Origin of the sequence: Geodermatophilus ruber (assembly GCF_900114385.1) — a bacterium.
GTDB classification, from domain to species: domain Bacteria; phylum Actinomycetota; class Actinomycetes; order Mycobacteriales; family Geodermatophilaceae; genus Geodermatophilus; species Geodermatophilus ruber.
The window spans coordinates 342,719-400,389 of sequence record NZ_FOSW01000003.1 but is presented as its reverse complement, the minus strand read 5'-3'; the positions used below and the strand labels follow the sequence as shown (position 1 = coordinate 400,389).

General features: G+C 72.1%; 44 protein-coding genes (2 of these 44 running past the window's edge). 27 read left to right on the top strand and 17 right to left on the bottom strand.

What is annotated here, in order from left to right:
- A protein-coding gene (locus BMZ50_RS06930) for an acyl-CoA dehydrogenase family protein (protein WP_091322554.1) crosses the window boundary here: on the top strand, positions 1-47 show its end. 1,324 nt of this gene lie to the left of the window's left edge; 47 of the gene's 1,371 nt are visible here — the last part of the coding sequence; its start codon lies beyond the left edge, outside the window; its stop codon occupies positions 45-47.
- Positions 48-227: 180 nt separating this feature from the next.
- Here BMZ50_RS06930 and BMZ50_RS06925 read toward each other — a convergent pair whose 3' ends face one another.
- Both BMZ50_RS06925 and BMZ50_RS06920 read right to left on the bottom strand, forming a co-directional pair.
- Entirely contained in the window at positions 228-1,118 is an 891-nt protein-coding gene (locus BMZ50_RS06925) for an SMP-30/gluconolactonase/LRE family protein (protein ID WP_091322553.1), read from the bottom strand.
- On the bottom strand, positions 1,115-2,131 hold the full coding sequence (locus BMZ50_RS06920) for an LLM class flavin-dependent oxidoreductase (RefSeq protein ID WP_091322552.1): 1,017 nt from the start codon (positions 2,129-2,131) through the stop codon (positions 1,115-1,117). The genes BMZ50_RS06925 and BMZ50_RS06920 overlap by 4 nt, the downstream gene beginning before the upstream one ends.
- Positions 2,132-2,446: 315 nt before the next feature.
- On the opposite strand from BMZ50_RS06920, the gene BMZ50_RS06915 reads away from it, so the two are divergent.
- The 3 genes from BMZ50_RS06915 to BMZ50_RS06905 all read left to right on the top strand — a co-directional run bounded on the left by BMZ50_RS06915 (position 2,447) and on the right by BMZ50_RS06905 (position 5,928).
- Positions 2,447-3,178, top strand: coding sequence for a TetR/AcrR family transcriptional regulator (locus BMZ50_RS06915; protein ID WP_091322551.1), 732 nt, complete (start codon positions 2,447-2,449; stop codon positions 3,176-3,178).
- Between the two features lie 418 nt (positions 3,179-3,596).
- Positions 3,597-4,424 (top strand): PaaX family transcriptional regulator C-terminal domain-containing protein, encoded by an 828-nt coding sequence (locus tag BMZ50_RS06910; protein WP_091322550.1) that lies wholly within the window; start codon positions 3,597-3,599, stop codon positions 4,422-4,424.
- 106 nt (positions 4,425-4,530) lie between these two features.
- Positions 4,531-5,928: a lipase family protein gene (locus BMZ50_RS06905; RefSeq protein ID WP_218146132.1), complete on the top strand. Its 1,398-nt coding sequence runs from the start codon at positions 4,531-4,533 to the stop codon at positions 5,926-5,928.
- 420 nt (positions 5,929-6,348) lie between these two features.
- Here the strand turns inward: BMZ50_RS06905 and katG are convergent, their stop codons facing one another.
- Both katG and BMZ50_RS06895 read right to left on the bottom strand, forming a co-directional pair.
- Positions 6,349-8,577 (bottom strand): catalase/peroxidase HPI, encoded by a 2,229-nt coding sequence (katG, locus tag BMZ50_RS06900; protein WP_091322548.1) that lies wholly within the window; start codon positions 8,575-8,577, stop codon positions 6,349-6,351.
- Between the two features lie 48 nt (positions 8,578-8,625).
- A complete protein-coding gene (locus BMZ50_RS06895; RefSeq protein WP_091322547.1) occupies positions 8,626-9,063 on the bottom strand; it encodes a Fur family transcriptional regulator in 438 nt (145 codons plus the stop codon).
- Between the two features lie 225 nt (positions 9,064-9,288).
- On the opposite strand from BMZ50_RS06895, the gene BMZ50_RS06890 reads away from it, so the two are divergent.
- The 5 genes from BMZ50_RS06890 to BMZ50_RS06875 all read left to right on the top strand — a co-directional run bounded on the left by BMZ50_RS06890 (position 9,289) and on the right by BMZ50_RS06875 (position 16,260).
- On the top strand, positions 9,289-10,863 hold the full coding sequence (locus tag BMZ50_RS06890; RefSeq protein WP_091322546.1) for an aldehyde dehydrogenase family protein: 1,575 nt from the start codon (positions 9,289-9,291) through the stop codon (positions 10,861-10,863).
- Positions 10,864-11,114: 251 nt separating this feature from the next.
- Entirely contained in the window at positions 11,115-13,214 is a 2,100-nt protein-coding gene (locus BMZ50_RS06885; RefSeq protein ID WP_091322545.1) for a hydantoinase/oxoprolinase family protein, read from the top strand.
- Positions 13,215-13,226: 12 nt separating this feature from the next.
- Positions 13,227-15,215: a hydantoinase B/oxoprolinase family protein gene (locus BMZ50_RS06880; protein ID WP_218146131.1), complete on the top strand. Its 1,989-nt coding sequence runs from the start codon at positions 13,227-13,229 to the stop codon at positions 15,213-15,215.
- Positions 15,212-15,505 (top strand): hypothetical protein, encoded by a 294-nt coding sequence (locus BMZ50_RS24485; RefSeq protein ID WP_218146130.1) that lies wholly within the window; start codon positions 15,212-15,214, stop codon positions 15,503-15,505. Before BMZ50_RS06880 ends, BMZ50_RS24485 begins: the two co-directional genes overlap by 4 nt.
- Positions 15,502-16,260, top strand: coding sequence for an SDR family NAD(P)-dependent oxidoreductase (locus BMZ50_RS06875; protein ID WP_091322544.1), 759 nt, complete (start codon positions 15,502-15,504; stop codon positions 16,258-16,260). The genes BMZ50_RS24485 and BMZ50_RS06875 overlap by 4 nt, the downstream gene beginning before the upstream one ends.
- Before the next feature lie 210 nt (positions 16,261-16,470).
- Here BMZ50_RS06875 and BMZ50_RS06870 read toward each other — a convergent pair whose 3' ends face one another.
- From BMZ50_RS06870 to BMZ50_RS06830, 9 genes are all read right to left on the bottom strand, one after another.
- Complete coding sequence (locus BMZ50_RS06870) at positions 16,471-18,237, bottom strand: L-lactate permease (protein ID WP_091322543.1); 1,767 nt, start codon at positions 18,235-18,237, stop codon at positions 16,471-16,473.
- 93 nt (positions 18,238-18,330) lie between these two features.
- A complete protein-coding gene (glcF, locus tag BMZ50_RS06865) occupies positions 18,331-19,680 on the bottom strand; it encodes a glycolate oxidase subunit GlcF (RefSeq protein ID WP_177212687.1) in 1,350 nt (449 codons plus the stop codon).
- Complete coding sequence (locus BMZ50_RS06860; RefSeq protein ID WP_091322542.1) at positions 19,680-20,948, bottom strand: FAD-binding oxidoreductase; 1,269 nt, start codon at positions 20,946-20,948, stop codon at positions 19,680-19,682. The genes glcF and BMZ50_RS06860 overlap by 1 nt, the downstream gene beginning before the upstream one ends.
- Positions 20,948-22,504 carry an FAD-linked oxidase C-terminal domain-containing protein gene (locus BMZ50_RS06855; protein ID WP_177212686.1) on the bottom strand — a complete coding sequence of 519 codons (1,557 nt, stop codon included), beginning with the start codon at positions 22,502-22,504 and terminating at the stop codon, positions 20,948-20,950. The genes BMZ50_RS06860 and BMZ50_RS06855 overlap by 1 nt, the downstream gene beginning before the upstream one ends.
- A 36-nt stretch (positions 22,505-22,540) precedes the next feature.
- Positions 22,541-24,151 carry a malate synthase A gene (aceB, locus tag BMZ50_RS06850; RefSeq protein WP_091322541.1) on the bottom strand — a complete coding sequence of 537 codons (1,611 nt, stop codon included), beginning with the start codon at positions 24,149-24,151 and terminating at the stop codon, positions 22,541-22,543.
- Positions 24,152-24,432: 281 nt separating this feature from the next.
- Positions 24,433-25,020, bottom strand: coding sequence for a hypothetical protein (locus tag BMZ50_RS06845; protein WP_091322540.1), 588 nt, complete (start codon positions 25,018-25,020; stop codon positions 24,433-24,435).
- Positions 25,021-25,082: 62 nt separating this feature from the next.
- Entirely contained in the window at positions 25,083-25,544 is a 462-nt protein-coding gene (locus BMZ50_RS06840) for a GAF domain-containing protein (RefSeq protein ID WP_342708017.1), read from the bottom strand.
- Between the two features lie 82 nt (positions 25,545-25,626).
- Positions 25,627-27,624, bottom strand: coding sequence for a PAS domain-containing sensor histidine kinase (locus BMZ50_RS06835; RefSeq protein ID WP_091322538.1), 1,998 nt, complete (start codon positions 27,622-27,624; stop codon positions 25,627-25,629).
- A gap of 8 nt (positions 27,625-27,632) precedes the next feature.
- Complete coding sequence (locus BMZ50_RS06830; protein ID WP_177212685.1) at positions 27,633-28,745, bottom strand: HD domain-containing phosphohydrolase; 1,113 nt, start codon at positions 28,743-28,745, stop codon at positions 27,633-27,635.
- 565 nt (positions 28,746-29,310) lie between these two features.
- Here BMZ50_RS06830 and BMZ50_RS24095 point away from each other — a divergent pair.
- From BMZ50_RS24095 to BMZ50_RS06815, 3 genes are all read left to right on the top strand, one after another.
- Positions 29,311-29,478: a hypothetical protein gene (locus tag BMZ50_RS24095; protein ID WP_177212684.1), complete on the top strand. Its 168-nt coding sequence runs from the start codon at positions 29,311-29,313 to the stop codon at positions 29,476-29,478.
- Positions 29,479-29,627: 149 nt separating this feature from the next.
- Positions 29,628-30,302 (top strand): dihydrofolate reductase family protein, encoded by a 675-nt coding sequence (locus tag BMZ50_RS06820; RefSeq protein WP_245753425.1) that lies wholly within the window; start codon positions 29,628-29,630, stop codon positions 30,300-30,302.
- 417 nt (positions 30,303-30,719) lie between these two features.
- Entirely contained in the window at positions 30,720-31,544 is an 825-nt protein-coding gene (locus tag BMZ50_RS06815; protein WP_177212683.1) for an N-acyl homoserine lactonase family protein, read from the top strand.
- 408 nt (positions 31,545-31,952) lie between these two features.
- On the opposite strand, the gene BMZ50_RS06810 is transcribed toward BMZ50_RS06815, so the two are convergent.
- Positions 31,953-32,822: a hypothetical protein gene (locus BMZ50_RS06810; protein ID WP_091322534.1), complete on the bottom strand. Its 870-nt coding sequence runs from the start codon at positions 32,820-32,822 to the stop codon at positions 31,953-31,955.
- Positions 32,823-33,586: 764 nt separating this feature from the next.
- Positions 33,587-34,162: a PadR family transcriptional regulator gene (locus tag BMZ50_RS06805; protein WP_091322533.1), complete on the bottom strand. Its 576-nt coding sequence runs from the start codon at positions 34,160-34,162 to the stop codon at positions 33,587-33,589.
- A 73-nt stretch (positions 34,163-34,235) separates the two neighbouring features.
- On the opposite strand from BMZ50_RS06805, the gene BMZ50_RS06800 reads away from it, so the two are divergent.
- The 12 genes from BMZ50_RS06800 (at position 34,236) to BMZ50_RS06745 (ending at position 51,411) form a co-directional block, all read left to right on the top strand.
- Entirely contained in the window at positions 34,236-35,753 is a 1,518-nt protein-coding gene (locus BMZ50_RS06800) for a class I adenylate-forming enzyme family protein (RefSeq protein WP_091322532.1), read from the top strand.
- A complete protein-coding gene (locus tag BMZ50_RS06795) occupies positions 35,746-38,175 on the top strand; it encodes a xanthine dehydrogenase family protein molybdopterin-binding subunit (RefSeq protein WP_218146129.1) in 2,430 nt (809 codons plus the stop codon). The genes BMZ50_RS06800 and BMZ50_RS06795 overlap by 8 nt, the downstream gene beginning before the upstream one ends.
- 32 nt (positions 38,176-38,207) lie before the next feature.
- The gene (locus BMZ50_RS06790) at positions 38,208-38,990 is read left to right on the top strand and encodes an enoyl-CoA hydratase/isomerase family protein (RefSeq protein WP_091322531.1); all 783 of its coding nucleotides are present in this window, start codon (positions 38,208-38,210) and stop codon (positions 38,988-38,990) included.
- 5 nt (positions 38,991-38,995) lie between these two features.
- The gene (locus BMZ50_RS06785; protein WP_091322530.1) at positions 38,996-39,877 is read left to right on the top strand and encodes an FAD binding domain-containing protein; all 882 of its coding nucleotides are present in this window, start codon (positions 38,996-38,998) and stop codon (positions 39,875-39,877) included.
- On the top strand, positions 39,874-41,139 hold the full coding sequence (locus tag BMZ50_RS06780; protein ID WP_091322529.1) for a xanthine dehydrogenase family Fe-S subunit: 1,266 nt from the start codon (positions 39,874-39,876) through the stop codon (positions 41,137-41,139). Before BMZ50_RS06785 ends, BMZ50_RS06780 begins: the two co-directional genes overlap by 4 nt.
- 422 nt (positions 41,140-41,561) lie before the next feature.
- On the top strand, positions 41,562-42,626 hold the full coding sequence (locus tag BMZ50_RS06775; protein WP_177212682.1) for a ScyD/ScyE family protein: 1,065 nt from the start codon (positions 41,562-41,564) through the stop codon (positions 42,624-42,626).
- A 724-nt stretch (positions 42,627-43,350) separates the two neighbouring features.
- Positions 43,351-43,725, top strand: a complete 375-nt coding sequence (locus BMZ50_RS24090) for an SCP2 sterol-binding domain-containing protein (protein ID WP_177212681.1) — start codon at positions 43,351-43,353, stop codon at positions 43,723-43,725.
- Entirely contained in the window at positions 43,722-45,815 is a 2,094-nt protein-coding gene (locus BMZ50_RS06765; protein WP_091322526.1) for an amylo-alpha-1,6-glucosidase, read from the top strand. Before BMZ50_RS24090 ends, BMZ50_RS06765 begins: the two co-directional genes overlap by 4 nt.
- Before the next feature lie 323 nt (positions 45,816-46,138).
- On the top strand, positions 46,139-47,074 hold the full coding sequence (locus BMZ50_RS06760) for an MIP/aquaporin family protein (protein WP_091322525.1): 936 nt from the start codon (positions 46,139-46,141) through the stop codon (positions 47,072-47,074).
- Complete coding sequence (gene glpK, locus BMZ50_RS06755) at positions 47,067-48,653, top strand: glycerol kinase GlpK (RefSeq protein WP_091322524.1); 1,587 nt, start codon at positions 47,067-47,069, stop codon at positions 48,651-48,653. Before BMZ50_RS06760 ends, glpK begins: the two co-directional genes overlap by 8 nt.
- The gene (gene glpX / locus BMZ50_RS06750; RefSeq protein WP_091322523.1) at positions 48,650-49,651 is read left to right on the top strand and encodes a class II fructose-bisphosphatase; all 1,002 of its coding nucleotides are present in this window, start codon (positions 48,650-48,652) and stop codon (positions 49,649-49,651) included. The genes glpK and glpX overlap by 4 nt, the downstream gene beginning before the upstream one ends.
- 47 nt (positions 49,652-49,698) lie before the next feature.
- Positions 49,699-51,411, top strand: coding sequence for a glycerol-3-phosphate dehydrogenase/oxidase (locus BMZ50_RS06745; protein WP_091322522.1), 1,713 nt, complete (start codon positions 49,699-49,701; stop codon positions 51,409-51,411).
- A 49-nt stretch (positions 51,412-51,460) separates the two neighbouring features.
- Here the strand turns inward: BMZ50_RS06745 and BMZ50_RS06740 are convergent, their stop codons facing one another.
- Positions 51,461-52,954, bottom strand: a complete 1,494-nt coding sequence (locus BMZ50_RS06740; RefSeq protein WP_143087109.1) for an ABC1 kinase family protein — start codon at positions 52,952-52,954, stop codon at positions 51,461-51,463.
- 460 nt (positions 52,955-53,414) lie between these two features.
- On the opposite strand from BMZ50_RS06740, the gene BMZ50_RS06735 reads away from it, so the two are divergent.
- Entirely contained in the window at positions 53,415-54,383 is a 969-nt protein-coding gene (locus BMZ50_RS06735; protein ID WP_091322520.1) for an MsnO8 family LLM class oxidoreductase, read from the top strand.
- Between the two features lie 97 nt (positions 54,384-54,480).
- Here BMZ50_RS06735 and BMZ50_RS06730 read toward each other — a convergent pair whose 3' ends face one another.
- On the bottom strand, positions 54,481-54,933 hold the full coding sequence (locus BMZ50_RS06730) for a VOC family protein (RefSeq protein WP_091322519.1): 453 nt from the start codon (positions 54,931-54,933) through the stop codon (positions 54,481-54,483).
- A gap of 770 nt (positions 54,934-55,703) precedes the next feature.
- Between BMZ50_RS06730 and BMZ50_RS06720 the strand changes: the two genes are divergently transcribed.
- Positions 55,704-56,915 (top strand): PAS domain-containing protein, encoded by a 1,212-nt coding sequence (locus tag BMZ50_RS06720; protein ID WP_143087108.1) that lies wholly within the window; start codon positions 55,704-55,706, stop codon positions 56,913-56,915.
- Positions 56,916-57,009: 94 nt separating this feature from the next.
- On the top strand, positions 57,010-57,671 hold the start of the coding sequence (locus tag BMZ50_RS06715; RefSeq protein ID WP_143087107.1) for a LysR substrate-binding domain-containing protein. It continues 985 nt past the right edge of the window; the window shows 662 of its 1,647 coding nt (coding positions 1-662); it begins with the start codon at positions 57,010-57,012; its stop codon lies beyond the right edge, outside the window.

Sequence of the window (57,671 nt, the reverse complement as noted above, 5' to 3'; positions counted from 1 at the left end):
CCATCCAGCACACGGAGGCGCCGCAACAGCCGCTGGAAATGGCATAACCGCCGACCAGCCGCGGAGGGGCGGCCCTGGCGCGCAGCGTGTCCGGCAGGGAGGGTGGTACGCGACTCGATGTGCGTACCGGTGGCCTGGCTTCAGATCAGGCCACCCCGCCGGACACCAGCGTGGCGCCCGGAAGACCACTCGGGGTGCCACGCTGCTGTCCGGCGGGAGGGGGTGACTCAGGGCAGGCCGGCGTGCGGCACGTCGACGTCGACGGCCAGCAGCTGGCCCTCGCGGGCGTTCGTGCGAGCCTCCTCGTGGAAGTCCGGCGCGGCGCACAGGAAGAGCGTGCGGCCGTCGTCGCCACCGAGCATGCAGGCGAAGACCCCCGTACCCGGCTGGACCGACCGCTCGATGGTGCCGCCCTCGAGGACCCGGATCGCCCGGCCGCCGATCGCGTCGGCCACCCACAGGCCGCCCTCGGCGTCGAGGCAGCAGCCGTCGGGTGCGACCACGACCTGGGCCAGTGCCGGCTCCAGGTCGCGTTCGGTCGGCGCGGGGCCGAACTCCGCGAACACGCGACGGTTGCCGAGGCTGCCGTCCTCGTCGATGTCGAAGGCGGTCACGCGGTTGCCGAAGGTCTCGCAGACCAGCAGCCGACCGTCGTCGGTGATCACGCTCCCGTTGGGGAAGAGCATCTCCTCGGCGACGACGCGCACCGTTCCGTCGGGCTCGACGCACAGCAGCCGGGCCTCCTGCATCGGCGCCCCGGCCATCAGGTCGAAGCCGAACTCGCCGACATAGGCGCGCCCGCTGGGGTGGACGACCATGTCGTTGGGATGGCCGCCCACGTGGCCCGAGAGGTCGGCGTACTCGCTGAGGCTGCCGTCCGGCTCGACCGTCACGAGCTTGGCGTCGCGCATCGAGACGATCAGCAGCCGGCCGTCGGGCAGCCATCCGATCCCGGACGGCTGCTGGGGCACCTTCACCTCGACCCGCAGATCGCTCCCGTCGGCGGCCGCGGAGTAGACGGCGTTGGTGTAGAAGTCGGAGAACCAGACGCGGCCCTCGTGCCAGCGTGGGCACTCCAGGTAGGACAGGCCCTCGACGATCGTGCGGTGCTCGCTCATGCATCCACCTTCCCGGCGTCCGTGAGGTCGGACGCCACGTCATAGAAGCGCTCCAGCTCGCGGTCGATGTCGGGGCCGCAGGGCTGGTAGACGATCTCGGTGATCCCCGCGGCGCGGAGCTGCTCGAGCTTGTCGCGCACCTGCGCCCGGTCGCCGCTGACAGTGACGTCGCGCAGCGTCACGTTGCCTCCGGCATCCCAGGCGGCGTTGTCCGCGTCGTTGAGCCCGACGCAGTGCTGGGAGTGGACGGCGAGGTGTCGCTCGCCCTCCGGCCTCCGCTGGACCACCTGGAGCCACTGGTCACCGCCGGGCAGCTCGCGGACGGCGTCCGGCCCACCGAACTCCATGGCGCCGTGCAGGGACAGCGCCCAACCGGGGCCGCCGGCCGCGCGGGCGTGCTCGGAGTCGTCCGATTCCTCGTCGTCGAGCACCGTGCCCCACGCCAGGTAGGCCGACCAGGAGTAGTCGCCGGCGAAGTCCGGCACCACCAGCGTCGAGAAGAGTCCGTCGCCGAGCTTCTTGGTCACGGCGTTGCCCTTGGGGCCCAGGGCGCTGATCAGGATCGGCACCTCCACGGGACGCTTCGGGGCATGGCCGTCGGGATGGAGCATCTGCATCCGCGCTCCCTCCCACTCGACGACCTCGCCCCGGAGCAGCCCCTGATAGGCACGGATGTAGGCGTCCATGAACGCCCAGGTGATCGCGCCGTAGCCCATCGCGCGCCGGCCGGTGAACCCGGTGCCGAAGGACACCGCGACCCGGCCGGGTGCCAGGTCGCACAGGGTGGCGGTCGCGGCCGCGTTGACCATCGGGTGCCGCAGACTCGGCACCAGCACGCCCGGTCCGATGCCGATCCTCTCGGTCCGCTCGGCCGCCAGGGCCAGCGACATCCAGACGTCCGGACTCTGCTGGGGAGTGTCATAGATCCACGCCCGCTGATATCCGATCCGCTCGGCGACGGCGATCTTGTCGGGCGTGTCCAAGGCCGTGGGGAACGCACACGAGACCTGCATCGCTACCTCTTCTTTCCGGCGCCTCGGTCCACCCTCCGGGGATGGCGGCAGAGCGCCCAGCTGGTGACCTGGGTCAGGATGGGAGTGAGTAATCGCCGGCGGTAGCTCCAGTCCCGTGGCCAGCCCGGGATGCGACATGGCGCTCTCCCAGGCTGTGGTCGATGACTTACTAAGCGCATAGTCACCAGGTAGCGTGAGTGTGTCAAGCGTCACAGGCGGCGGCGCTCGCGGCCGTCGGCGGCAGGTCCGGAGAAGCCGGAGCGGCAAGGTTGTGAGCCTGGTCCAGAGCTCAGATCGGAAGAAGAGGGTCTCGGCATGGCGAAGCGGCAGGCCCGGTTCACGCCTCAGGACCTCGAGGGCGACCCGCGGCTCCGGGACGAGTCCCCGAGTCTGTGGGACGACCGACTCGGGGACGTAGCGCGCGGCCTGCTGACATCCGCGGTGCGCTGCTTCGCCTCCAACGGCTACCACGCGACGACCACCCGGGACATCTCGACCGGTGCGGGGCTGAGCTCAGCCGCCCTCTACGTGCACTTTCCGTCGAAGGAACTCGTGCTCTTCGAGATCGTGCGGGTGAGCCACGAGCGCGCGCTGGGCTACGTCCAGGGTTCGAGCATCGACACGGCCCGTGGGGCTGCCGAGCGACTGCGCGCCCTCGTCTCCCGCTACACCGCCTGGCACGCGCTCCACCACGTCGCTGCCCGCGTGGCCCAGTACGAGCTCAGCGGGCTGACGGCAGAGCACTACGACGAGGTCAGGCAGCTCCGTCACCGGACCAACCAGATCTTCCGCGCGGCCGTCGCCGGTGGGGTGAAGGACGGCGCCTTCCCTCCGGTCGACGTCGACCGGGTCGTGCGCGCGATGCTGTCCCTCAGCATCGACCTGATCCGCTGGTACCGCCTGGACGGGTCCGACTCGCCGGAGCAACTGGGTGACTTCTACGCCGACCTCGCCCTCCGGATGGTGTCGAGCCCCGAATCACGGCCGGGAGCCGAGCGGCGCGGTACGGCACCACAGCTCTCCTCGGCGATAGCGACCACCAGATAGGTGCCGGCGCAGGCCTACCGCTCCTCGGGCCGGGTGCAGCTGTGGCGAGCGGTCATGCCGCAGACGGTCCGAGCACAACGGCGAACGTCAATCGGCCGCGCGTCGCGCGGCCGGGGGGTCCGAACAGCACCGTGCTCGCCCTTGCGGGCGGGACACGGTGGAGGTGGCCGGCACGCTCACCGAGCCGCGGCTGTACCAGCTGATCCGCCAGCCCTCATGTCGGCGTGCATCACTCCGGCGGGGGCGCTGGCGGAGCAAGCGCCCGAACCCGACGGACCCCTCCCGGCCGCCCTGGCAGTGTGGACCCGCGCCGCCGGTGATCGCGTCGCCGGTCTGTTGGCCGCCGGCACGGAAGGTTCCAGGGAGAACATGCTCGGGAGCCCAGGGGCGTGTGCGCCGGGCCGGCTTGGGAGGGCAGATGACAGACCGCGCCGCCGCGGTGCGCTTCAAGCCGCAGGACCTGCTGCTGGCGCTGGCAGGCGCACTGGTCCTCGACAGGTTCGAGGATCCCCTTCCCACGAGGGTGTTCCTCGACGTGCTCAGGTCCCTGGGGGGCAGCGACGAGGCGACCCGGTCGGCGCTGACCAGGCTGACCGAGCGCGGTCTGCTGACCCGCCACCAGGATGGCCGGGTGGCCAGCTACGGCCTGACCGGTACGTCGCGGAGGCTGCTGCGGGAGGGGCGGGAGCGGGTAGGGGCGGCCGAGCCGTTCCATCAGACGAGCAGCGACTGGACGCTGCTGAGTTTCTCCCTGCCGGAGACGCAGCGATACGTCCGGAACCGGCTGCGGTCCCGGTTGTCCTGGGCCGGCTTCGGCTGCCTGCGCGACGGGCTGTGGCTGGCGCCGGGCCGCGTCGACCTGGACCGGATCGTCGCCGTCGGCGCTGAGGTCGGGGGTCTGCAGATCGACGGGTTCGTCGCCTCTCCGACCCCCGGCACGGATGTCGCCCGCTTCGTCCGACGGGCCTGGGATCTCGACGCGCTGCGCCGCGAGCACGAGGAGTTCATCCGCCGCTGGGAGGGCTCCCTGGCCCGGGACCGGGACCCGGTCGCCCTGTTCACCCTCCTCGGCGCCCACTGGATCCGGCTGCTCCGACTGGACCCGGTGCTGCCCGAGCGGTACTTGGGCGAGGACTGGCCCGCGCGCCGCTCGGCGAGCGTGCACCGCGCCGCCTTCGCGTCCCTGGAACCGCAGGCGCTGGCGGCCTTCGCCCGCATGGTGGAGGACGCGCGCGCCCGGCGGTGAACCGGCCCCGAGTGGCCCGGATCACGAAAAAGCTTGGCAATTCGTTGACGCTCGTCCGCCGTCCTCCTAACGTCTGGGCGTCCCCGGTCCCGTCGTTAGGATGCCGATGTCCCCTCGTTCCCTCGTCGCCGGCCTGACCTGCGCCCTGGCCCTCTCGTTCGTCGCCGCCTCACCCGCCGCCGCCGAGGAGCCCTCGGGCCCGCGGCAGGTCAAGGGAACGGTCGACGACGGGGCCACCGCCTGGGTTGCCGACGTCCCCGCCGACTGGAACGGCACCGTGCTCCTGTACAGCCACGGCTACCGGCCCAGCTTCTTCCCCATCCCGCACACCGCCGAGAACGCTCCGGACGACGCGACCCGGCAGGCCCTGCTGGATCGCGGGTACGCCCTGGTCGGCTCCTCCTACGAGCGCAGCGGATGGACGCTGGACACCGCCGCCGAGGATCAGCTGCAGACCCTCGACGCGTTCCGCGCGGCGGTCGGCGAGCCGTCCCGGGTGCTCGCCGTCGGGACCTCCATGGGCGGCCTGGTGACCGGACAGCTGGCCGAGCTTCCGGGCACCCCCCTCGACGGGGCGCTGCCCACCTGCGGACTGATGCACGGCGGCGTGGACCTCCTCAACTACCAGCTCGACGGCGCCCACGCCATCGCCCAGCTGCTCGTGCCGCAGGGCACCGAGGTCCGGCTGGCCGACTACGAGGGCGACCTCGCCGCCGTCAGGGCAGCGGCGAGCACCCTCACCGACGCGGTCCGGGCCGCGCAGGACGACCCCGAGGGCCGGGCGCGGATCGCGCTCGCCGCCGCGCTCTACCACCTGCCGCGCTGGGCCCAGGGCCAGGCCGAGCCGGATCCGCGGGACTACGAGGCGCAGGTCGACGCGCAGGCCGCCCAGTTCAGCTTCGCGCTCGGCTTCACCTATCCGGCCCGGGTCGACATCGAGAGCACGGTCGGCGGCAATCCGTCCTGGAACGCCGGCGTCGACTACCGGGCGCTGCTGAAGCAGGCCGACGAGCGCGCGCAGGTCGAGGCGCTGTACCGCGCGGCCGGGCTCGACCTCGACGCCGACCTCGACCGGCTCACCGAGACCGCCTCGGTGACCCCCGACGAGGACGCGCTGCAGACCGCCTACGCCACCTCCGAACTCACCGGGGACCTGCAGGTTCCGGTCCTGAGCCTGCACACCACGCACGACGTCCTGGCACCGGTGCAGGTCGAGGAGGAGTACGCGGAGACCGTGCGGCGGGCCGGCGCGAACGGCCTGCTTCGCCAGGCCTTCGTGCACCGGCTGAGCCACTGCCAGTTCACCCCCGCGGAGCTGGTCGCGGCCGTCGAGGCCCTCGACGAGCGGGTCGCCACCGGTCGCTGGGGATCCGCAGCAAACCCGCGGCAGCTCGACGCCGCGGCCGAGGAGCTCGGCCTCGGCGCCTCGGAGATCCTGCCGAACTACCGACCGGCCGAGTGGCTCGGTGACCGCGGCGGTGAACTCGGCGGACCGCGCTTCTGAACCCCGCCGAAGTCCGGCACCGGGCCGGGCACCACGCGTGCCCGGCCCGACGCCGGCTCCCTCGACGCCGTCCCAGCCAGTCGCCGAGCCGACGGGCGTAGGCGCGAACCCGCCGGGTGGCCCTCGGTGACGCCCGCAGCTCGTCCAGCACCACCACGATGTCCCGGGCCACTCCCGTTTCGGGGCGCTGGTGAAGGGGTGATCGGGCAAGCAGGTCGTTCGCCGGCCCAGTCCGGCAACCGCATGCAGTCAGGTCGCCGCGACCTCGGTTGAGCTCCGACTCGTCTGCCGTGTCGGTCAGCTGCAGACGCCGGGGCGGCACCTGCCGCGAGGGGTTCGTCGGTTGGCGGCCGGATGGCGCCGAGGAGCGCCCACCTGATGTCGAGGTCGGCCGATGGGCGGCCGACCTCGACACCGGAATCACGCGAGGTCGAACCGATCGAGGTTCATGACCTTGTCCCACGCGGCGACGAAGTCACGCACGAACTTCTCCGTGGCGTCGTCGGCCGCGTAGACCTCCGCGACGGCTCGGAGCTCGGAGCTCGAGCCGAAGACGAGGTCGGCAGCGGTGGCGGTCCACCTGATCTCGCCGGTGGCGCGATCCCGCCCCTCGTACACGTTCTCGGCCGAGGCGGACGTCTTCCACTCCGTGCCCATGTCGAGCAGATTCACGAAGAAGTCGTTGGTCAGCGTCTCGGGTCGGTCGGTGAAGACGCCGTGCGGGGACCGCCGGTAGTTGGCGTTGAGGGCCCGCAGCCCGCCGATGAGCACCGTCATCTCCGGTGCGGTCAGGTTCAGCATGAAGGCCCGGTCCACCAGCCGGGTCTCCGGCGGCAACTTGTCTCCGGGGCGGAGGTAGTTGCGGAACCCGTCCGCGATCGGCTCCAGCACCGCGAACGCCCCGACGTCGGTCTGCTCCTGGGCGGCGTCCGTGCGCCCCGGCGCGAACGGGACCGTGATGTCGTGCCCGGCGTTCCGCGCCGCCTGCTCGACGGCCGCGCAGCCACCCAGGACGATCAGATCGGCGAGCGAGACCTTCTTCCCGCCGGATTGTGTGCCGTTGAAGCCCTGCTGGACCTGCTCGTAGGTCGGCAGCACCCTGGCCAGCTCGGCCGGGTCGTTGACGTCCCAGCTCCGCTGCGGCTCGAGGCGGATCCGGGCGCCGTTGGCCCCGCCTCGCTTGTCGGTGCCGCGGAAGCTCGCCGCCGACGCCCAGGCGGTGGAGACCAGCTGGGAGATGGACAGGCCCGAGTCGAGGAGCGTGCGCTCGAGGGTTGCGATGTCGTCGTCCCCGATCAGTTCGTGGTCGACCGGGGGGACGGGGTCCTGCCACAGCTGCGGCTCCGGGACCCATGGGCCGAGGTAGCGCGAGACGGGACCCATGTCACGGTGCAGCAGCTTGTACCAGGCCCTGGCGAACGCCTCGTCGAGCTGGTCCGGGTTCTCGAGGAAGCGCTGGGTGATCGGCCCGTAGACCGGGTCCACCCTCAGGGCGAGGTCCGTCGTCAACATCATCGGGGCGTGCCGCTTCGACGGGTCGTGCGCATCGGGCACGGTGCCCTGGGCTGCGGGGTCCTTCGGCGTCCACTGCTTGGCACCGGCGGGGCTGGTGGTCAGCTCCCACTCGTAGGTGTGCAGGTTCTCCAGGAACCCGTTGTCCCACCTCGTCGGCTCGTTGGTCCACGCGCCTTCCAGCCCGCTGGTGAGCGCGTCGCGGCCGACGCCGCTGCCGTAGGTGTTCTTCCAGCCGAGGCCCTGCTGCTCGATGGGCGCAGCCTCGGGCTCCGGGCCGATGTATTCCGGGCTGACGGCACCGTGACACTTGCCGACGTTGTGGCCGCCGACGATGAGCGCGACCGTCTCCTCGTCGTTCATGGCCATGCGACTGAAGGTCTCCCGGATGTCCCGGGCCGCCGCCACCGGATCCGGACGACCGTTGGGCCCCTCCGGATTGACGTAGATCAGGCCCATCTGGACGGCGCCGAGCGGCCCGGTGAGCTCGCGGTCGCCGCTGTAGCGCTCGTCCCCGAGCCAGGTGTCCTCCGGCCCCCAGAAGATCTCCTCGGGCTCGTAGATGTCCTCTCGGCCGAAGCCGAAGCCGAAGGTCGTGAACCCCATCGACTCGTAGGCCACGTTGCCGGTGAAGATGAGGAGGTCGGCCCAGGAGATCTTGCGGCCGTACTTTTTCTTGATCGGCCAGAGCAGCCGGCGCGCCTTGTCGAGGCTCGCGTTGTCCGGCCAGCTGTTGAGCGGGGCGAAGCGCTGCGCGCCCTGGCCGCCACCGCCGCGGCCGTCGGCGATGCGGTAGGTGCCTGAGGCGTGCCAGGTCATCCGGATGAACAGCGGCCCGTAGTGACCGTAGTCGGCCGGCCACCAGTCCTGGGACGTCGTCATCACCTCGACGAGGTCCCGCTTCAGCGCCTCGACGTCGAGGGTCTTGAACTCCTCGGCGTAGTCGAAGTCCCCGCCCATCGGATCGGACTTCGGCGAGTGCTGACGGAGGACCGACAGTTCCGGCTGGTTCGGCCACCAGTCCCGGTTCTCCCTGGGCCGGTGCGGCTTGGGAGTGGGGCTGGGGATTGCGGGGTTCTCGCTCTCGCTGATGCTCTCGGTTGCGGTCTTGTCGCTCAGGCCGAATCTCTCGGTCACGTCGGACCTCTTCCCTGTCGCGCCGCTTTCCCGTGATGGCTGGTTGCTTCAGCCGCCGGACGTCGATGCCGCGACACACTCGGGGCATCGACCCCAGTAGATGACCTCGGCCTCGCCGACGTCGTAGCCCGAGGCGTCGGGCGCCGTCAGGCAGGCGGTGTCGCCGACCGTGCCCTCGACGTCGGCGATGGCGCCGCACGACCGGCAGACGAGGTGATGGTGGTTGTCCCGGCCCCGCGCCTCGTAACGGGCCACGGAGCCCGACGGCTGGAAGCGCCGCACCAGGCCAGCGGCGGTCAGCGCGTGCAGCACGTCGTAGACGGCCTGGTGGGACACCGGGCCGAACTCCTTCCGTACGGCAGTGATGATCGAGTCCGTGTCGGCGTGGGGCTGGGTGTGCACGACCGACAGCACCGCGAGCCGAGGACGGGTCACGCGCAGGCCGGCCCCGCGCAACATGCGCTCGTCGTCCGACGTCGTCGGCACACATGGAAGCCTGGCCCCACGTCCGGAGGCGATCAACCCCCGCGAGCTTCAGCCCTCGAGATCCGCAAATCCGGGCCCCGCTACGACGCGAGTGCGCGTGGTCACGACGCTCCGCCCCGGCGGTCCGAGAGGGCGCCGTGCCCCCGCCGAGCGGTCAGAGCGGGTCCACTCGGACGCGCGGCCGGCACCCGAGCACGGCGGAACCGGAACCTCCGAGGAGAACCCATGTCCCCGGCAGTCGTCGAACAGAACCAGGGCGCACTCCACGTCAAGCCCGGCACCGAGTGGGCTGCCGTACTCGGTCGGGCGTCCCGCCTCGCGCCCGAGGCCTTCGGCACCGACCGGTTGCACAACCTGGTCAACGGGTCGTGGCGGGCCACCGGCGAGCCGGAGGTGCTGATCAGCCCGGTCGACGGCAGCAAGCTGATCGGCCTGCCCCGGTTGTCGGCGGGAGAGGCGCAGCACGCGGTGCATGCTGCTGCCGAGGCCCACGCCGAGTGGTCGCGGACGCCACTGAGCGAGCGACAGGCACGGGTCGTCGCCGCGGTCGACGCGATGGCCGACGTGCGCGACGAACTCGCCCTCCTGCTGGCCTGGGAGATCGGCAAGCCGTGGAAGCTGGCCTGCGCCGACGTCGATCGAGCCCTGGACGGTGTGCGCTGGTACGTCGATGCGATCGAGTCCATGCTCGGCGACCGCGCGCCGCTGTCGGGGCCGGTGAGCAACATCGCGAGCTGGAACTACCCGATGTCGGTGCTGGTCCATGCCGAGCTGGTGCAGTTGCTGGCCGGCAACGCGGTCCTGGCCAAGACGCCGTCCCAGGGCGGGGCCGCCTGCCTGACCCTGGCCCACGCACTGATGGCCCGGGAGGGGCTGCCCGTGACGCTGCTGTCCGGCGCCGGCGCGGAGCTGTCGGAGGTGCTGGTGCGCTCGCCGGGGATCGGGGCGATGGCCTTCGTCGGCGGCCGCTCGGCCGGTGGCAAGGTGGCCGCGTCGCTGGTGGACACCGGCAAGCGGCACATGATCGAGCAGGAGGGGCTCAACGCCTGGGGCGTCTGGGACTTCTCCGACTGGGACGGTCTCGCAGCCCACCTCAAGAAGGGCTTCGAGTACGCCAAGCAGCGCTGCACCGCCTATCCCCGCTACGTGGTCCAGCGGGAACTGGTCGACCAGTTCCTCGCCATGTACCTGCCGGTGATCCGGTCCATCCGCTTCGGGCACCCGCTCGCCGTCGAGCGGGACGACGACGACCTGCCGACGCTCGACTTCGGCCCGGTGATCAGTGCGGCAAAGGCCGATGACCTGCACCGCAGGGTCGGCGACGCGCTGCACCGCGGCGCCATCCCGCTCTACCGCGGCAGCCTGGCCGACGGGCGCTTCATCGCGGGACAGGACACGTCGGCGTACGTGGCGCCGGCCGCACTGCTGGCGCCGGGTGGTGCGTCGTCGCTGATGCACGCCGAGCCGTTCGGGCCCATCGACACCATCGTGGTCGTCGACACGGAGGCGGAGCTGCTGGCCCAGATGAACGCCTCCAACGGCGCACTGGTGGCCAGCATCGCCTGCGACGACGAGGACAAGGCGCGTCGGCTCGGGCGCGAGCTGCGGGCGTACAAGGTCGGCATCAACAAGCCACGGTCGCGAGGCGACCGAGCCGAGACGTTCGGCGGGCGCGGCGCATCCTGGCTGGGCTGTTTCGTCGGCGGTGAGCTGCTCGTGCAGGCCGTCACAGAAGGCCCGGCGAACGAACTGCTCTACGGCAACTTCCCGGAGCACAGCCGCTACCCGAGTTCCGTGTAGTCCGTCGTCGCCCCGGCAGCAGGGGAGTGGCCACCCGAACGGCTCTCCCCGGACAGCGCGGCACCTGCCGAGCAGCCGCCCGACGCGGCGGAGATCGGGCGGCGCAGCGAGTGCCTGTCTCGCCTTCTGAAGCACGGAACGGTTCTCTGGACAGCAGGCTGGCGTTCTGCTTCAGTGCAGTGGCCCGCGTCACATCACGTGGGCCACTGCTCATTTCCGCGAGGTCAGGCCACTTCAGCCCAGGGGGCGCCATGGCACACGTCATCGGGATCGACATCGGCGGCACGTTCACCGACGCGTTCGCGGCGGACGAGACAGGACGGGTGGCCGGGGTGAAGACCCCGTCGACGCCGCCAGACTTCTCCCAGGGCTTCCTGGCGGTGCTCGACGAGCTTGCCGCCGCGCTCGAGACCGACACCCGCTCGCTGCTCGCGGACACCGACTACATCGTCCATGGGACGACGTCGACGCTGAACGCGCTCGTCACCGGCGACGTGGCCACGGTCGGGTTCCTCACCACGCGTGGGCACGCCGACTCGATCTCGATCATGAACCTCGAGGGCCGGTACGCCGGGCTGGGGGCGGACGAGGTGCAGGACATGGTGCGCACCAACAAGCCGGCCGCCCTGGTCCCGCCGCAGCTCATCAGGGAGATCGACGAGCGCGTCGACCACAAGGGCGCCGTGGTGGTACCGCTGGACGAGGAGGGTGCCCGGCGCGCGGTCCGGGAGCTGGTCGACGCCGGGGCACAGGCGATCGCGGTCAGCCTGCTGTGGAGCTTCCGCAACCCGGCGCACGAGCAGCGCGTGGGCGAGATCATCGCCGAGGAGGCCGCCGGCCTGTACGTCGCGCTCTCCAGCGACGTCAGCCCTCGCATCCGCGAGTACGCCCGCAGCGCGACCACGATCATGAACACGCAGGTCGGCCCGCGGCTGCGGGACTACCTGCAACCGCTGGAAGCCGAGCTGCGCGCCCGCGGCTTCTCGGGCTCCCTGCTGGTGATGCAGGGGTCCGGCGGGTGCGTCGACTCGGGGGCCGCGCCGGCCCGGGCGATCACCACGATCGGGTCGGTCCTCACCGGCGGAGTCGTGGGGTGCATGCGGCTGGCCGGCGAGCTCGGCCACCGCAACGTCATCTCCACCGACATGGGCGGCACGACGTTCCTCGCAGGCCTGGTGGTCGACGGAGAGCCGGTCTCGACCACCTCGACGGTGCTCAACCAGTATCAGCTCAGCGTGCCCATGGTCGACGTCCACACCATCGGCGCCGGGGGCGGGGCGATCGCCTGGCTCGACGCCGGCCACAACCTGCGCGTCGGCCCGCGCAGCGCCGGCGCGCGGCCCGGGCCGGCCTGCTACGGCGAGGGGGGCACCGAGCCGACGGTCACCGACGTCGACCTCCTGCTGGGCATCATCAACCCCGACAACTTCCTCGGTGGCCGGAAGAAGTTGTCGCGGGAGCTGGCCGAGGAGGCGGTGCGCACGCACATCGCCGAGCCGCTCGGCATGTCGATGGACGACGCAGCCGCGGCGGTCTACGCGATCCAGAACGCCCAGACCGCGGACCTGGTCCGCAAGGTCGTCGTCACCTCCGGCCAGGACCCCCGCGACTTCGTGCTCTACGCCTTCGGCGGCGCCGCCCCGATGCACTGCGCCAGTTACGCCGCCGACCTGGAGATCGGCGAGGTGGTCGTGCCGCTCGGCCCGACCGCGGCGGTGTTCTCCGCGTACGGGCTCGCTGCCTCCGACATCGTGCTGACCGCGGAACTGTCCTCGCCGACCAACTTCCCGCCGCCGCCGGAGACGTTCAACGCCGCGTTCGGGCAGCTCCGGCGGGAGTTGGATGCGCAGCTGTCGGAGCAGGGCCTGAAGTTCGCCAGCGTCGGATACCGCAATGAGGCCGACATCCGCTACACGATGCAGCTGGCCGAGGTCGAGACGCCCGTGCCGTCCGAGGAGCTCGACGAGGCCGGCCTCGAGACGGTCGGCGCAGCCTTCGGCGAGCTCTACGAGCGGCTCTACGGCAAGGGGGCCGGCTTCTCCGAGGCCGGCCTGCAGCTGATCACCTACCGCACGCGCGCGGTCGGCGGGCTGTCCATCCGCCCGCGGCTGGCCGAGGTCCCGCCGGCCGAGGGGGATCCGCGGCCGACCAGCAGCCGCAGGGTCTTCCTCGACCCCCGGCACGGCTGGCAGGACGCCGCGATCTACGACTACCGCGACCTGGCCGCCGGCCACGAGCTCAAGGGCCCCGCCGTGGTCGAGGCCCCGACGACCACCGTCGCGCTCCCCGAGGGCTGCGTCGGTCGCGTCGACCACCTCGGCAACCTCGTCATCCGCTACACGCAGGCCTGATCGGAGACCCAGATGCCCGTGATCCCCGTTGCCGGCTCCGAGGAGTTCGCCAACCGCCCGGTCTCGCCGGCGGAGACCCGCCGCGCGGTCAGCGACGCCGTCCGGCTGCACGACGTCGACGCGGCCGCGGTCGAGGCCGTCGACCCGCTCACCTACGAGGTCATCCGCCACCGCCTCACCTCGATCACCGAGGAGATGGGGGAGGCGCTCAAGCGCATGTCCGGCTCCGTGGTGGTCACCGACTGCAACGACTTCGACGCCGCGATCATGGACGAGGTCGGCGAGGTGGTGCAGGTCGGTCTGTACAACACGCAACTGGCCGCCTCGCTCGACATGGCCGTGAACTGGACCCTGCGCAACCGCTGTCGGCGGCCTGGAATCGGCCCGGGCGACATGTTCCTGTGCAACGACCCCTGGGTCGGCGGTGGGCTGCACCAGAACGACGTGAGCCTGTTCGCCCCGCTGTTCGTCGACGGCGAGATCTTCTGCTGGACCGGCGCTGTCGCCCACCAGGTCGACCTCGGCGGCGTCTCTCCGGGCAGCTGGTCGGTGGCCGGGACCGACGTCTTCTGGGAGTCCACGCCGATCCCCCCGGTGAAGATCGTCGAGGGTGGCGAGATCCGCGACGACATCGAGGACGTCTACCTGCGCCGCTCGCGGGTGCCGCGGCTGGTCGCGCTCGATCTGCGGGCGAAGATCGGCGCCAACAACGTGGCGCACGAGCGATTGCGCGCGCTGTGCCAGAAGTACGGCGCCGCGACGGTCAAGGCGGTCATGCGCCGGACGATGGACGACGCCGAGGCTCGGCTGCGGGCCAAGCTGCGCGAGCTGCCCGACGGGTCGTGGAGCTCCGTGGCGCACCAGGACTCGGCCCGCGCCGGTGACCGTGAGATCTACAAGATCGTCCTCAACCTGACCAAGACCGGAGACCGGCTGACCTTCGACTTCACCGGCACTGATCCGCAGGTCGACGGGTTGATCAACTGCACGTACACCGGGCTGCGCGGCGGAATCATGCCGGTGGTCCTGACCATGCTCTGCGGCGACATCCCGTGGGCGCCTGGCGGCATCGCCCGGTGCCTGGACATCGTCAGCGAGCCGGGCACGATCAACAACTGCACCTTCCCGGCGGGCATCGGCAAGGCCTCGGTGGCCTCCGCCTGGGCGACCACCAACGTGACGACGGAGTGCCTGGCCGGTCTGCTCGACTCCCACCCCGAGCACCGCCAGCGGCTGATGAGCGCCTGCTGCGGGACGTGGGACTTCGCCCTGCTCGCCGGCGTCGACCAGCGCGGCGGCGGTTTCGTCACCATGCTCTGTGACTCGATGGCCGGCGGCCTCGGCGCCCGCGCCGACTCCGACGGTGTGGACACCGGCGGGCTGGCGGTCATCCCGATGGGCCGTGTCGCCGACGTCGAGATGAACGAGTTCGCCTTCCCGATGCTCTACCTCTGGCGCCGGGAGGAGCCCGATTCCGGGGGAGCGGGCCGCTTCCGCGGCGGCGTGGGGGCCTCCAGTTGCTTCATCCCGTACGACAGCCCCGTCGGCGGCGTCCACCTGGTGGTGTCGGCTCCCGGCAAGGCGCTGCCCCTGGCCCCCGGGGTGTCGGGGGGTCTGCCGGCCGGCACGCAGTACGACGTCCTGCTGCGGAGCACCGCGATCCGGGACGCCTTGGCACAGGGCCGCATCCCCACCTCCCTCGACGAGGTGGGCGGCGAGCGAGAACTGGTCCCCGTGCACCTCGAGACCGGCATGGGACCGGACGACGTCTACTACACGCACTGGCAGGGCGGAGGTGGCTACGGCGACCCGCTGCTGCGCGACCCGGCGGCGGTCGCGGCCGACGTCGCCGCGCACAAGGTGTCGCGGCGCGGTGCGGAGGAGGTCTACGGCGTGGCCTTCGACGAGCACGGCCACGTCGTCGAGGCGGCGACACGAGACCGGAGAGCGGCGCTGCGGCGCCGCCGGGCCGGTCTGGAGAACGAGGAGGTCCCGGCATGACCGTGCACATCGACGACAACCTGGAGCAGCGACCCGACGGCGCGGTCGCCTGCCGGCACTGCGGTACCGCCGTGGGTGTGGCGGCCGAGCCGCTGCGGGACGCGCTCGTGCGGGAACGGGACCCGCAGGACGCGGGTCCGTCCGTGCGCGCCGAGCCGGCGCACTTCACGGACCGGCGGGTGGTGCTCCGGCTGACCTTCTGCCGGGGGTGCCTGACCCAGCTGCAGGCGGAGATCGTGCCGGCCGACGAGCCGTCGTTCCGCACGCGGAACCTGGCGGTGGGCCGGTGAGCCGCCTGGACGGCCGCGCCGTCGTCGTCACCGGGGCGGGGCAGGGCCTGGGGCGGGCCTACGCCCACCGGATCGCCGAGGACGGCGGCATCGTCGTCCTTGCCGATGTCAACGAGCAGGCGGTGGAGAAGGTCGCCGCTGAGATCGGGGAGGCGGGCGGGACCGCGCGGGCCCGTCGGCTCGACGTGTCCGACCCGGCCTCGTGCGCCCGGCTCGCCGAGGCCGTTGTCGAGGAGTTCGGCGCCGTCCACGGCCTGGTGAACAACGCCGCGATCTTCTCCACGATCACCATGCGGCCGTTCTGGGAGATCCCGGTCGAGGAGTGGGACCGGCTCATGGCGGTCAACCTGCGCGGGCCCTGGCTGGTGACCAGCGCCCTCCTGCCGGCGCTGCGTGCGGCGCACGGTGCCAGCGTGGTCAACGTGGGCTCCGACGCCGTGTGGCTGGGCCGGCCCGGCTATCTGCACTACATCGCGAGCAAGGCCGGCGTCGCCGGCATGACGCACTCGATGGCCCACGAGCTCGGCGGCGACGACATCCGGGTCAACTCCCTCTCGCCGGGGGCGACCTACACGGAGGTCCCGCGCGGCACCGTCACGCCCGAGCAGAAGAAGTCGATGCACGCGGCCCAGGCCCTGCACCGCGACGCCGGACCGGAGGACATGGTGGGGGTGGTCGCCTTCCTGCTCTCCGACGACAGCCGGTGGGTCACCGGCCAGACGATCAGCGTCAACGGCGGCATCCTGCACCGCTGACCTCTCCACCGGGTCGGCGGCGGTCCCCGCGCCCGCCGCCGACCCGCCCGACGCGCGTCATCCGGGCCGGCGTCCCTCACCGACGACGCCCGAGCACGATCACCCGCGGTCCACGCCGGCCGACGATGACCGTCGTTGGTCGCTCGGGCCGGCCGGCGGGGCGTGGATGGACCGCGGCCGTCGTTTCCGCCCCGGCGGTCTCGAGGGCGGTCAGGGCACCATCCAGCTGAGCACCGGCGACGCCTGCAGCACGACGATCACACACATGAGCAGCAGGAGCCCGATGCTCCAGCCGAACACCTTGCGGAACAGGTCGCCCTCCCGGCCGGCCATGCCGACCGCGGCCGCGGCGATGGCCAGGTTCTGCGGGCTGACCATCTTGCCCAGGACACCGCCGGAGGAGTTGGCGGCCGCCAGCAGCACGGGGTCCAGGCCCGCGCCGGCCGCCGTCTGCACCTGCAGGGCGCCGAAGAGGGCGTTGGCCGAGGTGTCCGAACCGGTCACCGCCACGCCGATCCAGCCGAGGATGGGGGAGAGGAAGACGAAGAAGGACCCGGTCTGGGCCAGGGCCGCGCCCAGCGTCCCGGTCTGGCCGGACTGGTTCATGACGTAGGCCAGCGCGAGCACGGCCATGACGGTCGCGATGGCCCAGCGCAGCTCGACGTAGGTCTCGGCGTAGGCGCGCAGAGCCCTCCTGGGCGAGATCCGCAGGACCAGCGCGGTCAGGATGCCGGCGAGGATCATCAACGTGCCCGCGGCCGGCAGCCAGTTGAACATGTACGTGGTCGAGGCGACCTCCTCGTCCGAACCTGCGGCGAAGACGTTCAGCCCGGGCCACTGGAAGACGTAGGTCCAGGGCTCCTCGGCCAGGGCCGCCTTCACCGGGCCCAGGTTCGCCAGCGCGAAGATCACGATGATGATCCCGTAGGGGGCGTAGGCCTTCACGACCTCCGCACGGCTGTCCTCGACGGCGTCCCCGGTGCCCGAGCCCGCCCTGCTCGCCGGGGCGGCGTCGTCGCGTCGATCCTGGCGCCCCGGCGCGTCTCCCAGCTCCTCACCGGCCGTGGCCCCGGGCCGGCCGGGGGCCGTCCCACGCCCGCCCGCCGCCGCGGAGGTCGTCACGGGTGCAGCCGCCCCGGCGGGCACCCCGCGGCGCAGGCGGACGACCGCGACCACCGCGGCCGCCGACACCAGCGCCGCGATGATGTCGGTCAGGGGCACCGAGATGAAGTTGGCGGCGACGTACTGCGCCAGCCCGAAGGAGATGCCCGCCGTCAGGGCGGGCAGCCAGGTCTCCCGGAGCCCGCGCCGGCCGTCCACGACGAACACGAGGACCAGCGGGACGACCGCGGCGAGGATCGGGGTCTGCCGCCCCACCATGGCGCCGAGGGTGTCCACGGTCAGGCGGGCGTCGTCGTTGACCCCGGACGTCACGGTCGCCAGCGTCACGATCGGCGTCGCCAGGGCCCCGAAGGCGACCGGTGCGGTGTTGGCGATGAGCGCCACGGCCGCCGCCTTGATCGGCTGGAAGCCCAGGGCCATCAGCATGACGACGGTGATGGCCACCGGCGTGCCGAAGCCGGCCAGCGCCTCGAGCAGCGCGCCGAAGCAGAACGCGATGATGATCGCCTGGATCCGCTGGTCGGGGCTGACCTTCTCGAACGAGCGCCGCAGGACGTCGAAGTGCCCGGTGGCGACGGTCAGGTTGTAGACCCAGATGGCGTTGATGACGATCCAGAGGATCGGGAAGAAGCCGAAGGCCGCACCCTCCGTGGCGGAGAGCAGGGCCTGCCCCACCGGCATGCGGAAGGCCACGATCGCCATGACCAGGGCCACCCCCAGGGAGATCAGGCCGGCCAGCCAGGCCTTGATCCGGAGCACTCCCAGGAGCACGAACAGGGTGATCAGGGGGACGGCGGCGCACAGGGCGCTCAGTGCGAGTGATCCCGCGACGGGGTTCTTCACCTGCTCGAACACGCGCTCTCCTCGGCGTTGAGGTCCCGGCGGAGGCCCGCCCGGCGGAGGCCCGCCCGGCGGACTGGTGCGGCGGGACGTACTCGGCGGATGACGTCAGGGGACGGCGAGCGCGGAGACGGGCAGGCCGCGGATCGACGCGTCGAGCACCTCGATCGTGTGGGCCATGGCGATCCGCGCGCCCTGCCGTTGCAGTGCCGACGCCACCTGCATCAGGCACCCGGGGTTGGCCGTGACCAGCAGCGAGGCGCCGGTCGAGGCGATGTTGCGGGCCTTGCGGTCGCCGAGCTCCCGGGCGGGCTCGGGGAAGAGGACGTTCCAGATGCCGGCCGAGCCGCAGCACAGCTCGGCCTCGGGGATCTCCCGCAGCTGGAGTCCGGGGATGTCCCGCAGGAGGGCGCGGGGCTGGGCGCGCACGCCCTGGGCGTGCCCGAGGTGGCAGGCGTCGTGGTAGGCCACGCTCACCTCGAGGGGGTGGCGCTCGGCCACCGGACCCAGCTCCGCCAGGAACTCGGAGACGTCGCGCACGCGGCCGGCGAACGCGCGGGCCCGCTCGGCGTAGCCGGGGTCGTCCGCGAGCAGGTCGGCGTACTCCTTCATGCTCGACCCGCACCCGGCCGCGTTCACCACGACCGCGTCCACCCCGGCGGCCTCGAAGACGTCGATCGTGCGCCGGGCGTAGCGCTTCGCCTCCTCCTCCCGGCCGTTGTGCACCGAGAGGGCGCCGCAGCAGCCCTGGCGTGGGGGCACGATGACGTCGCAGCCCTCGGCGGCCAGCACTCGCGCCGTCGCGGCGTTGACCCCGGGGAAGAATTCCCCCTGCACGCACCCGGTGAGCAGACCGACCACGGCCCGTCGCCGCCCGAGCGCGGGGATCCGGCCTGGCAGCCGCTCCGGTCTGGTCAGCGGCGGCGCGAGGTCGGCCATCGCGGCCAGCCGGGGCGCGATGCGCTCCAGGGCGCGGCTGCGCCGCACCAGACGCTGCAGGCCGGTGGCCTGGTAGGCGCGCAGCGGCCCGCGCATCAGCCGCAGCCGACGCTTGTGCGGGAACAGGGCGAAGATCGTCGCCCGCAGCGCCCTGTCGCTGCGCGGCCGGTCGTGCCGGCGTTCCACCTGCGCGCGGGTGGCTTCGATCAGCCGGTCGTACTGGACACCCGAGGGGCAGGCCGTCACGCAGGCCATGCAGCCCAGGCAGGCGTCGAAGTGCTGCACCATCGCGTCGGTCATCGGCTCGCCCTCGAGCCCCGACTTCATCAGGTAGACGCGCCCGCGGGGGGAGTCCATCTCCTCGCCCCACAGCGTGTACGTGGGACAGGTCGGCAGGCAGAAGCCGCAGTGGACGCAGTCGCCGACCAGCTCCGCCGACGGCGGCCGGTGGTCGTCGAAGGCTGCCTGCACGGGCATCCCCAGGGGCACCGGCCCGGTGCGCTCCGGCGTCGTCGTCATCAGATGCCTCCCACGAACCGCCCGGGCGCCAGCCGGCGTTCCGGGTCGAACTGCTCCTTCACGCGGTGCATCAGGTCCAGGGCGGGCACGGGGCCCCAGGTGTCGACGGCGGCCTTGACCTCGGCCGGCGCGTCCAGGATGACGAGCGCACCGCCGAGCGCGGAGCACTCGGCCCGCAGCCGCGCCACCACGCTCCCGACGGCGGACGGCCCGGCATCGGCGGGCAGTGCGCCGTACAGGACGCCGGCACCGGCTGATCCGCGCAGCTCGAGGGGGACCCCCGCCTCCGCGGCCGCCGTCCGGGCGGTCGCGAGCACCCGGGCGAGGCCGGAGAGCGCAAACGTGGTCTTGAAGGCGGTGGCCCGGCGGGCTGCCCCCGCCCACGGGAAGGCGCCCCAACCGTCGGTGAGGTCGCCCTCCTCGGCGCCGGCACCGAGCAGCTGCCGGGTGGTCGCCGTGCGCCCCGCCACCCCGGCCTCGATCCCCTCGAGCAGCACGCTCACGGTGCCCGGCCCCTCGGCCGGCCAGTCGACCTCCACGGCGGCCGGCACGACCTGGCCGGAGAGCACCCCCTGGACCAGTCGCTGCGCCTCCTCGGGGCGGTCGAAGCGAGCGGTCACCAGGCGGCGCGCGGCAGGCAGGGGGTGCAGCCGGAACACGGCCTCGGTGACGACGCCGAGCGTGCCGAACGACCCGACGATCAGCTTGCCGAGGTCGTAGCCGGCCACGTTCTTGACGACGCGGCCGCCGGCCTTGGCGACCACGCCGTCGGCCCGGACCAGCGTCACCCCGATGAGCAGGTCGCGCGCGGTGCCGAAGGCCACCCGCCGCGGCCCGCTCAGGTTGGTGGCCAGCGTCCCGCCGACCGTGGCCCCGCCCAGCGGGTCGTCGAGTGCCAGCCGCTGGCCGGCCGAGGCCACGGCTTCCTGGACGGCGGCCAGCGGCGTCCCGGCCTGCACGTCGACGATGAGGTCGCCGGCCGCGTGGTCCTGGACGGCCGCCAGGCGGGCGAGGTCGACGACCAGATCGGCGCGTTCGGGCGGCCGGCCCCACGTGAGCTTCGTGCCGGCGCCGCGGGCGACCACCGTGAGCCCCGCGGCGGCCGCCGCCCGCAGCACCTCGGCGACCTCCGCGGTCGACGCCGGCCGCGCCACGAGCGCGGTGGCGACGCCGTCGACCGCGTCGGCCGGCCCGGCCTCGGCGACGTCGTCGCAGGCCGCGGCCAGCGCGGTGCGGGCCGCGCCCACGTCGAGGGCCGGCGCCGACATCAGAACGCCTCCGCCAGACCGGCCTCGACCAGCGGGTGGGCGCCCCGCCGCCTGCCGGGCACCTCGCCGCACAGCCGCGGGGTCGGGAAGACCTTGCCGGGGTTGGCCACGCCGCCCGGGTCGAACGCGCAGCGGACCAGCTGCATCGTGTCGAGGTCCTCGGCGGAGAACATCCGCGGCATGTAGGCGGCCTTGTCGATGCCGACCCCGTGCTCTCCGGTGATCGAACCGCCGTGCGAGATGCAGAGGTCGAGGATCGCGCCGCTCACCTTCTCGGCGGCCTCCCCGGCGCCTTCGACCGCGTCGTCGAAGAGCACCAGCGGATGCAGGTTCCCGTCGCCGGCGTGGAACACGTTGGCCACGCGGACGCCGGAGGACGAGGACAGCTCCGCGATCGCGCGCAGCACCTCCGGCAGCGCCGTCCGCGGGATGACACCGTCCTGGACGATGTAGTCGGGGCTGATCCGGCCCACCGCGGCGAACGCCGACTTGCGGCCCTTCCAGATCAGCGCACGCTCGGCCGGGTCGGTGGCCACCCGCATCTCGAACGCGCCGTTCTCCCGGCAGAGCCGCTCGACCTCGGCCAGCTCGTGCTCGACCTCCGCGCGGGCCCCGTCGATCTCGACGACCAGCACCGCGCCCGCCCCGGCGGGGTAGTCGCAGTGCGTGGCCGCCTCGGCCGCCTCGATGGCCAGGGCGTCCATCATCTCGATCGCGGCCGGGACGATGCCGGCGCCGATGATCGCCGAGGTCGCCGCCCCGGCGTCGTCGGTGGACCGGAACCCGGCCAGCAGGGTCCGCACGTCCTCGGGCAGCCGGACGAGGCGGACCGTCACCGCGGTCGCGATGCCGAGCGTGCCCTCGGAGCCGACGACCGCGCCCAGCAGGTCGTACCCGGGGGCGTCGGGGGCGAGGCCACCGAGCTCCACGATCCCGCCCTGGGGCGTCACGAACTGCGCACCCATGACGTGGTTGGTGGTGAAGCCGTACTTGAGGCAGTGCGCGCCGCCGGAGTTCTCGGCCAGGTTGCCCCCGATGGAGCAGATCTGCTGGCTGCTCGGGTCGGGGGCGTAGTAGTACCCGGCCGGGGTGGCCGCGCGGGTGACGTCGAGGTTGATCACGCCGGGTTCGACGACGGCCCGCTGGTCCTCGGCGCGGATCTCGCGGATCGCACGCATCTTGGAGGTGACGATCAGGACGCCGTCGGCCCGGGGGAGCGCGCCGCCGGACAGGCCGGTGCCCGAACCGCGCGCGACGAACGGGACGCCGTGCTCGGAGCAGGCCCGGACGACGGCGGCCACCTGCTCGGCGGTCTCCGGCAGCACCACGAGTGCGGGGGTGACCCGGTAGTGGGCCAGTCCGTCGCACTCGTAGGTGCGCAGCCGGATGTGGTCCTCGATCAGCGAGTCCGGCGGCAGCACGGCCCGGGCCGCGTCGATCACCGCGGCCATGGCGGCCGGGGCGGGCCCGGAGCCACCCGTCGCCTCGGTCGCCTCCGGGGGGACGGGGCCGAGGACCGGCCCCGCGGTGCTCTCCGTGCCGTGCGTGACGCTCATGTCCGCACCTCCGGTCGGCCGACGTCTTCGGCGCTGTCAGGGCATGCGTTCGTAGGCGGGCAGGGTGAGGAAGTCGGGGTACTCGTCGGCCAGCGCCATCTCGGTGAACAGCGCCCGGGCGTCGTCCCACCGGCCGGCGCCGAAGGAGTCGCCGCGGGACTGGCGGATGGCGTCCATCTCCTCGGCGATGACCTGCTCGACGTGCTCGCGGGTCACCGGCGTGCCGTCGGCCAGGCGGACGCCGTTGTGCAGCCACTGCCAGACCTGGCTGCGGGAGATCTCGGCGGTGGCGGCGTCCTCCATGAGGTTGTTGATCCCGACCGCCCCCGAGCCGCGCAGCCAGGACTCCAGGTACTGGATGCCGACGCTGACGTTGCTGCGCAACCCGGCCTCGGTGATCTCACCCGGCGTCGACCGGACGTCGAGCAGCTGCTCGGCGGTGACCTGCACGTCCTCGCGCGTGCGGTCCAGCTGGTTGGGCCGGTCGCCGAGTACCTCGGTGAAGACCTCCTTGCAGAGGTCGACCATGCCGGGGTGGGCCACCCAGGAGCCGTCGAAGCCGTCGTTGGCCTCCCGCTCCTTGTCGGCGCGGACCTTCGCGAACGCCTGCTCGTTGACCTCCGGGTCCTTGGACGGGATGAACGCGGCCATGCCGCCGATCGCGTGCGCGCCACGCTTGTGACAGGTGCGGACCAGCAGCTCGGTGTAGGCGCGCATGAACGGCACGGTCATGGTGACCGAGTTGCGGTCGGGCAGGAGGAACTCCTCGCCGCGGGTCCGGAAGGACTTGATCACGCTGAACATGTAGTCCCACCGGCCGGCGTTGAGACCGGCCGAGTGCTCGCGCAGTTCGTAGAGGATCTCCTCCATCTCGAACGCCGCGGGATAGGTCTCGATCAGCACGGTGGCGCGGATGGTGCCGCGGGGCATGCCGAGGAAGTCCTGGGCCAGGTTGAACGCGTCGTTCCAGAGCCGGGCCTCGAGATGGCTCTCCATCTTCGGCAGGTAGAAGTACGGGCCCTGCCCGCGGTCGATCTGCTTCTGCCCGCTGGTGGCCAGGTAGAGGGCGAAGTCGACGAGGCTGCCCGAGGTCGGCTCGCCGTCCACGGTGATGTGCTTCTCCGGCAGGTGCCAGCCCCGCGGGCGGACGACGATCGTCGGCAGCTCCTCGTCGGGCCGCAACGCGTAGCTCTTCCCCTCGGCCGAGGTGAAGTCGATCTTCCGGTCGATGGCGTCCATGAGGTTGAGCTGGCCACCGACGACGTTCTCCCACAGGGGGGTGTTGGCGTCCTCGTGGTCGGCGAGCCACACCTTGGCGCCGGAATTGAGCGCGTTGATCGTCATCTTGCGGTCGGTGGGGCCGGTGATCTCCACCCGCCGGTCGATCAGGCCCGCTGCAGGCGGCGCGACCTGCCAGGAGTCGTCGTCGCGGATGTGCGCGGTCTCGGGGAGGAAACGGAGCGTCCCGCCGTCGGCGAGCGCCCGCACCCGTTCCTGCCGGGCCTGGAGCAGCTCCAGCCGCCGGGGGTTCAGCTCCCGGTGCAGCCGGGCGATCAACTCCAAGGCCTGCGGCGTGAGGACCTCGTCCTGGCGGTCCTGGCGCGCCCCGCTGATCTGAAGTCCGCCCACACCCTCGATCGTGCTCATGTCCGTGCGACCCCTCGCTCGTGGCTGGGCCGGCTGCGCAGCGGGTCCGGACACCGGCCGTCTTCCGCCTCGTGGAACTGCACCTGCTTCCCGTCGAGTATCGAGAGGCTTGGCGGGGAGGGCAACTTACCGGAGCCACCCGCGGACCCGCTACTGCGCGATCTGACCCTCGGTCCACGCCCCGGGGTGGGTCCCCTGGAGTGGTATAGATCGGGCTTCTCGCCTTGGTGGGCCGTGCTGAGCCTCGGCTCGCTGCGGCGGTCATGCGACAGCGCGCTCGGTCACCGCGAGGTAGGGGCTCTGGCGGCCTCAGCCCGGGTGGCGCGGACATGCCGTCGCCGCACCAGCCACCACGCACACGTGTAGCCGACCGCGGCCATTCCTGCGGCGGGCGCCCACAGCCAGCGTGAGGTCAGGTCACCGATGCAGTTGCCCATCACAGTGCGCCGCTCGTCCTGAGCGGCGCGCGACAGGGCGTCCGTCGCGGTCGCTACACCGGCATCTCCTCTGGAGACGGCCAGTTCGGCGCCACGCTGCCGGGTTCCATCGCTCTCCAGGGCACCAGCCGCCACCGCCGCACTGGCGCGGCACGTGCGCCCGTCGTCGGTCGTCGCTGCCAGGAAGACCTGGAGAACGGGTGCGATGACGAGTGTGGCCGCGAGCGCGGCCACCACCGAGACCGCCGCGAGCTCGCCCCGGAGCCCCGGTGTGAGGCCATGCCGGCCGGCAGGCAGGCGGAAGAACGCCCCCAGCACCACGAGCAGTGCGATCCCCGATCCTGCGCCCAGCCAGTCCCACTCGCCCTCGCCGCTGAAGCTGAGCGCCACGACCGCAGCCAGGGCCGTGCCCAGGAGCGCCGCCCGGTCCACGGATCGGGTGTCGTGAGGGAGGTCCGCACCGCCGACGGTGCCCGCAGTCTTCCCTCGAGCGCTCACTGCACGGCGCCAGGAGTCGCTTCGGCGGCAGCGCGCGAGGACCGACGACCGGCGTACGGGCGACTCACCGTCTGTCCTCCGCTCAGCAGGACGGGGACCATGGCCCTACCTCCGTCCCGTCGTGGTGCGCGCTCACGGCTCAGGGTGCCGTAAAGGGTGCCGTCCGGCAGGTGCACGGGTACCCCGCAGTAGGCGCCTGCTCCCAGCGCGGCTGTGGCCAACATGTCCCCGAGCAACGGGTGGCGGGCCACGTCCGGCACGGCCGCGGGGATGTCACCGTTGCGCATCAGCTGGCAGTAGCTCTGGTCGGGGCCGATGACGGCGCCTTCGGTCAACGGCAGCACACGGCTGTCGGAGGTCTCTGCGCGGTCGACGGCGGTGAGCACCTGGTGGATGTCGTCGATCCGGGAGAGGAAGGCGCGGTCCATGCCGAGGATGCGGCGGGCAGACGCCAGCAGCCGGCGGATCGCCGGGGATGGCTCACCGGCCGCCGGCGCTCCCGTGCCGGCGGGACGCCTTCATCCGACCGTGTCGATGGGCTCATGCAGCCGTCACCGTCTGCTGCCTCCCGCTGACGGGCAGGCGGATCGTGAACGTGGTTCCTGAGCCGGGGCGGGTATCGACGGTCAGCGTCCCGCCGTGCCCCTCGACGACCGCGCGGGTCAGGGGCAGTCCCTGACCGCTGCCGCGGCCGACGTCCTTCGTGGTGAAGAAGGGCTCGAAGATCTTGGGCAGCACATCGTGGGGGATGCCGCCACCGGTGTCGCTGATCCGGACGCTCACATGTTCGTCGTCGTCGAGGGCGCTGGACAGGCTGATCACCCCGCGCCGGCCGGTTTCCTCGATGGCGTCGGCGGCGTTGACGATCAGGTTGAGGAAGGCCTGGTTGAGCTCGGCGATGTCGCATATCACCGGCGGCAGCTCGGCCAGCTCCATGCGCAGGTCGGCGACGCCGCTGACCTGGGCGCGGGTCACGGTGACCGTCGCCGCCAGCGCCTCGTTCAGGTCCGCGGCCGTCTGCTCCTTGCTTCCGGGGTGGCTGAAGGTCTTCATCGCCCGGACGATGGTCGCGACCCGCTCGATGCCTTCCAGGGTCTCCCCCAGGGCGATCGGGACCTCCGCCTTCAGGTAGTCCAAGTCGAGGGCCGCCTCGAGTGCGCGGACCGCCGCCAGATGCTCCTCGAAGCCGCTCGATCCCGCCGCGCCGGCGAGCTTCCGGTACTGGCACAGCAGGCGGTGCATGGCCTCGTAGGCTCCGGCCACGAAACGCGCGTTGTCGCCCACGTACTGGATGGGCGAGTTGATCTCGTGCGCCAGCCCGGCGGAGAGCCGGCCGAGCGACTCCAGCCGGGATGCTTGCTGGCTCGCCGCCTCGCGGGCCTGGCGATCGGTGATGTCCCGGGTGCTCATCTGGATCTCGCTGACCGCGCCGCTGCTGTCCCGCAGCACGGAGAGGACCGCCTCCACCCACACCCAGTGGCCGTCACGGTGGCGCAGCCGGAAGGTCACCTCAAGACGCTCTCCTGGGGCGATCTGGTCGACGTCGATGTGGTCCATCCACTCGAGGTCATCGGGATGCACGAGCTCGCGGCCGTTGCGGACGATCAGCTCGTCCGGCGCGATCCCGAGGACGTCCAGTGAGGCCGGTGAGACGTAGAGGAGCTCGCCGTCGGGACGATGGCGGCTCATCAGGTCGCCGCTGTTCTCGGCCAGGTGCCGGTGCAACATCTCGGAGGTCTCCAGCGCCAACGCCATGGCACGGCGCTCAGTGACGTCGCGGAGGAATGCGTGGAACCGCCACGCCCCGGCCCACGGCATGCGTCCGATGGTGAGCTCGATCGCGATCTCCCCCCCGGCCTTGTTCTGGGCGGTGAACTCGACCGGCCCGACGGGCATGTCCGCCTCTTCGAGGGTGTGCAAGGCCTGCAGCCGAGCCGCGTACTCCTCGCGGAGGCGCACCGGCACGATCGTCTCCACCAGGGGCCGGCCGATGGCCTCGGACGCCGTCCAGCCCAGGAGGGATTCCGCGGCGGCGTTCCATCCGGTGATGGCGCCGTCGTGCTCGATCCCGACGAAGGCGTCACCGGCGGTCGCCAGGATCCCGGCCAGCTCGGCCACTGCCGAGCGCCGCTCGGTGGCGTCGGTGAACGTCACCACGGCGCCGACCAGTTGCCCGTTCAGGCGCAGCGGCCGGGACCGGTAATCGACCGCGACGGGCGTGCCGTCGGCCCGCCACAGCACCTCGTCGTCGGCCTGGGCCGCCCCGCCGAGTGCCGCGACCCGGTACATCGGGCACTCTTCGCGGGGCAAGGGCGAGCCGTCGGGGCGGCTGTGGTGGATGACCTCGTGGATGTTCGAGCCGATCAGGTCGGCCACGGCCAGGCCCAGCAGTTCACCCACCGCGGCATTGGCGTATCGGCAGATCCCCCTCGTGTCGACCAGGTAGACCCCTTCGGCGCAGGCGTCCAGGATGGCGCGGAAATCGACCTTCAACGGCGCGGACGGGGTGCCCCCGTCGGGGGCGAGCAGCGAGAACACGGGATCGCTTAGCCCTTCACCCGGATGACACCGGTGACTTCGCCCCGGCCGGCGTAGTTCTCCAGACGGTGGATCAGCGCCTCGGTGACCACCGTCCCGCGCCCGACCAGCAGCACCCCGGACATCGTGACGATGTCGTCGAAGACCTCCATGCCTTCCTGGAGGTCGTAAACGTCCACCGGCCGCGGCGGGGAGGTGACCTCCTCCACGGCGTGGCAGCGGATCAGGGCCTCGAGCACCTGGGGGTCGTAGGCGCCGGCGTCGGCCTGCAGGACGGCGATGGTGTCCTGCACCGACCGCCGCACGCTCATGCCGGCGTCGAAGTCCACGGCGGCGCGCAGGATCCGTGCCCCGAGGGGCAGGTCCTCGCCGCCGGGGACGCCTGGCCCGTTTCCCTTGCCGTCGTAGCGGGCCCGCTGCCAGCCGATGGCCTCGGCAACGCGCTCGAGCCGGGGGATGTCCCCCACCAGGTCCCGGCTCAGGCCGATGACCCGGCTGTCCATCTCCCGCTCGTCCTCATCCAGGGGCCGGCCGGCGTCCAGCTTCGCCAGGACGGTCGGCGGGAGGGTGACCGCGCCCAGGTGGGTCAGCATCGAGGTCACCTCGATCTCCCACGGTTCCTCTACCTCGAGGGCCTCCACCAGCTCGGACACGATCCGGTTGATCCGGACGGCGCGGGCCAGCAGCGCCGGCTGGGCGAGGGACAGCGTCGCGGTGAGCGACGCCACCGTCTTGCGCAGCGTCGTCCGCAGCAGCTCCTTCTCTGCCCTCACCAGCCGGTGGACCTCGACCGCGCTGCCCAGCTCGGCCACGAGGACTTCGGGCGGGCAGGGCTTGGTCAGGAACCGGTAGATCTGCCCCTCGTTGACTGCCGTGATCGCGGTCTCGGCGTCGGCGTTCCCGGTCAACAGGATGCGCACGATGTCCGGGTCGTGCTGGCGCACGTGCGACAGGAACGTGGCCCCGTCCATCTCGGGCATGCGCATGTCCGACACCACGACCGTGACCGGCTGGGACTCCAGCAACTGCAGCGCTTCGGCGCCGCTGGTGGCCGTGTGCACCGTGAACCACGGTCGCAGCTGGCGGCGCAGCCCGCCCAGGATCGCCGCCTCGTCGTCCACCAGGAGAATCGGAGGACCATTGGTCGTCTGGGGCGTGAGCACGGGGTCAAGTACGGGCAGGCCGTTCAACTACTGCTCCTCTGCGGCGTTGCTTGTGAACAACCGCAGCCGGAGCGGCGGTTCAGCACACTCATCGACACCAGCGGTCGACGCCTGAAGGAATGCGGAACGAATTCAGCTCAGAATGACCCATCCGAGTAGGCGTACGTTGTCAACTCGCTGCGTGGTCGCGGGATACCGGCGTGGCTGATGAAGAAGTCGGTCCTGCGGCCGCCGCTCACGCCCCGGTGCTTCACCCATCACCTGCCGTACACGAGCTCCGCGGCAGCCGGACACCGGAGCGGCTTCATCGGCCGAGCACCGCTGTCCATGGCGCGTCTCAAGATCATCCGCGTATCCCGGCGGGCCAGCAAGACGGGTCAGGCAACGGACCAGGACGGGTGCGTAGATGCCTGTGCAACGGCTTTTGGGACCTGCCGGCGCGCACCCGCGCGACGGAGCCGTCGAGGGTGTCGACGAGGCCGACGCCCTCGGTGACGTGCGCCCTCTTCGCTACGTTGGCCGCATGGCGGACGACGGGGTGCCGACTGTGGATGCGGTCCTGATGTCGTTGCGGACTGTCACGGACGACGGACACCGCGGCGGCCTTGATGAGGTCATCACCGCGTTCGGCTTCGACCGCTCCGAGGTGGAGCTGGAGTTCGAGGCGGAAGGCGCGACCGGAACCGCGTAGCGCCGGAGGATCCTGGCTGGAGCAGTGAACAGGAGTCGCGGCCACCGCATCGGACCCATCTCTCACCCTCTTTGCCGTACTCAGGTCTGGCTGAGTACGGCAAACAAGATCGACGCGATAGGTCCATTTCCTAGCGCGCTGAGGAGCACGTGCGGTTCGCCATCACCCGCTACCGTCCGCACGACCGCTTGCAAGTCGCAGTCACTCAGGAGGTTGGGGTGCCGGACACCACGTGTCACATGTCGATCTCGCTGGACGGCTTTGTCGCCGGGCCGGACCAGAGCCGCGAGGACCCCCTGGGCAAGCGGGGGCGCGAGCTGCACGGCTGGCACATCGGCGACCCGCGAGCCAACGATGCCGACAAGGTCGCGAACGAGTGGCTCATGCGCCCGCGGGGCGCGTATGTGATGGGTCGGAACATGTTCGGTCCGATCCGCGGGGACTGGGATGAGGCATGGACCGGGTGGTGGGGCCCCGAACCGCCGTATCACGCGCCGGTGTTCGTGCTGACCCATCACGGACATGACCCGATCCAGATGGAGGGCGGGACGACCTTCCACTTCGTCACCGAGGGCTTCGACGCGGCCTACTCCGCAGCGTGTCAGGCCGCCGGGGACAAGGGCGTGGACATCGCCGGTGGGGCCTCGACCGTCCGACAGGCACTGATCGCCGGCGTGATCGACGAGCTCACCCTCGACATCGCACCGGTCCTGCTCGGTTCGGGCGAGCGCATCTTCGACGGGGTTGGATCCTTCGGCTTCGAACCCGCCGAGGTGCTTCACTCTCCGCTGACCACCCACATCCGCTATCGCCGCGTCAGCTAACTCCGCAGGCGCTGCCGGCCTTCGGGCGTGGTCTGGGCGAGGTGCGCCTCGGAGCAGTCACCATCGCAGAACCGTGTCCGCGCCGGTGCGGGGGGACCGGTCGGCCGCGTTCGGCGGCGCCTGACGTGCGGTCGGGAACTTGCCGTGGCCGCTCGGGCGTCACCGCGGCACGGTGATCAGCGGGCGGCGTCGCTCATGACGGCGGCTGGCGGAACGGGAGCACGTTCGGTCGTTGACACCTGACTCATCCCCCGAGCACCATGCCGCGTCTGTGTCGTGATGGACATCGGCGGTCACGCTCGCAGGATCGGGATGGGCCTTTCTCGAAGGGGCCCACCTGTGGCAAGAAGGGCCGACCGACGTGGTCGACCGTGATGCACTGCAGTTCCTCGACGGCTGGAGAGGATGAGGTCAACGATGACCCCAGGAATCAAGGGCATGAAGTTGTCTCTGCTCGATCTCGGGCGGATCGACACCGATGACGGCTTCTTCATGCGCGGCTGCAATGCCGCGGTGCAGTCCGACCCGAACCCGCAGTACGAGCGCCGCCGGGTCGCCGTGATCGCCGCGGTGATCGAGCATCCCAAGCACGGTCCGATCCTCTTCGAGACCGGCTGCGCGCAGAACGCGAAGGAGGAATGGCCGGCGCCGGCCTACGACGCGTTCCCGTTGAACGTCTACGAGGAGCGCCACCACCTCGACAAGGCGCTGGAGGCCGCCGGCTACGGCATCGACGACATCAACGCCATCGTGATCGGCCACCTGCACCTCGACCACGCCGGCGGGCTCGAGCACTTCCGGGGCAAGAACATCCCGATCTACGCCCACGAGCTCGAGATCAAGGAGCACTACTACGCCGTGGCGACCAAGGAGGACATCGGCCCGTACGTGCCCGGTGATCTGAACTGGGAGCTCAATTGGCAGCCCATCCACCGCGAGGAGACCGAGCTGTTCGAGGGCATCACCCTTCGGCACATGCCCGGCCACACCCCGGGGTTGATGACCATGCAGGTGGAGACCAACAACTCGGGGCACTTCTTCCTGACCAGCGACCTGTTCCACGTGCGGGACCTGTTCGAGCAGGGTGTCCCGCAGGGCTGGCTCGGGCGCGACAGCTTCGACTGGTGGAAGAGCTACCGCTGGATCAAGCAGCTCCAGCAGCGCTACGACGGCACCATGGTCTTCGGCCACGACGCCACCACTCTCGAGGAGCTCCAGGCCCAGGCCTCGTCGTTCGACTGACCGGTGTCCTCCTGCTGCTGACCGCGTACCCCCCCGAGCCTGCGCGCTCGGGGGGTACGCGCGACGGCTCGTTCCGCCCCGAGGCGACGTGCGAGCGCGCCTGCGGGGCCGGCGCCTGGTTGGTGGCGCGACACGCGGACGTCGGGGGCTGTCCGATTCCCGGCGGTTCAGCGTGGCGCTGCCTCCTGACTTCTCTCGCGGCCTCGCCGACGAGGACATGAGCGCCGAGGACGGCTTCGGGAAGCGAGATCCCCTCACGGGTGATCTGTGGCCTGCTCGGCGCGCCCGGCCAGTACCGGGCCGGTTTCCAGCGGCTCGTGAGGCGGCCGCTCGACCCGTCCCTGTCCCCGCAGGAGCGGACGGCATCCTCCCGTCGGGTAACGCCTCACGCCCGGCGGTGTCCCGCGCTCACCGTCTGACGGTCAGGACGACGGACTTCGGTGTGCCGGTCGTCGTGTTGAAGGAGATCGTCACCTGCATGTCACGACTCGGGCGCTGGCTCGTCGTGGTGACCGTGAAGGCAACGGTCCTCGCGCCGGCGGGCAGGTACGGCGAGCTGGGGTTCGCTGTGAGCCTTGAGCTCGACTCAGAGAAGAGGAACATCCCGCCCTCCGGGGCCGGGCCGCTCATCGTGACCGTGCCCGTCACGGTCGACCCGTACCTGACCGAGTTCGACCGCAGCGTGACGCTGGCGACCGTGGGCACGGATACCGCGGACTCCGAGACCTTCACCGAGTAGGCCCCGTCCGCGCCGGAGACCGTCCGGATGTCGAGGACGTTGCCGGTGTAGACCTGGTTGTCGGGCGTATAGGTGAGGAACCCGTACTCGCCTGCCGGGAGCACGTCGGTGGTGAAGCGCTCGAAGCTGTTGGCCATCGTCACGTTGTTGATGGACGTGCCCGACCCGTCGGCGTTCACGCGGTACAGGCCGCCGATCTGCAGGCCCCCTTGGCCTCCGAGGCCGAGCGCCGAGCCGGCGGCGGTGATCTCGCCGGTGTAGGACTTGCCGCCCGTCGTGGTGAACCGGAAGAAGTCGAAGTCCTGGCCCGCGGTCGTGCGCGGGAAGGGGTTGGGGGCCTGGCAGATCGCCCTGGTCACCGTGCTGCCGACCGTGACCGGCGCCGCGACACCGGCGGAGAAGCCGAAATCGCCGTCGGGCTCCCAGGGGTCAGGCGCACACTCGGCCGGCACGGCGGCCTGGGCCGGGAGGGCGACGACGCCGGCGCCCGCGGCGGTTGCCGCCGCCGCGAGAACGATCAGAAATCGAGGAGTCCGCATATCGGGAACCTATCTGCGAACGAATTCAGCGCCGGGCGGGACTTTCGTCCTACGACCCTCGGTTGTCGGCGAATGGGAAAGCGCGGCCATCCTCTCGTCAGCCGCGAGGCGCGAGGCGCGAGGCGCGAGGCGCGAGGCGCGAGCGCGGTGGGCGCGCGCCGACGGGGGAGACCCGGGCCGGAACTGCGCGGTCGCCCGCCGGCAGTCGGCTCACCACCCGTCCGAGGGGCTGCCGATGACCGAACGGATTCCCGGGCGTCGTCCACCGGAGTTGCGATGCGATTCGGGGTTGCCGCACTCCGGGAGCATGAGGACATTCCGCGGAGCGTGCCGCTGAAAATGGGGAAGAGAAACTTGTCGCTCGGGCGCGTGACCGGATGTCGCGGAATGGGAGAGGCGTGTCGGACGTGCAGCTGAGTGGAAAGTCGGCGCTGAGCCGCACAGGAGGCCGCGCGCGCCCACAGGAGCGCTGTGCGTGCACAGGTTCGACCGTGCTGGGCCGAGGTGCTCCGGCCCGGGCGAGAAGTTGATCCCTTGCCGAAAGGTGGTCGCAACGCGGCTGAGCGGGCGACCAGGAGCGCGGCCCCACTCCCGGCTGCAGCTGTGACGAAGGCCGGCCGGGTCGATGCTGCGAGCCTCGTCCGGTGCGGCCGCAGGATCGGCCGGATGCAAGGTGGGCAGATCGCTGATCATGATTGCCCCGTCGGCCCGGGCCGCGGTGCTCGTCGGCCCAGGTGGCCGCGTGCGGCCACCGCCTCGTTGATCTACCCCCGGGCGGCCGCGTCGCCGGCCACCGGGGGCAGCCACGCGTCGGGGTCCTTCTCCAGCGCGGTCCAGAACCGCAGCGCCGCGTGCTCCATCTCCAGGCCGAGCCGGAGCGTGACCATCCGCGGGGCGACGCCGCGAACGTCGCCGTACCGCCGCTGCATGTCCTCGTAGACCGCGATCCGCTCGGTGTGCGCGGCGATCTGCTCGCGCGCCAGCCGCGTCACGTTCCCGGGCTCCCCGAGCTCGTTGAAGAACAGCTTCAGCTCAGCGACGTCGCGCAGCTGGAAGTGCTCGTTGGTCGGCGCGGCCAGCCAGGCGCGTAGCTCCCGCAGCCCCTCCTCGGTGATCGAGTACGTCCGCCGCCGGCGGCCTTCCTGTTCGCTGGAGGCGGTCAGCAGCCCCATCTGCTCGAGGCGCTGCGGCTCCGAGTACAGGGCGGCGTGGGGGAACGTCCAGAAGTAGCCGATCGACCGGTTGACCGCCCGCTTGAGGTCGTAGGACGTCGACGGCCCGCGCAGCCCGAGCGTCCCGAGCACCACGTAGGAGGTCGGCGAGAGCCGTTCGGACGCCACGATTGCCAGCCTAATCTTCTGGTCTATATGGTCCAACCCAGATCATTGTCGATCGGGTTTCGGAGGGTGACGCATGGACCTCGCCACCGCCCTGACATGGACTGCCCAGCGTCACCCGGACCGCCGCGCGGTCGGTGGTCCCCGGCCGCTGTCGTACCGCCGGTGGGACGCGCGCACCAACCAGCTCGCCCGTGCCCTGGCCGATCTCGGGGTCCGGCGTGGCGACCGGGTCGGGTTCTTCCTGGCCGGCGGCGAGCCCCTGGCCAGCCTGCACCTGGCCGCGCAGAAGCTCGGCGCGGTCAGCGTCCCGCTGTCGACGCGCCTCGGTCCCGAGGAACTCGGCTACTGCCTCGAGGACGCCGAGGCGGCCCTGCTGGTCACCGACGAGACCACAGCCCCGACGGCGGAGAGGGCCGGGATCTCGACGCGGCACCGCGACGTCGGCGAGCTGGCCGTGGACGGCCAGCCGGACGGTGCCCTCGGCGACCCGCCGGACGAGTCCGGCATCAGCGTCATGCTCTACACCTCCGGCACCACCGGCCGCCCCAAGGGCGTGCCCCGGTCGCACCGTGCCGAGCACACCGCCGCCGTCGCCCACCTGGTGCAGACCCAGCTGCGGCAGGGCGAGATCGTCCTCGGGGTCATGCCGCTGTTCCACACCATGGGGCTGCGCACCCTGCTGGCCAGCATCGTCTGCGGCGGCACGTGGGTGCCCCAGGCCCGGTTCGACGCGGCCGAGTCCGTGCGGCTGATCCAGGAGGAGCGGGTCAGCTCGCTGTACCTGGTGCCCACCATCTACTGGTCGCTGCTGCGCGAGGACGGCTTCGCCGGCACCGGGGTCGACCGGCTGGCCTACGCCGGCGCGGCGATGACCCCGGCCCTCGCCGAGCAGTTGGCCGAGGCGCTGAACCCGCAGGTGCTGGTCAACCACTACGGCAGCACCGAGATCTACACCTTCACCATCGGCCCCGACGGCCTGCGCAAGCCCGGCTGCGCCGGCCGCGCCGGGCTGTTCTCCCGAGTCCGGCTGGTCGAGCCCGACGTCGGCGCCGCGCCCGACGCGCTGGTCGGCCCGGGGGAGCAGGGCCAGGTCATCGTCAGCATGGCCAGCCCCGAGGCGTTCGGTGGCTACTGGCACCGCCCGGACGCCGACGAGAAGTCGATCCGCCGGGGCTGGTACTACACCGGCGACCTCGCCACCGCCGACGAGGACGGCGACCTGTGGGTCTCCGGCCGGGTCGACGACATGATCAACTCCGGCGGCGAGAACATCTACCCCGACGAGATCGAGGCCGCCCTCGTGCGCTGCCCCGCCGTCGCGGACGTCTGCGTCGTCGGGATGCCCGACGAGCGCTGGGGCAGCGCGGTCACCGCGTTCGTCGTCCCCGCCGACGGCCGCGCCCCCGACCAGGCCGTGCGCGAGCTGCAGGACTACGCGACGAGCCACCTCCCGTCGCTGAAGCGGCCCAAGCGCGTCGTGGCGATCGGCGCCATTCCCCGCTCCGCCGTCGGCAAGACCCTCCGCCGCGCACTGACCGCCGGGGAGTACCAGTCCCTGGCCGACCTCGATACCGGAGGCGCCCGTGCCTGACGCCGACACCGCCCCCCGCTGGACTCCTACCCGCATCGAGGACGCCCCGCTCGTCACCGGGCAGGGGAGGTTCCTCGACGACCTGGACCCGCTGCCGGGCACGTTGACCGCGGCGATCGTCCGCAGCCCTCACCCGCACGCCCGGATCCGCACGGTGGACCTGTCCCGTGCCCGTCGGCACCCCGGCGTCACCGCCGTCATCGGGCCGGAGGAGGTGGCCGCCGAGCTCGAGCCCTTCCCGCTGTCGGTGACCACCCGGATGCCGTACTTCCCGACCGGCACCGACAAGGTCCGCTACGTGGGCGAGCCGGTGGCGGTCGTCGTCGCCAGCGACCGGTACGTCGCCGAGGACGCCGCCGAGCTCGTCGACGTCGAGTACGAGCTGCTCGACCCGGTCGTCGGCGTCCGCGCCGCCCTCGCCGACGACGCCCCCCTGCTGCACGAGGACCAGGGCTCCAACATCGCCACCGACCGCACCTTCACCTTCGGTGCGGTCGACCGCGCCTTCGCCGAGGCCGCGCAGGTCGTCACGGGCACCTACGACTTCCCGCGCTACTCCTCGGTGCCGATGGAGTGCTACTCCGTCGTCGCGAACTGGACCGACGAGCCGGCCGGTCCCGCGGTCGAGGCCTGGGCCAACTTCCACGGCCCGTTCACCATGGTCCCGGTCATGGCCGGGGCGCTGGGCATCCCGACCTCCCGGGTGCGGCTGCACGTGCCGGCCGACATCGGGGGCAGCTTCGGCATCAAGGCCGGCATCTATCCCTACGTCGTCCTGCTGGCGCTGGCCTCCAAGTACGCCCGGACACCGGTGCGCTGGTCGGAGGACCGCGTCGAGCACCTGCTCGCCAGCTCCACCGGGGCCGACCGGATGATGCGGTTCGAGGCGGCCGTCGACGACGACGGCCGGATCACCGCGCTGCGCGCCGACCTCGCCGACAACGTCGGCGCCTACATGCGCCCGCCGGAGCCCAGCACCCTCTACCGCTGCTACGGCAACATCACCGGCGCCTACCGGATCCCGGCCGTGCAGATCCGCGCCCGCGCCGTCGTCACCAACACCATGCCGACCGGGCTCAACCGCGGCTTCGGCGGCCAGCAGCTCTACTTCGGCCTGGAGCGGCTGATGGACGACGTCGCCAGGGCCACCGGGCTCGACGTCGTCGAGGCGCGCTGCCGCAACCTGGTGCCGGCCGACGCCTTCCCGTACGAGACCCCGACCGGCGGCGTCTACGACTCCGGCAACTACGAGGCGGCCATCCGCCTCGCGGTGCGCAACGCCGACCTCGACGAGCTGCGCCGCCGGCAGGCGGCGGCCCGCGAGCGCGGCGAGCTCTACGGCATCGGCCTGGCCGCGGTCGTCGACCCCTCCGGCACCAACATCGGCTACGTCGGGCTGGCCACGCCCGCCGCCGACCGCAAGCCCGGCCGTGACAAGTCCGGCTCCACCGAGCACGTCCGGGTCAGCGTCGACGTCCAGGGCATCGTCACGGTGCTGCTCGGCAGCGTCCCGCAGGGCCAAGGGCACGCCACCACCGCGCGGCAGGTCGCCGCCCGGCGCCTCGGGCTGCCGGAGGAGCAGGTCCGCGTCGTCATCGAGATGGACACCGCGACCACCCCCTGGACGGTCACCTCGGGCAGCTACTCCTCCCGCTTCGCGCCGCTGGTCACCAGCGCCGTCGTCGCGGCCTGCGACCGGATCGCCGGCACGGTGAAGGCCGCCGGCAGCGTGCTGCTCGAGACCGCGCCCGAGCAGCTCGAGCTCGCCGACGGCACGGTCCGGGTGACCGGCGACCCCGGCCGGTCCGTGCTCTTCCGGCACGCCGCCGGCGTCGTGCACTGGGACCCCGGCGCGCTGCCCGAGGGCACCCCGGCCCGGCTCTACGAGGAGGCGGCCTTCGCCCCGCGCGAGGTCCGCGCGGCCACCCGCGACGAGCGGATCAACTCCAGCCTCTGCTACGGCTTCGTCGCCGAGCTCGTCGCGGTGCGGATCGACCCCGACACCCTCGAGATCACCATCGAACGGGTCTCCTCCGTGCACGACGCCGGCACCGTGCTCAACCAGACCCTGCTCGACGGCCAGGTCCACGGCGCGCTCACCCAGGCCCTCGGCGGGGCGATGTACGAGGAGTTCACCTACTCCGAGGGCGGCCAGCCGACGTCGGCGACCTTCCTCGACTACCTCTGCCCGACCACCGCCGAGGCCGGGTTCCCCCTGGTGACCGACCACGTGGTGACGCCGTCGCCGCTGACCCCGCTCGGTGCGAAGGGCAGCGGCGAGGGCAGCTCGATGAGCTTCCCGGCGGCCGTGGCCAACGCGGTCACCGACGCGCTGTCCCCGCACGGCCTGGCGATCAACCAGCTGCCGGTGCACGGCACCGTCCTGTTCGACCTGCTCGACGGTGTCCGCCGTCCGGCCTGACACCCACCCCCTGCAACCGAGGAGCTCCCCGCATGCCCACGACCGGTGGCGACGTCCTGCTCGACCACGGCCACGACGGCCGGGTCGCCTACCTGACCCTCTCCCACGGCGGCTACACCGTCGTCACGATGGAGATGCGGGCCAAGATGGCCGAGCGCTTCGCCGAGATCGACCGGGACGAGCGGGTGCGCGCCGTCGTCATCCGGTCCGACGGCAAGCACTTCACCTCCGGCGGCGACATCGCCGGGTTCATGGAGGTCGACCCGATCGACCTCTCCCACCTCGGCCAGGACATCACCGCCCCGGCCCGCAGCGGCAAGCCGGTCATCGCGGCCATCGACGGCTACTGCTTCGGCGTCGGCCTCGAGCTCGCGCTCTCCTGCGACATCCGGCTGGCCACCGGCCGCAGCCAGTTCGCGCTGCCGGAGATGAACCTCGGGATGATCCCCGGCAGCGGCGGCACCCAGCGGCTGGCCCGGCTGATCGGCCTCTCCCGGGCGAAGTACCACATCCTCACCGCCACCCGGATCCAGGCGCAGGACGCGCTCGACTGGGGCCTGGTCTCCGAGGAGCTCTTCGCCGACCGCGACGCGCTCTACGAGGGCGTGGAGAAGCTGGTCACCAAGCTGCTCGGCTTCTCACCGATCGCGCTGCAGACCGGCAAGGAGGTGCTCGACCGGGGCATCGACGGCCCGCTGTACACCGGCATCGAGCTGGAGCGGAAGGCCTACGCGATGCTGCGGGCGACGCAGGACTTCGCCGAGGGCGTCACGGCGTTCGGCGAGAAGCGCAAGCCCGACTTCGTCGGGCGGTGAGCTGAGTGAAGCCGGCCCCGTTCGCCTACGTGCGCCCGGCGACGCTGGACGACGCCGTCGCCGAGCTGGCCGCGACCGACGGTGACGGCAAGGTGCTGGCCGGGGGGCAGTCCCTGGTGCCGGTCCTGGCGATGCGCCTGGGCCGGCCGGGCACCCTCGTCGACATCAACGCCGTCGCCGGCCTCGACGGGCTCGAGCGCCGCGACGGCGCGCTGCGGATCGGTGCCACGGTCCGGCAGCGGCACGTGGAGCGCAGTTCCGCGGCGGCCGCCGTGCCGCTGCTCGGGCTGGCGCTGCCCTTCGTCGGGCACCGCGAGCTGCGCAGCCGCGGCACGGTCTGCGGCAGCCTGGCGCACGCCGATCCCGGTGCCGAGCTGCCCGCCGTCGCCCTCTGCCTGGGGGCGGCCCTGGAGGTCACCGGACCGCGCGGGCGGCGCACCGTGCGCGCAGCTGATTTCTTCCAGGGTGCGATGACCACCGCGGTCGGCCCGGACGAGATCCTCACCGCCGTGCAGTTCCCGGCTGCCGGGCCCGGGGAGGGCTTCGGCTTCGCCGAGCTGGCCCGCCGGCACGGCGACTTCGCGCTGGCCGGCGTCGTCACCCGGGTCCGCTCCCGGGACGGCGCCGTCGCCGAGGCGGTGCTGTCCGGCTTCGGGGTCTCCGACCGCCCGGTCACCCGTGACGTCACCGAGCTGGTCCGGGCCGCGGCCGGGGAGGCCGACGTCGAGACCGCGCTGCGCCCCGGCACCGAGGAGCTGGCCCGGGAGATGGTCGACACCGCGGGGGACGCCCACGGCTCGCAGGGCTACCGGCGGCGGCTGTTCGCCGTCCTCGCCGCCCGCGAGCTGGCCCGCGCCCACCGCCGAGCAACGGAGAGCCCGTCATGACCACCACCGAGCACCAGCGCGCGGTGAAGGCCGCAGCGGACGAGCTGATCGACGTCTCGTTCACGGTCAACGGGACCCCGGTGACCATCCGGGTGCCAGCCCGCATGCACCTGGCCGACGCGCTGCGCCAGCACCTCGGCCTGACCGGCACGCACCTGGGCTGCGAGCACGGCGTGTGCGGCATGTGCACCGTGCTCATCGACGGCGACGCCGCCCGCGCCTGCCTGGTCTTCGCCGTGCAGGCCGAGGGCACCGACGTCGTCACGGTCGAGGGGCTGGGCACCCAGGACGATCAGCACCCGCTGCAGCAGGCCTTCAGCCACCACCACGCGCTGCAGTGCGGCTTCTGCACCCCCGGCTTCCTGATGAGCTCCTACGACCTGCTCGCGCACGAGCCCGGGGTGGACGCCGACAGCCTGCCCGAGGAGCTGTCCGGGGTGATCTGCCGGTGCACCGGCTACCGCGGCATCCTCGCGGCGGTCGCCGACTTCGCCGAGGCGCACCCGGAGGGGGTGCCGCCGCCGCGCAACTGCGCGCCGCGCACCCTCGTCGGCCGCGGGGGTGGCACCAGCTCGATCGCCCTGGACAGGGCGCCGGTGGGGGACGCCGAGGAGGCGGTGCCCACCGACATCACCCGGCCGACCGGCACCCCGACCCTCACCGTCGAGGTCACCCGCCTGCTGACCAGCTCGCTCGCCGACGTCTGGGCGGTCATGACCGACGTGCACCGGCTGGCCCGCTGCCTGCCGGGGGCGGAGATGACCGAGGACCTCGGCGACGACCGCTACCGGGGCCGGGCCAAGGTGGCGCTCGGCCCGGTGCGGCTGGCCTTCCGGGGCCTGGCGCGGATCACCGAGCGCGACGAGGCCGAGCACCGGCTGGCGCTGCTGGCCCAGGGTGCGGACACCGGCGGCAACCGCACCGCCGCCGACATCGGACTGCGCGCGACGGCCACCCCCGACGGCGGCACCGAACTGCGCGCCGACGCCGCGGTGTTCCTCTCCGGCCGGATCGCCCAGTTCGGCCGCGCGCTGGCCGGTGACGTGAGCCAGCGGATGTTCGAGCAGTTCGCGCACGCCCTCGACGAGACCGCGCGGACCGGCCAGGCCCCGGACGTCGGCGCCGGCCCGAGCGCGCTGGCGATCGGCGCCGCCGCCGTCCGGGACGCCGTCCGCCGCCGGGTCGCGGCCCTCAGGACGAGACTGCGGGAGCGGAGGGGCCACCGGCGGGGCACCTCACCCCGGTCATCGTCGGGCGCGTGACTCATGCCGGGGCAGGCACGTTCGACATCAGCTCGCGGAGGAGTGGACCGGGGAGCGCGCTGCTCGTGAACAGCGGAACGGCCAACGACGACATCGCCGTCCGTCGGCGCCCCCGCTACAATCCCCGGCCGGCCGGGCGCACCGAACGCGGTGGATCGCACCGATCCGTATCTGATCTGCCCATACGCCGCGGCGGGCGATGTGATCGACGCGGGGACGTCCTCCGGATTTCCGGCGCACCCGGGCGGAGCGCGATGCGGCCTGCGACGCCGCGGATTGCGGCGACCACCGGGAGCCACGACACACGAGGTCGGCGGTGTCGCCTCCGCTCCGTGATGCCTGGTGGTCTTGAGGTGCACGCGGCGTAGCCGGAACTCTCCGCCGGGTTCTCAGCTCCCCCCCGACTCCCAGGAGAGATGTCCATGAAGCCCTCGAGAGCAGCCGCCGTGATGCTCACCGCGCTCGGCGTCATCGCCGCGTCACCCGGCACGGCCGGCGCCGACGACCGGGACCGGAGCGGACGGGGCGACGCGTCGGTCACCACGGTGGCCGAAGGTCTGTCCGGCCCTCGGCAGCTGAACGAGTACCGCGGCCAGCGGTTCGTCGTCGCCGAGTCCGACTCCGGCGGGATCTCCGCGATCGACGTCCGCACGGGCACGGTGACCACCCTGCTCGACGGGCTGTTCAGCCCGCAGGGCGTCGACTACGACGACGGGCTGCTGTTCGTCGCGGTGGGCGCGCCGGCGCCGGTGCCGGGCGCCCCCCAGCCGGGCCCGGGCCAGGACTCCATGGCGCTGCTGATCGCCAAGCCGAACGGCGAGGTGCTGAAGAAGATCGACCTGCTCGCGTACGAGAAGGCGAACAACCCCGACGGCCAGGACCCCGACGCCCCGGACGCCCAGTCCAACCCGTTCTCGGTGCTCGCCCAGGACCGGCGGGTCCTGGTGGCCGATGCCGCCGCCAACGCCGTGCTGGCGGTGGACCGCCGCACCGGGAAGGTGAGCACCTTCTTCGTGCCGCCTCTGGTGAGCCCGGGCGAGGTCGAGGGCTGCGCCGGCCGCCAGGCCAACCCGGGCACCGTCGGCTGCGACCCGGTGCCCACCGGCGTGGTCGAGGGGCGGGACGGGCTGCTCTACGTCAGCACCCTGGGCGCCGAGGTCCCCGGTGCGGCCCGGATCTACGTGCTGAACCAGCGCGGTCACGTGGTGCGGGTGATCGAGGACCTCACCAGCGCCACCGGTGTCGCCGTCGGCCGGGACGGCACCATCTACGTCTCGGAGATCACCGAGGGCCAGATCGTGCGGATCGACCGGCGCGGCAACCGGACGTACAGCCCGATCCCCACGCCCGTGGGCGTGCTGGTCGAGGACGGCCGGCTGTACTCCACGGCCGACAGCGCCGGCTTCCCCGGACCGGTTCCGGGAGCCGTTGTCCGGGTGGGCGCCGGCACCTTCGGCCCCACACCGGCTCCGGCTCCGGCTCCGTAGCCGGGTCCTCCCGGACGATCCGGTGAGCACGGGACCCCCGAGCCTTCGCTGAAGGACCAGGCCGGTTCAGGTCGACCGCGACGCTCGCCCTCGGCTGCACAGGTCGTGAACGACGAAGGGCCCGCGGCGATGGCGGTTCTACCCGTCGCTGCGGGCCCTTCGACTCTGTGTCCGAGGGGGACTTGGCGCCGCGAAGGGGGAGCCGTCCCACCTGCGGTCTCCGCAGTGGGGGAGGGGCGCGGCCGATCGGACGAGATCACCCAGCATCGTGTTCGCGGCGTCCTCTTCGGCGACGAGATGGATGAGTTGCCGTCGACATCCCCACCACCCGAGACGTCGCCGGCCGGCGCCACGCAGGTCACCGACCGAGAGCGCCGCGAAGGTGGGAGGGGGCAGCCGCCTATCCAGCCACAGTGTCGCGGCGTCCCGCCGAACGGGTCGTGCCGCACCCGCCCGGGCGGCCGGCGCCGGGACGGGGTCTCGGCCACATCGGCACGGTGGGTGCGCGCGATGCCCGGATCCGGGAGGGGCGCCCGGTTGCCAGACGTGTCGCGCCATTGCCAGATGCGCCCGGCAGCGCAGTACAGCGGGGTCGCGGCCGAGACGCCCGCACCGCCGCGCCGGTAGGTTCGGTCTGTCGGCCCGCGGAGGAGACGCGGGGGTGCCGACGCGGCCGCGACGACGCCGGCCGCCCACCCGATCCCGGGCGCAGGGGGACTCCTCCATGACGGCGATCGACGACTTCTTCGCGGATCTGGAACGCCGCGGACATGAACCGATGCTCAGGCGGCTCAGCGCGACCGTGCGCTGGGACATCCTCGACGGCGACCGGACCGAGCACCGGCTGGTCCGGATCGACCACGGCGACCTCCGGGTGGCCGTGAGCGACGAGCCCGCCGATTGCGTGATCATCGCGGAGCGCGCGGTCTGCGACGACGTCGTGAGCGGCCGGACCAGCGCGCTGGCGGCGCTGCTCCGGGGTGCGGCTGCCATCGACGGGGACTTCGAGTTGATGGTGCTGGCCCAGCGGCTGTTCCCGCGCACGTCGGGCGGCTCGGCCGGTCGCGCCGTCGCCGCGGCGGGAGGGCCGCCGTCGTGAGCGAGGACCTCGTCCGGATCCTCAACGGCAGCACGTTCGTGGTCTGCGACAGGCGGGGCGACATCGAGGCCTCGCCCACCGACCCGACCGGGCTGTTCGCGTTCGACACCCGGTTCCTGTCGCGGTGGGTGCTGACGGTCGACGACGAGCGGCTGACCGCCCTCTCCACCGACGACCTGCAGTACTTCGAGACCCGGTTCTTCCTCGTCCCGGGCACCGGCACGGTCTACGTCGACGCGAAGACCACCGTCATCCGCCAGCGCGCGGTCGCCGACGGCTTCCTCGAGCAGCTCACCGTGCTCAACCACGACGTGAAGCCGGTCGAACTGACGATCCGGATCGAGGCGGCAGCCGACTTCGCGGACCTGTTCGAGGTCAAGGACGCCCTTCAGAAGAAGGGTTCGTACACCGTCGAGGCGGTGGCCGGGCAACTGGTGATGAGCTACCGACGGGAGACGTTCCACCGCAGCACGACGGTGACCTCGACCCAACCCGCCGAGGTCGACGAGCACGGGCTGACGTTCACCACCCACATCGAGCCGCACGGCGCCTGGCACACCGAGCTGACCGTCCGCGCGGTGGTCCTGGGACCCGGCGAACGCCCCCTCAAGCCGACGGCGGCCGCCGACGACGAGCGGCGGGAGATGCTCGAGGACCTCGAGCGCTGGCTCGCCCGGGCACCGCGCCTGACGTGCGACTCCGACTCCCTCGTCGCGACCTACCGGCGGAGCCTGATCGACCTCGCGGCGCTGCGGTTCTCGCCGATCATCGCCGGTCCGCACAGCCTGCCCGCGGCCGGACTGCCGTGGTTCATGACGATGTTCGGCCGCGACAGCATCTTCACCAGCCTGCAGGCCCTCCCCTTCGCCCCGGAACTGGCGAGGACGACGCTGCGGGTGCTGGGCGACTGGCAGGGGAACCGCGTCGACGACTTCCGCGACGAGGACCCCGGCCGCATCCTGCACGAGGTCCGCTACGGCGAGCTGAGCGCGTTCCAGGAGCGACCGCACACCCCGTACTACGGCACCGCCGACGCCACGCCGCTGTACGTGGTCCTGGCGGACGAGTACGAGCGGTGGACGGGGGACGCCGAGCTGGTGCGCCAGTACGAGCAGGAGCTGCGCGCGGCGCTGCGCTGGATCGACGACTATGCGGACCTGCAGGGCAACGGCTACGTCGCCTACCAGCGGCGCAACGAGGAGACCGGCCTGGAGAACCAGTGCTGGAAGGACTCCTGGGACGGGATCTCGTACCGCGACGGCCGGCTGCCCGGATTCCCGCGAGCCACCTGCGAGCTGCAGGGGTACGCCTACGACGCCAAGATGCGCGGCGCCCGCCTCGCGCGCGAGTTCTGGGACGACCCCGCCTACGCCGACGACCTCGAGCGGGCGGCGGCCGACCTCAAGAACCGGTTCAACCGCGACTTCTGGATCGAGGACGGGCAGTACTACGCGCTCGCCCTCGACGCCGACGGCGCCTGGGTGGACGCGCTGTCGTCCAACGTCGGCCACCTGCTGTGGAGCGGCATCGTCGACGCCGACCGGGCGCCGGCGATCGCCGGGCACCTGCTCGGCCCCCGGCTGTTCTCCGGCTGGGGCGTGCGCACCCTGGCCGCGGGTGAGGCCCGGTACAACCCGATCGGCTACCACAACGGCACGGTGTGGCCGTTCGACAACTCGTTCATCGCCTGGGGGCTGCGCCGCTACGGCTTCCCCGTCGAGGCCGCCCGGATCGCGGCGGGCAACCTGGACGCCGCGGACTTCTACCACGGCCGCCTGCCCGAGGCGTTCGGCGGCTACGAGCGCACGCTGACGAAGTACCCCGTCGAGTTCCCCACGGCCTGCAGCCCGCAGGCGTGGTCCACCGGGGCGCCGCTGCTGTACCTGCGCACGATGCTGGGCCTGGAGCCGCACGGGAACCACCTGGTGGTCGAGCCGGCACTGCCGGTCGGCATCGGCCGCATCGAGCTGCTCGACATCCCCGGACGGTGGGGCCGGGTCGACGCGTTCGGCCGCGGGCTGGTCGAGGTCGGCACCGGCGCCGGCGGTGGGTCACCGACGCGGCTCGCGGCTCCGGTCCGGCGCGCCTAGTGCGGGTACCGAGGTAAGGCACCGGCCGCGCTGCGGCAGGCGGCGAGCGCGGCCGCCCGCGCTCGGCAGGTGACGTGGCTGGCCGCCGGTGCTGATGTGCCGGTCCAGCGAGTGGCTCGTGGACCGCGCGAGGACGATCTCGAGGTAGCCGCCGTAGAGCAGGTTCGACAGGGACGACGTCGATCGGCGGGGAATGCCGGTCGAGTTGTGAGGCAGCTCACAGCCCCCTTACGGTACCTGCCAGTCGCCTCGCGGTCGTCCGGGAGTCGGCGCAGCGCCTGACAGGTGACAGCGGCACCAGCTACCGAGCAGAGGTACAGGTCATGACCGCGTTTCTGCGCAGCCGTCCTCTCGTGGGCGAACTCCTCGCCGAGTTCGCCGGAACGTTCATCCTCATCATGATCGGCCTGGGCGTCGTCGCCCAGGTCGTCGCCTCGGGGACCGGCGACTTCAACAGCATCGCGCTCGCCTGGGCTTTCGCGGTGACCCTCGGGGTGTACACCGCGGGCCGGATCAGCGGCGCGCACCTCAACCCCGCCGTCACCCTGGCTCTCGCCGCCTTCCGCGACTTCCCGTGGCGCAAGGTCCTGCCCTACATGAGCGTGCAGGTCGCCGCTGCCTTTCTCGCCGCCCTGGTCGTGCGCTGGAACTACAGCGAGGCCATCGCGGCCACGGACCCGGGCACGACTGCCGCGACCCAGACGATCTTCTCCACGCTGCCCGCCGAGGGGCTCGACGTCATGGGCGGATTCCGCGACCAGGTCATCGGCACGGCGATCCTGGTCTTCCTCGTCTTCGTTCTCATCGACGCGCGCAACAACCCGCCGCTGAGCAACCTGGCACCGCTCATCATCGGGTTCGTCGTCCTGGCCATCGGCCTGGCCTACGGCGCCAACGCCGGGTACGCCATCAATCCGGCTCGCGACTTCGGCCCGCGGCTGGCCTCCTGGCTGACCGGCTACGAAACCGCCTGGGTGGACGGCTCCGGGACGCCCTACTGGTGGGTGCCGATCGTGGCGCCCCTCCTCGGCGGGCTGCTCGGCGCCGCACTCTTCGAGCTCTTCGTCGGCCGGCCGCTCTCGGCGCACCCGGACTTCCAGGAGGTCGGCGAGGTGGTCAGCGACCCCGAGCCCCGCCGCGTCGCCTTCCACCGCAACGTTGCCGTTTCTGCCGACGGCGACGCCGTCGCGCGAGCGGGCGACCGGCATGACGGGAACACCGAGGCGCGGACCTACGGAAGGAGTGCCACCAATGGCTGACTTCATCGGAGCAGTCGACCAGGGCACCACCAGCACCCGGTTCATGGTCTTCGACCACGCCGGGCAGGAGGCCGGCCGGTACCAGCTGGAGCACGAGCAGATCATGCCCAGGGCCGGCTGGGTCGAGCACAACCCGGTGGAGATCTGGGAACGGACCCGAACCGTCATCCGCACGGTGATGAACCGGCTGGGCATCAGCGCGCCCGATCTGGGTGCGCTGGGCATCACCAACCAGCGGGAGACCACCGTCGTCTGGGACCGGCGCACCGGTCGTCCGCTGTACAACGCGATCGTCTGGCAGGACACCCGCACCGACCGGATCGCCGCTCGTCTGGAGCGGGAGGGCAAGGGCGAGATCATCCGGCACCGGGCGGGCCTCCCCCCGGCGACCTACTTCGCCGGTGGCAAGGTCCAGTGGATCCTGGAGAACGTCGACGGCGTCCGGGAGCTTGCCGAGCGTGGTGATGCGCTGTTCGGCACGACGGACTCGTGGCTGCTGTGGAACCTGACCGGTGGCACGGACGGCGGGGTCCACATCACCGACGTCACCAACGCCTCCCGCACCATGCTGATGGACCTGGAGACCCTCGACTGGGACGACGAGCTGCTCTCCTTCTTCGGCATCCCGCGCGCGATGCTGCCCGAGATCCGGCCGTCCGCGGACCCGCGGGGCTACGGCACCACACGGACCTCCGGGCCGCTCGGGGGCGAGGTCCCGCTCACCGCTTCGCTGGGTGACCAGCAGGCAGCCATGGTGGGCCAGGTCTGCTTCGACCCGGGGGAGGCCAAGAACACCTACGGGACCGGCAACTTCCTGCTGCTCAACACCGGCACGGAGCTGGTGCGGTCGCAGGCCGGCCTGCTCACGACCGTCTGCTACCGATTCGGCGACGAGCCGGTGCGCTACGCCCTCGAGGGCTCCATCGCCGTCACCGGTTCGGCGGTCCAGTGGCTGCGCGACCAGCTCGGCATCATTCGCGACGCCGCGCACAGCGAGGTGCTGGCTCGCGAGGTCCCCGACAACGGCGGTGTCTACTTCGTCCCGGCCTTCTCCGGCTTGTTCGCGCCGTACTGGCGCTCCGACGCCCGCGGGGCGATCGTCGGGCTGTCCCGCTTCAACAGCAGGCAGCACATCGCCCGGGCCACCCTCGAGGCCATCTGCTACCAGAGCCGCGACGTCGCCGAGGCCATGGAGTCCGATTCCGGCGTGCACCTCGAGGTCCTCAAGGTCGACGGCGGCGTCACCGCCAACGAGCTGTGCATGCAGATGCAGGCCGACATCCTCGGGGTGCCGGTCAGCCGCCCGGTGGTCGCCGAGACCACCGCGCTCGGCGCCGCTTACGGCGCGGGACTGGCCTGCGGGTTCTGGAAGAACACCGACGAGCTCCGGGCCAACTGGGCCGAGGACCGCCGCTGGGAACCGCAGTGGGACGACGAGCAGCGCGTCGCGGGGCATGCCGGATGGCGCAAGGCGGTCCAGCGGACCCTCGACTGGGTCGACGTCGACGACGACCCGGTCGGAGCGGCGCCGGCCGACCCGGAAGCCGCCCTCCCGACCCCGTCGGGTGCGGGCGCATGACCGGCGCCGGTCTCGCCTCCGGCACGGCGCTCGACCCGGATCGCAACCTGGCGCTGGAGCTGGTCCGCGCCACCGAGGCCGCCGCCATCTCCGCGGCACGCTACGTCGGCCGCGGGGACAAGAACCAGGTCGACGGGGCTGCGGTGGACGCGATGCGGCCGGTGCTGGGCTCGATCGGGATGCGCGGCGTCGTGGTCATCGGCGAGGGGGAGAAGGACGAGGCCCCGATGCTGTTCAACGGCGAGCAGGTCGGGAACGGCTCGGACCCCGAGGTCGACATCGCCGTCGACCCGGTGGACGGCACCACCGCCGCCGCCAAGGGGCTGCCCGACGCGGTCGCGGTCGTGGGACTGGCCGAGCGGGGCACGATGTTCGACCCGGGGCCGTGCGTGTACATGCACAAGCTGGTCGTGCCCGGCGCCGCCGCCGGCTCGGTCGACCCCGAGGCGCCGATCGCAGACATCCTCGCGACGCTGGCCCGCGCGCTGGGCAAGCGGCAGGAGGACCTCACGGTCGCCGTGCTGGACCGGCCGCGGCACGACCACCTGGTGGCCGAGATCCGCCGGGCCGGTGCCGCGGTCAGGTCCCTGCTCGACGGCGACGTCGCCGGCGCCATCGCCGTCGGTCAACCCGGCTCGGCGGTGGACCTGCTGGTCGGCGTCGGCGGCACGCCGGAGGGGGTGATCGCGGCGTGCGCGCTGCGGTGCAGCGACGGGGAGATCTTCGGCCGGCTGCAGCCCCGCGACGAGGGGGAGCGACGGGCCGCTCTGGACTTCGGCCACGACCTGGACCGCATCCTCACCACCCGGGACCTCGTCTCCGGCGACGACGTGTTCTTCGGTGCCACCGGCGTCACCGACGGCGCGCTGCTGCACGGTGTCCGTTTCGGGGAGAACTCGGTGGTCACCGAGTCGTTGTCCATGCGGTCGAGATCCGGCGCAGTCCGTGTGATCGAGACCCGGCACGACCGCAGCCGCTCCAACCTGATCAGCCACTGACCAGCTGCCTCCGGCCTCCGGTTGCCCCCCGAGCAGAGGAACGATCCGTGACCATCTCAGCCGCGCTCAGCCCCGAGTACCGCACCGCCGCCCTCCAGCGACTGGCGGGAGAGGAACTCGACGTCCTCGTCATCGGCGGCGGCGTCGTCGGCGCCGGCAGCGCGCTGGACGCGGCCACCCGGGGGCTGAAGGTCGGTCTGGTGGAGGCGCGGGACTTCGCCGCCGGCACCTCCAGCCGGTCGAGCAAGCTCTTCCACGGCGGGTTGCGCTACCTCGAGCAGTTCAACTTCAGCCTGGTCTTCGAGGCGCTGCGCGAACGCAGCCTCGTGCTCAACACGCTGTGCCCGCACCTGGCCCGGCCGGTGCCTTTCATCTATCCCCTGGAGAAGCGCATCGACCGCGCCTACGTCGGGCTCGGGATCGGGGTCTACGACGTGATGGGCGCCGGGCGGGGCGTGCCCGGTCACCACCGGCACCTCGGCCGCAAGAAGACGGCGGAGTCCTTCCCGTCGGGCAAGCGGTCGGCCATCCGGGGCGCCGTCCGGTTCTACGAGGGCGAGGTCGACGACGCCCGGCACACGATGATGCTGGCCCGGACGGCGGCGACGTACGGGGCGCTGTGCGTCACCAGCACCCGGGTCACCGAGTTCCTACGGGAGGGCGACCGGGTCTCGGGGGTGCGCGTCCGCGACCTCGAGGACGGCGGCGAGTTCACCATCCGCGCGGAGCAGGTGATCAACGCCGCGGGGATCTGGACCGACGAGATCCAGAAGCTGGTCGGGGGGCGGGGGCAGTTCCAGGTCCGCGCGTCGAAAGGCGTCCATCTGGTCATCCCCCGGAACCGGATCAACAGTGCCACCGGGATCATCACCCGCACGGAGAAGAGCCTGCTGTTCATCATCCCGTGGGGAAGCCACTGGATCATCGGCACCACCGACACCGAGTGGAATCTCGACCTCGCCCACCCGGCCGCCAGCAGGAGCGACATCGACTACCTGCTCGACCACGCCAACACCCTGCTGGCCGACCCCCTCACCCGGGAGGACGTCGTGGGCGTCTACGCCGGGCTGCGGCCGCTGCTGTCCGGGGAGTCCGAGGCGACCAGCAAGCTCTCCCGTGAGCACGCGGTCGCCAGCCCGGTCCGCGGCCTGACCGTCATCGCCGGCGGGAAGTACACCACGTACCGGGTGATGGCCAAGGACGCCGTGGACTCCGCCGTGCACGGCCTGGAGCGCACCGTTCCCCCGTCGATCACCGAGCGCATTCCGCTCGTCGGGGCGGAGGGGTACTTCGCCGCGCACAACGCCCGGCGGCTCACCGCCGAGCGCACAGGCCTCCCCGTGGCGACGGTCGAGCACCTGCTGGGGCGGTACGGGACGCTCTGCGGGGAGCTGTTCGACCTGATCGCCGAGCAGCCGGAGCTGGGACAGCCTCTGGACACCGCACCCGAGTACCTGAAGGCCGAGGTGCGCTACGCGGTGAGCCACGAGGGCGCCCTGCACCTGGACGACGTTCTCACCCGGCGCACCCGGATCTCCATCGAGGTGCCCGACCGGGGGGAGGCCGCCGCCCGCGAGGTCGCCGACATCGTCGCGCCGCTGCTGGGCTGGACCGCAGACCACGCCGACCGGGAGGTCGAGCACTACCGGCTCCGGGTCGAGGCCGAACGGGAGTCCCAGGAGCAGGCCGACGACCACACCGCAGATGCCGCGCGGCTGGGCGCGCCTGACGTGCGGGTGGGCGCAACGAGCATGGCCTGACCTGCGACTTGGTACATACGCACACGCCTGCAGCCCTCGCGACAACGACCTAGCGACGGCCGCTCCGGCGCTCCGGGAGATCGCGCCGCAGCATTCCCACAGCGACCCAGACCGCGGTGAGGATAGCCAGGCCGAGGAAGACGATGGTCAGTAACGGATAACCCCAGAGGGTCGAGGCATGAGGAGCCGAGGAGAACAGGGCGGCACTGATGACGAACGCCGCGATCATGACGCCGGCGGTGACCCGGTTGGCCAGCTTCTGCGCACCCCGTATGACCGATCCCTCGTCCAGCCCTTCCAGGCGCAGGTTGACGCGCCCCTCCGCGAGTGACTCCAGCACCTTGTTGAGGCGGTTCGGCAGCTGCTCGGCGAACGCGGCGGCGTCGAGCGCCGAACGCATCACCTTGGCCGGCCGGACCTTCTCGGCCATCCGGTGGCGCATCACGGCGGCCGCATGCGATTCGATGATCTCGTCGATCCGCACACCGGGGTCGAGGGTGCGGGCCACCTCGTCGAGGTTGAGGAGCGACTTGGCCAGCATCGTCAGCTCGGCGCCGGGGCGGAGCCCGCACGACGAGGCCGCCATGGCGAGCTCGACCAGGCTGCGGCCGGCCGACAACTCGCCGACGGTGGCGCGTCCGTACCGCAGCAGCAGGTCCGCCACCCGCGTGCGCAAGGCCTCGGGGTCGTAGTCGTCGAGGCGGTCGCCGAGACGTTCCAGGGCGTCGGCCGCGGCCGAGGAATCGCCCGACGAGATGGCGAGCAGGAGCCGCGACAACTGGTCCTGGATCTCCGGGGACAGCCGGGCGACCATTCCCAGATCGATGAGGGCCAGGCGTCCGTCCCGAGTCAGGAGGACGTTGCCGGGGTGGGGATCGGCGTGGAAGAAGCCGTGCACCAGCACCTGGTGCAGATAGGCGCCGAGGAGCTGATCGGCGAGATCCTCGCTGTCGAGCTCGGTACGGCCCAGGGGGGTCAGCGAGTCGACGCTGCGCCCGTCCACGTAGTCCATCGTCAACACCCGCGAGGTGGTGTAGTCGTCAACGGGCCGCGGGACGACGATCCGGTCGTACTCGGCGAGGGCGTCACCCAGCACCTCGAGATTGGCGGCCTCCCGGCGGTAGTCCAGTTCCCCCACCAGGGACGCACGGAACTGCTCGACCATGGAGCCGAAGCCCAGGCGCGATGCCCTCTCCGAGTGGTTGTCCACGAACTCGGCGAGCTCGGCGATCACTTCCATGTCCTCCAGCGCCCGACGGCGAATGCCCGGCCGCTGGACCTTGACCGCCACGGGCCGGCCGTCCCGCAGCGTCGCACGATGCACCTGCCCCAGCGAGGCGGAGCCGATGGGATCCGGCTCGAAGCTGCCGAACGCGTGGGTGATCCGAACCCCGAGCTCCTCCTCGATCACCTTCTCGGCCACGCCGCGTTCCATGGGCTCGACGTCGTCGCGAAGCCGGGACAGGGCCTCGAGGTACACCGGAGGGAGCAGGTCCGCCCGGGTGGAGAGCAGCTGTCCCAGTTTGATGAAGGTCGGCCCCATGCGGACGAGCTCCTCGACGAGCTGAACCGCGTCCGCCTCGGTGACCTCGCTCCCGTCGGGTGCGTACCCGTCGAGATCGAGATCCGAGGTCTGGCCCGGCCCGGTCAGCGGAGCCCCTCGGTGCTTGAGGAGCAGTCGGCCGAGGGTGGCGTAGCGGGCCGCGTGCCCGACGTCGAGATGGGAACCCACACGGGGGGACTACCAGGTAGGGGGCCCCTTGACTCCTGGCCGCAGCGGTCGGGCGACAGAAATGCCGGATGGGGTGAATCCACACCGCGCACCGCGATGGGGGAGCAGTCCCCCAGACGCCGTCCCGGTGGGGGAGCGGCGCGGTGTGCTGACGGGTCCGGAGCCTGACCGGCTGACGCTCCGTAGCCCGGCCGGGGTGGTGCCGTCGAGGTAGTCCCTGCTCAGGGGCTGGATCGGAAGCCCGCCGGGGCATCGCCGGTTGGCCGGTGGTGTGAGGCTCTCGCTGCTCGACCGATCCCGCACCCGCACCGGCCAGCCGGAGGGGGCTGCCCTGACGCACACCGTGGAGCGGGCGGTCGCGGCGGAGCGGCTGGGCTACTCCCGGTTCTGGGTGGCCGAGCACCACGGCGTCCCGGGCATCGCGTCCGGAGCGCCGGCGGTGCTGCTTGCGGCGATCGGGGCGCGCACGGCGGCGATCCGGCTCGGATCGGGCGGAGTGATGCTGCCCCACCACCAGCCACTCGTCGTGGCCGAGCAGTTCCTGATGCTGGCGGCTCTCCACCCGGGCAGGGTCGACATCGGACTGGGCCGCTCACTCGGCTTCACCGCACCTGTTCGCCGTGCGCTGCGCCGTCCCGATGACGCGCCGGATTCGTTCGCCGACGACCTCGCCGAGGTCCGGGGCTACCTCGAGCGGACCGCGCCGGTCACCGCGCGCCCGCTGGTGGACGAGCCCCTCCCGCTCTTCGTGCTCGCCACCGGACGCGGGATCCAGGTCGCCGCTCGGCTGGGGCTTCCGGTCGTGCTGGGCGGTCCGGTGCTTACCCGGCCCGACCTCGGTGACCTGCTCGCTGCCTACCGCCGCGAATTCCGCCCCCACCGGGGCAGCCGGCCCCATGTCACCGTCTCGGTCGACGTGCTGGTCGCCGACACCGATGCGGAGGGCCGTGAGCTGGCCCTGCCGGAGGTGTGGGCGATGGTCCGCTCGCGCCGCACCGGCGTCTTCGACTCCCTCGAGCCGGTCGCGTCCATCCGCCACCAGCGCTGGGACGACCAGGACGCCGATCGGGTGGCGCGCGGCCTCGACGCCGTCACGGCCGGTGGGCCGGCGACGGTGCGTCGCCGGCTCGAGCAGCTCGTCGATCGCACCGGCGCGGACGAACTGCTCGCCAGCGGCGCCACCTACGATCGCGCGGCGCTCGCCGCCTCCGACGCCTCGCTCGCGGCACTCCTGACCTGATCGGGCGAGACATGCGCACACGGCTCCATGCGCCGCGGTGACCCACAGGGGTGTGTCCAAAGGTCGCTGCCGGACGGAGACGTGTCGAGGCGTCGGCCTACTGGGCCGCCACCACGAACTCCGCCGCGCCCTGCCGCGCATCCGCCGGGTTCATCCACATGACCTGCCAGCCGTGCCCGTCGAGGTCGAAGAAGCTCCGCGAGTACATGAACCCGTGGTCCTCGGGGCCGTCCGCCTCCACACCGCCCGCGGCCAGCGCGGCCGCGGCGACCGTGTCGACCTCCTCGCGGGTCTGCACGTTGAAGCTGAAGAGCGCCAGTGCGTGCGTGGTGGGATCGGCCATCGGCCGGTGCGAGTACTGCGCGAAGGTCTCGTGGCTGCCGAGCATGACGCGGGCCTGCTCTCCGACCACCATGCAGGCGGCGGTCTCGCCGGAGAAGTTGGGGTCGAAGGTGAAGCCGAGCGCCGCGAAGAACGCCTTGCTGCGCTCGAGGTCCGCAACGGGGATGGTGACGAACAGGTGGCGGGCGGGGTGGGCAGATGTGGTCACGGCGGATCTCCAGGTCGATGCGGGACGGGTACGACCGGATGGACCGCGCGGGCCCGCGAAGCTCATCGGTGGGGCCGGACGCGACCGTTCCCGGTCACGGCTGCCAGCCGCCGGCCGGGAGCGATGGCCCGCCCCGGCGGGCGCAACCCGACCACCCGGACGGCGACTTGGATGTCATCCGGCCGACTTGCTGGATCACGCCCCGTGGGGCGGTGCGAAGCGGGTCGCGGCATGGGTTGCCCGGGCGGGGTCGGTGCCGGCGATCTGCATTTCGCCATACGCGAATGAGTGGTGACGAAAGCAGTGCATGAGGTCGCCACGGCCTGGGAAGACATGCGCCGAACGGTGAAGAGCTTCCAGAACAGCGGTCGGGGCGGGACGGCCGTGTTCGTGCGAGAGGGAGATGCCGCCGATCACCGTCAGCGGGAGACGATGACGGCAGCGAAGGCGCAACACCGAGAGTTGAAGAGGCAGCTCCTACCTGACCACGACCACCGACGAGGCCCCGCTGGGTCATCAGTCGTCGAGGACGGCCTGCTCCCGGGAGCCGAGGGTGTCCAGCCGGAAGCGCTCGCCGATCCGGCGGGTAAGCCGGTACTCCTCAGCATCTGGTACCCGTAGGTCCGGCCCCCACCCGCAGCGGAGGATCCGCCGGGCTGACGCGCAGGGGCTCGCCCGCCGGGAGCAGCGTGCTGCATACTCTCGCCGCCACCGACCCACCCACCTCCCGGGATGGGCCGGTCCGCGCGCCGTGCTTGGAGGAGGTCGCCGTGCACCACGCGTTGAGGGCCATGGCCGAGAGGCCGGAGTTCCTCGATGGGTCCGCCGCTTACGTGCTGCTCGACGTCAACCTTCGGATTCGGGCGGTCAACGACGCCTATCTGGCCACCAGCGGGCGGGACCGCACGGCGCTGCTCGGCGAGGTCCTCGTCGAGGCGTTCCCCGACAACCCCGACACCCCGGCGGCGCACGGGGTGCGCAACCTGACCGCGTCCCTGACCCACGTGCTGCGCTCGGCGCGACCGCACACCATGCAGGTGCAGCGGTACGACGTCGAGCCGGTCCGGGGCTCGGGACTGTTCGTCGAGCGGACCTGGAGTCCGGTGAACATCCCCGTCCTGGACGAACGAGACCGGGTGACGGGAATCCTGCACCACGCCCAGGACATCACCGCGCTGGCACAGCTCACTGCGCCCTGCCCGGCACCGGGGGCAGCCGTGGCGGCCGCGCGACTGCGCGAGGCACTGACGGCGCTGGTCGTGGCGCGAGGGCCGGCTGGCGCCTCTCCTGCCGTCGTGCGACGTCGGCAGCTGTGGGAGGCCGTCTGCGACCGCGTCAGCGACCGCGCCTGGCGTGGCTGGTCCCATGCGCTGTGCCGCGCCGTCGTGACGAACCTGGCGGGAGTCGACGGGGCGGCGGTCACGGCGTGCCTCGGCGACGGCCTGCAGGAATCCCTGGCGACGACCGACCGGTGGACGGCGGCCCTCGAGGAGCTGCAGTCCACCCTCGGCGAGGGCCCCACGTTCACCGCCCTCACCGATCGGGCGCCGGTCTTCTACGACGTCGCCACGGAGCGAGGCCGCTGGCCCGGCTTCGCGAGGACGCCCGCGACCGCCGGGCTCACCGGCGTGTGGGCGTTTCCTCTCTCCGTCGCCGGCACCGTCCTCGGCACGCTGACGATGTACCGCCGCGCCCCGGAGCCCGCCGGCCCCGACGAGTGGATCGACGCCGCGGTGCTCGCCGACCTGGCCGGGGTGGCCGTGCTCGCCGACCTCGACCGGATCGACACCGAGCTGCTCGTCCCGGATGGCACGACCGGCTCCTACCGCGAGGTGTCGCTCGCCGCCGGGATCGTCTCGGCGCAGCTGGGGCTCACCATCGACGGTGCGCTCAGCGCAATCCGGGCCCGTGCGTTCGTGATCGACCGGACGCTCACCGAGGTCGCCCGCGACGTGGTCGACGGACGGCTGCGGCTGGACTGAGCAGCGGTGGCGGCGCCCATCCATCGTCTACGACGATGGCGACCAGTGGATACCCGTGATTGCTCTGCCGTCCCCGGAATGTGCATCTAATCAGGTGGAGTTGAGGCAGCTCGAGCACTTTCTCAGCGTGGTGGAGGAGGGGTCGTTCACCGCCGCCGCGGCACGGGTCTACATGGTGCAGTCGAGCCTGTCGGCCTCGTTGCTGGCCCTCGAACGCGACCTGGGCACGACCTTGTTCATCCGCGGCCGCCGGGGCGCCGAGCTGACCGACGCCGGCCGGGCCTTCCTCGCGCCGGCGCGGGCGATGGTCGAGCAGGCAGGACGTGCGCGGGACGCCGTAGCGGAGGTCGAGGGCCTGCTGCGCGGCACGGTCCGCGTCGCCTTCGTGGTCCCCCCGCGCATCATCGACGTGGTCCAGACGCTGCGCGGCTTCCACCAGGAGCACCCAGGCGTGCAGGTCCGATTGCTCCCGGCCGATGCGAGAACCGCCCCGGACCTGGTGGCCAGCGGGCAGGTCGACTTCGCCCTCGCCCCCCGAACCGACCGCCCAGGGTCCACACTCCGCTTCGACCCGCTGGTCCACGACCAGCTCGTCGTCCTCTGCCCCGCAGGTCACCGGCTGGCCGGCGCGCGCGACGTGCATCCTCGGGAGCTCATCGGCGAAGCCGTCATCGACCTGCCCCGGGCACAGCTCGCGCGCCAGCTGTTCGACTCTCTGCTGGCCGAGCACGGACTGCAGCGGGAGATCCGGCTCGA

Bases quoted from the DNA above. Each gene is read 5' to 3' on its own strand.
- BMZ50_RS06885 (WP_091322545.1), top strand. From the start codon at position 11,115: ATGGCACACGTCATCGGGATCGACATCGGCGGCACGTTCACCGACGCG.
- BMZ50_RS06905 (WP_218146132.1), top strand. From the start codon at position 4,531: ATGTCCCCTCGTTCCCTCGTCGCCGGCCTGACCTGCGCCCTGGCCCTC.
- BMZ50_RS06855 (WP_177212686.1), bottom strand. From the start codon at position 22,504: ATGAGCGTCACGCACGGCACGGAGAGCACCGCGGGGCCGGTCCTCGGC.
- BMZ50_RS06760 (WP_091322525.1), top strand. From the start codon at position 46,139: ATGACCGCGTTTCTGCGCAGCCGTCCTCTCGTGGGCGAACTCCTCGCC.
- BMZ50_RS24090 (WP_177212681.1), top strand. From the start codon at position 43,351: ATGACGGCGATCGACGACTTCTTCGCGGATCTGGAACGCCGCGGACAT.
- BMZ50_RS06920 (WP_091322552.1), bottom strand. From the start codon at position 2,131: ATGCAGGTCTCGTGTGCGTTCCCCACGGCCTTGGACACGCCCGACAAG.
- BMZ50_RS06740 (WP_143087109.1), bottom strand. From the start codon at position 52,954: ATGGGGCCGACCTTCATCAAACTGGGACAGCTGCTCTCCACCCGGGCG.
- BMZ50_RS06880 (WP_218146131.1), top strand. From the start codon at position 13,227: ATGCCCGTGATCCCCGTTGCCGGCTCCGAGGAGTTCGCCAACCGCCCG.
- BMZ50_RS06810 (WP_091322534.1), bottom strand. From the start codon at position 32,822: ATGCGGACTCCTCGATTTCTGATCGTTCTCGCGGCGGCGGCAACCGCC.
- glcF (WP_177212687.1), bottom strand. From the start codon at position 19,680: ATGACGACGACGCCGGAGCGCACCGGGCCGGTGCCCCTGGGGATGCCC.
- BMZ50_RS06790 (WP_091322531.1), top strand. From the start codon at position 38,208: ATGCCCACGACCGGTGGCGACGTCCTGCTCGACCACGGCCACGACGGC.
- BMZ50_RS06890 (WP_091322546.1), top strand. From the start codon at position 9,289: ATGTCCCCGGCAGTCGTCGAACAGAACCAGGGCGCACTCCACGTCAAG.
- glpK (WP_091322524.1), top strand. From the start codon at position 47,067: ATGGCTGACTTCATCGGAGCAGTCGACCAGGGCACCACCAGCACCCGG.
- BMZ50_RS06815 (WP_177212683.1), top strand. From the start codon at position 30,720: ATGACCCCAGGAATCAAGGGCATGAAGTTGTCTCTGCTCGATCTCGGG.
- BMZ50_RS06860 (WP_091322542.1), bottom strand. From the start codon at position 20,948: ATGTCGGCGCCGGCCCTCGACGTGGGCGCGGCCCGCACCGCGCTGGCC.
- BMZ50_RS06775 (WP_177212682.1), top strand. From the start codon at position 41,562: ATGAAGCCCTCGAGAGCAGCCGCCGTGATGCTCACCGCGCTCGGCGTC.
- BMZ50_RS06800 (WP_091322532.1), top strand. From the start codon at position 34,236: ATGGACCTCGCCACCGCCCTGACATGGACTGCCCAGCGTCACCCGGAC.
- BMZ50_RS24095 (WP_177212684.1), top strand. From the start codon at position 29,311: ATGGCGGACGACGGGGTGCCGACTGTGGATGCGGTCCTGATGTCGTTG.
- BMZ50_RS06925 (WP_091322553.1), bottom strand. From the start codon at position 1,118: ATGAGCGAGCACCGCACGATCGTCGAGGGCCTGTCCTACCTGGAGTGC.
- aceB (WP_091322541.1), bottom strand. From the start codon at position 24,151: ATGAGCACGATCGAGGGTGTGGGCGGACTTCAGATCAGCGGGGCGCGC.
- glpX (WP_091322523.1), top strand. From the start codon at position 48,650: ATGACCGGCGCCGGTCTCGCCTCCGGCACGGCGCTCGACCCGGATCGC.
- BMZ50_RS06780 (WP_091322529.1), top strand. From the start codon at position 39,874: ATGACCACCACCGAGCACCAGCGCGCGGTGAAGGCCGCAGCGGACGAG.
- BMZ50_RS06915 (WP_091322551.1), top strand. From the start codon at position 2,447: ATGGCGAAGCGGCAGGCCCGGTTCACGCCTCAGGACCTCGAGGGCGAC.
- BMZ50_RS24485 (WP_218146130.1), top strand. From the start codon at position 15,212: ATGACCGTGCACATCGACGACAACCTGGAGCAGCGACCCGACGGCGCG.
- BMZ50_RS06910 (WP_091322550.1), top strand. From the start codon at position 3,597: ATGACAGACCGCGCCGCCGCGGTGCGCTTCAAGCCGCAGGACCTGCTG.